Here is a 57,671-nt window from a genome sequence, read left to right as displayed (position 1 = left end):
CGGCTCGGATCGGCCCTGCTCCCGGACGCGCGTGGCGGGATTGTCGTTGAGCGCCGCGTTTACACGGCGGATCGGCGCATTGGAAGGCCGTGCGCGTTCGGCGATGGCGGGGGGTGTTGCCGCCGCCCCCGGGTCTCACGCCAGATTCAAATAATTCTGAAGTCTTCGCTGGATGACGAATGGCATTGCCGAGTCGTTTCCGGCTCCATAAAGCTCGTCCGATCGACGGGTCCGTCGATTGAAACGATAACAATTCGAGATTGACGATGATCAGGGAAACGTTCAGCGCGGCGATGCTTCTGCTCGGCGCGGCAGCCGGCGCGCAGGCCGCGGAAGTCTCCGTCAAGACGCTCAACAACGGCCCCGGCGGGATGATGGTCTTCGATCCGGCCTTCGTGAAGATTCAGCCCGGGGACACGGTCCGGTTCGTGCCGGCCGACAAGGGCCACAACGCCGAACTCATCAAGGGCATGGCGCCCGAGGGCGCGCCGACCTTCAAGACCGTGGTCGGCAAGGAGGAGGCCGTGACCTTCGACAAGCCCGGACTCTACGGCTTCAAGTGCTCGCCGCACTACATCATGGGCATGGTCGGCCTGATCGAGGTCGGCGACAAGCCGGACAACCTCGAGGCGGCCAAGGCGGTCCAGCACGGCAAGCTCGCCGCCAAGCGCTTCGAGCCGCTGTTCGAGAAGGTGCAGTAGGGATCCGGCGGGGGCGGTCCGCCGCCCCCCGCTCAGAACCCGGCGTGAAGCGCGGCGAGCGCCCGGTCGATGGACAGATAAAAAATCCCGAAGGCGACCAGGGCGGCGGCGGCGAATTCGAGCGCGACGTTCGAGAGCGTCTGCGCCCGGCGCAGCATCTCGCGGCCGAAATACAAGGACACCCAGGCGAAGGCGAGGACGGCCGGCATCGCGAACAGGTAGGAGACCGTGCTCTCGACCCGGTCGAGGCCGGCGGCCGGATCGATCAGGGCGCGGATGTTGCGCACCCAGGGGGCGTAGAGGGCGGCGTAGAGCGCGGTCGCCCAGGCGAGGCCGGCCGCGACACCGAGATGGAACGTGAACGTCCGGTGCAGGCGGGAGAAGTCGTCGCGCGCCTCGTCGATGGTCATCCGGCAATCCCCCTGACGGAACCGCCATGTGCGGCCCGTCGATGGGTTCTATAGGCCGCCGGAATTCGCGGATTTTGTGACCCCGGCGCGGCCTGAATGGGACCGCGCCGGCGCCGATCGGTCAGGCGTCCTTCGCCGTCTCCGGTGCGCCCGAGCGCATGAGCGCGACGAAGCGCTCGAACAGGTAGTGGCTGTCGCGCGGGCCCGGCGAGGCCTCCGGGTGGTGCTGCACCGAGAAGGCCGGCCGGTCGGTGAGGGTGAGCCCGCAATTCGAGCCGTCGAACAGCGAGACGTGGGTCTCGACCGCGCTGGCCGGCAGGCTCGCGGGATCCACCGCGAAGCCGTGGTTCATCGAGACGATCTCGACGCGGCCGGTGGTCTTGTCCTTGACCGGGTGATTCGCCCCATGATGGCCCTGGCCCATCTTCAGCGTCCGGCCGCCGAGCGCGAGGCCCATGAGCTGGTGGCCCAGGCAGATGCCGAAGGTCGGCACCTTCTCGTCCAGCAGCTTGCGGATCACCGGCACGGCGTAGGCGCCGGTCGCCGCCGGATCGCCGGGGCCGTTGGACAGGAACACACCGTCCGGCTTCAGCGCCAGAATCTCCTCGGCGCTGGTGGTGGCCGGCACCACGGTGACGTCGCAGCCGGCCTGGGCCAGCAGCCGCAGGATGTTGCGCTTCACGCCGTAATCGATCGCCACCACCTTCAGGCCCTCGCCGGGCGCGCGCTTGCCGTAGCCGTCGCCGAGCGCCCAGATGGTCTCCGACCATTCCGAGTTCGCGCGGCTGGTCACCGGCGGCACGAGGTCCAAGCCCTCCATCGGCGCCAGCGCCGCGGCGCGCGCCTTCAGGGCCTCCCGGTCGAACCGGCCTTCGGGATCGTTGGCGATCACGGCGTTGGGCATGCCATGGTCGCGGATGCGGGCGGTGAGCGCCCGGGTGTCGATTCCGGTGATGCCGACGATGCCGCGGGCGTCGAGCCAGCCGTCGAGATGCGACGACGACCGCCAGCTCGACGGCTTGGTCACCGCCGAGGCGATCACGGTGCCGCGCACGCCCGAGGCCGGGGCCGCCTCGAGGCTTTCCAGATCCTCGTCGTTGGTGCCGACATTGCCGATATGCGGGAACGTGAAGGTGACGATCTGCCCGGCATAGGACGGGTCGGTCAGGATCTCCTGGTACCCGGTCATCGCCGTGTTGAAGCAGACCTCGCCGTCGGCGATTCCCGTCCGGCCGATGCCGAAGCCCTCCAGGATGGTCCCGTCCGCCAGCACCAGCAGGGCCGTGGCGACGGGCTCCGCCCAGGGCTCGGGTGCGGCGGGTTTGGAGGCCTGCGCGGCGGCGTCTTGCAGCATCGGGTCGGTCTCGCTTATGTCCGGCCGAAGGCAGGCACCGCGATGCGGTACGCTCGGCTGGCGGCATGATCGTGTGCGGCGCTCTTAGCGAGCGGCCCGCGATGGGGTCAATGTGGCCGTGCGGCCGACGAGGCTCAACACCCGCAAAGTGCAGGCCAGCCCCCCGTTTCTCCCGTCAAAAGGTTCATCGAGATGCTGCGCGCCCGCCTCACCACCGAGATGAAGGAGGCCATGAAGGCCGGCGACAAGGACAAGCTCGCCACCGTGCGGATGATCCAGGCCGCCCTCAAGGACAAGGACATCGAGGCCCGCGGCCTCGGCAAGGAGCCCGCCTCCGACGAGGAGATCCTGTCGCTGCTCCAGAAGATGATCAAGCAGCGCACCGAATCGGCTACGGTCTACGAGCAGGGCGGACGTCCGGAACTCGCCGCCAACGAGCGCTCCGAGATCGCGATCATCGAGGCGTTCCTGCCCAAGCAGATGGACGAGGCCGAGATGAAGGCGGCGGTCGACGCCGCGATCCTCGAGACCGGCGCCGCGGGCCAGAAGGACATGGGCCGGGTCATCGCCGCCCTGAAGGGCACCTTCGCGGGCCGGATGGATTTCGGCAAGGCGAGCGGGCTGGTGAAGGCCGCGCTGGCAGCGAAGGGCTGAGGCTCAGTCGTCGCTCCCTCGGGCGATCCGTGCGGCCATGTAGCTGCGCAGCACCGCGTTGATCCGGCTCTGGTAGCCGGCACCCTCGTGCTTGAAATAATCGAGCACGTCGGTGTCCAGCCGGATCGAGACGGGAACCTTGCGCGGCGGCATCACGACCTCGGCGCGCGACCAGTCGATATCGAGAGGCGCAGCATCGGGATCATCCGCCACGGCGGCAGCGATCTCGGCGTCGCCGAGGGTAGCGATTCGGTCCCAGTCCGTCTGGCCGGCCGCGCGATCAGTGTCCGAAGCGCGCCGTGTAGGCTTGTCTCTCATGTCGCCTCGCAGCTCTTGCCGAGATGATCCGCACGACGCCCGCCCGATCGGTCCAACCACTGCGATGACCGAGTGAGCGACTCGACCCAGGCTCGCCTTCCGCGTTTCGCCGTTCCGGATCGTTTCGACCGTCAGATGCGGACCGTCGAAAATGCCGGCGGCATCGCGGAAATCGATGCCGTGCTTTTCGAAGTTCACGACTCGCTTGCGCTCGTCCCAAGCGAACCCGGCTGTCGGCATCATCGTAGCCAAGAATCGAACCGTCGTCGATACGATTGTATATACGTTTCCGCCGGAGGGAAGCGATCCCACTGAGGCAGATCGGTATGATCGAGCGGCGACATTTCTCCCCACAATCCCCGCCCGGCCGAACTGCCGAATGACCGGGCGGGACTCGGACCGCCCGGGCGCTCTATACTCGGCGGTCAGGCAGTCGATCCGCAGGCCCCGTGCGCTATCCGCCCCACATCCTGGAAGAGATCCGCGCCCGGCTGCCGGCCTCCGCCGTGGTCGGGCGGCGGGTGCAGTTGAAGAAGGCCGGCCGCGAGTGGCGCGGCCTGTCGCCGTTCAACGCCGAGAAGACGCCGTCCTTCTACGTCAACGATCAGAAGCAGTTCTATCATTGCTTCTCGTCGTCCAAGCACGGCGACATCTTCACGTTCCTGATGGAAACGGAGGGCTTGAGCTTTCCCGAGGCCGTGGAGCGGCTGGCGAGCGAGGCCGGCGTGAGCCTGCCGGCGCCCACGGAAGATACCCGCGTCGCCGAGAAGCAGCGCGCCGGGGCGATCGAGGTCATGGAGATGGCCGCGCGGTGGTTCGAGGACCGCCTGCGGGCCGGGCCGGGCAGCGAGGCGCGGGCCTATCTCGAACGCCGGGGGCTCAAGGACGAGACGCAGCGAGCCTTCCGGCTCGGCTACGCGCCGAACGAACGCTACGCCCTCCGCGACCACCTGGCCGGGCAGGGGGTCGACAAGGCGCTGATGGTCGAGTTGGGCCTGCTCGCCGGCGGCGAGGATGTCTCGGTCCCGTACGATTATTTCCGCGACCGGGTGATGTTCCCGATCACCGATACCCGCGGCCGGGTCGTCGCCTTCGGGGGGCGGGCGCTCTCCAAGGAGGTGCGCGCCAAGTACCTGAATTCGCCCGAGACGCCGCTCTTCCACAAGGGCCGGACGCTCTACAACCTCCACGGTGCCCGCAAAGCCTCCCACGAGCGCAGCTCGATCATCGCGGTCGAGGGCTATGTCGACGTCATCGCCATGACGCTGGCCGGCCATCCCGAGACCGTGGCGCCGCTGGGCACTGCACTCACCGAGGAGCAGCTGGCTCTGCTCTGGCGCCATGCCGACGAGCCGATCCTGTGCTTCGACGGCGACAAGGCCGGGCAGCGGGCGGCCTTCCGGGCGCTCGACATCGCCCTGCCGGCCCTGGAACCCGGCCGTTCGCTGCGGATCGCCCTGCTGCCGGGCGGTCAGGATCCCGACGACCTGCTGCGCTCGGGCGGTCCCGGGGCGATCGACCAGGTGCTGCAGGCTGCTTTGCCCCTGTCGGAACTGCTCTGGCGCCGGGCGCTTGAATCGGGGCCGGCCGATACGCCCGAGCGCCGGGCCGGGCTGACGCAGACGCTGCGGGCCACCGTCGCCACGATCCGCGACGAGACCGTCAAGCGCTACTACCGCGACGACATCGAGGAGCGGCTGCGCAGCCTGTCGCCCCGGAACGCCCGTTCCGGCGGGCCCGGGCCAGGCCCGAAGGGGCAGGGCCGCCGCTTCGTCCGGCCGGGCGAGCCGGTCTCGCCGCGCATCACCGGCAGCCCCAGCGCCTCGATGACCGCCTCGGCGGGCTTCTCCGGGGCGGCGCCGGTGCGCGAGGCGGTGATCGCCGGCACGCTGCTGGTGCACCCGGAGATGCTCGGCGAGTTCGGCGACGAGGTCTCGGAACTCGACTTCGAGCACCCCGACGCCCGGGCGCTCCTGTCGGTCCTGGTCGCCTGTGCCGCAGAGGATGGACAAACGAACGCGGACCTGTTGCAAATCCGCATCACACGGGCCAGCCTCGGAGAGGCGGCGGAGCGGATTCTGGCGCTGGCCCGCTCCCGGGACCGGATTACGCTGTCCCCGCACGCCGATCCGCAGCAGCGCGCGGACGCTCTTAGACAGGCGATGATCTTGCACCGGCAGGCTGGCGCGCTACATAGCGAACTTCGCGAAGCACGGCAGGCGTTTGAGGACGATCCGACCGATGCCGGGTGGGCATGGCTCTGCGAAGTCAAGGCGAGGCTGGAGACCGTCATCGCCGCCGAGGCTGAAGCCGACAAGCCGGTGTCGAACGACTCGACCGCCGCATGACGGCCGTGCGATGGCGGTGGCGACGGGCCGAACCCCGCGTTAGTTAACAATCGGTCAAGCCTCGGGCTTGCATACGGAACCCGACGACTCAAGGCGTCCGGAGCAATCCGGGGCCACTCGCAAGTATCGCGGCGCCGACGGCGTGGAGCGGCCTTAGTCAGGCCCCCGCAGCGCACCGCACCCGAAACAATAGGCTGATCATGGCGACGAAGGCAACGGAACGGGACGAGACGGACGCTGCCCCCGAGCAGCAGACCGACGGGCCGCTCCTCGACCTGACGGATGCTTCGGTCAAGCGGATGGTCAAGCTCGCCAAGAAGCGCGGCTACGTGACCTACGAAGAGGTCAACGAGGTCCTGCCCGAGGGCCAGTCCGATCCTGATCAGCTCGAGGACGTGCTCTCGCAGCTGTCCGAGATGGGCATCAACGTGGTCGAGGCCGAGGAGACCGACGAGGCCGCAACCACCGAGAAGACGGCGAACGGCGCCGACGGCGAGGAGGAGGAATCCGAGGGTGGCGAGGTGGCCGAGGTCGCGCCGACGCGCGCCGTCACCGTCGCCACGACCACCAAGGAGCCGACCGACCGCACCGACGATCCGGTGCGGATGTACCTGCGCGAGATGGGCTCGGTGGAGCTCCTGTCCCGCGAGGGCGAGATCGCGATCGCCAAGCGCATCGAGGCCGGCCGCGAGGCAATGATCGCGGGCCTCTGCGAGAGCCCGCTGACCTTCCAGGCCATCATCATCTGGCGGGACGAGCTCGTGGAGGGCAAGGTCCTCCTGCGCGACATCATCGATCTCGAGGCGACCTACGCCGGCCCGGACGGCAAGAACGCGCCGCAGATCGCCGAGGGCGAGAGCGAGGAGAGCGCCGAGGAGGCCGAGCCGCCCGCGCCCCCGGAGGGCGGCGACGACGAGGACGACCTCGAGAACAACGTCTCGCTCGCCGCCATGGAAGCGGAGATCAAGCCGCGGGTCCTCGAGACCTTCGACGCGATCGCCGCGAACTACCGCAAGCTGCGCAAGTTCCAGACCGAGGGCGCCGACCGCAAGGCCGCCGGCGAGAAGAACAGCCCGGCCCAGAACCAGAAGCAGATCGAGCTGAAGGACAGCGTCGTCGCCGACGTGAAGTCGCTGTCGCTCAACAACAACCGCATCGAGGCCCTGGTCGGCCAGCTCTACTCGATCAACAAGCAGCTGATCGGCCACGAGGGCCGGCTGATGCGCTACGCGGAGAGCCATGGCGTGGCCCGGGACGAGTTCCTGCGCCACTACCAGGGCTACGAACTCGATCCGAACTGGATGGAGCGGGTCGGCACGCTGGGCGGCAAGGGCTGGAAGAACCTGGTCGAGCGCGGCTCGAAGCAGGTGACGGAGCTGCGCGCCCAGATCCTGGACCTCGCCTCCGAGACCGGCCTGGAGATCGGCGAGTACCGCCGCATCGTCAACATGGTCCAGAAGGGCGAGCGCGAGGCCCGGCAGGCCAAGAAGGAGATGATCGAGGCGAACCTGCGCCTCGTGATCTCGATCGCCAAGAAGTACACGAACCGCGGCCTGCAGTTCCTGGACCTGATCCAGGAGGGCAACATCGGCCTGATGAAGGCGGTCGACAAGTTCGAGTACCGCCGCGGCTACAAGTTCTCGACCTACGCCACCTGGTGGATCCGGCAGGCGATCACCCGCTCGATCGCCGACCAGGCCCGCACGATCCGCATCCCGGTGCACATGATCGAGACGATCAACAAGATCGTCCGGACCTCGCGTCAGATGCTGCACGAGATCGGCCGCGAGCCGACTCCGGAGGAGCTGGCCGAGAAGCTGGCGATGCCGCTGGAGAAGGTGCGGAAAGTCCTGAAGATCGCCAAGGAGCCGATCTCCCTCGAGACGCCCATCGGCGACGAGGAGGACAGCCACCTCGGCGACTTCATCGAGGACAAGAACGTCGTCCTGCCGATCGACGCGGCGATCCAGTCGAACCTGCGCGAGACCACGACCCGGGTGCTGGCGTCGCTGACCCCGCGCGAGGAGCGCGTGCTGCGCATGCGCTTCGGCATCGGCATGAACACCGACCACACCCTTGAGGAGGTCGGCCAGCAGTTCTCGGTGACCCGCGAGCGCATCCGGCAGATCGAGGCCAAGGCGCTGCGCAAGCTGAAGCACCCGTCGCGTAGCCGGAAGCTCCGGAGCTTCCTGGACAACTGAGCCCCCGTCGCGGCCCACCGCGGCGCCTCTCCTCCGACCGCGTTGCCAGGCGGCTGCGCGGTCCCCACCTTGGCGCCATGCTCGAACGCCGCCCGCCAACGCCCGGATTGCCGACGGCCTTCGCGGACGGCTCCGAAGCCGACGACGTGCCCTTCGGCGCGCTCCAGCCCTCGGTGGGCATCCGCGACTGGCTGCTGGGCGAGGGCGCGCGGCTGCAGAAGGCCGAGGACATGCTCTCCGGCCTCGCCGAGCGGCTGATCGCCATCGGCGTGCCGGTGGACCGGGCCTCCACGGCGATCGACACCCTGCACTCGGAATATGCCGGCGTCGGCCGGGTCTGGACCCGGGACGGCGGCACCAGCGTGCGGCTGTTCCCGCACGGGGGCCGCTCGCAGGAGGCCTATCTCAACAGCCCGTTCCACACGGTCCACGAGACCGGCGAATGGCTGATCCTCGACATCGCTGAGACGCCGGACGACGCCTACGCGATCATCCCGGACCTGAAGGCCGGCGGCTACACCCACTACGTCGTGGCGCCGCTGTTCTTCACCAACGGCACCAAGAACGGCATCACCTTTGCCACGAAGGCGCCCGACGGGTTCGGCGAGGACGACATCGCGATCCTCCGCTTCGTCATGCCGGCGCTCGCGGCCGTGGCCGAGATGCGCGTCCTCAACAAACAGCTCGACCACGTGCTGCGGCTCTACGTCGGCGACGAGCCGCACCGGGCGATCCTGGCCGGCGACATCCGCCGCGGACAGGTGACGCGGATCCGCTCGGCGATCCTGTTCGCCGACATGCGCGACTACACCCGCACCTCGGCCGACATGACCCCCGAGGAGGCAGTCGGGCTGCTCAACGTGTTCTTCGACTGCCTGGTGCCGCCGATCGAGCGCGAAGGCGGCGAGGTCCTGAAGTATCTGGGCGATGGCTTGCTGGCGATCTTCCGGGAATCCGGAGACGACCTTGGCGGCGCCGCCAAGGGGGCGCTCACTGCAGCCCAGAACGCGCTGGCGGCCCTCGACGAGGCCAACGCCCTGCATCAGTTCTCGGTGCCGGTGGCGGCGGGAATCGCGCTCCACCACGGCGAGGCCGCCTACGGCAATGTCGGCTCGGGCTCCCGGCTCGACTTCACGGTCATCGGCCGCGACGTGAACCTCGCCAGCCGGATCGCCCGGCTGAACCGCCAGCTCGGCGAGCCACTGCTGATGTCGAAGCCGTTCGTGGACTTCCTCTGGGGCGATCCGATCCCGCTGGGCGAGCACGTCCTCGACGGCTTCCGGGAGCCGATGGCGGTGTTCCGCCCGAAGTTCTTGCGGCCGCGCGCGCCGAGCTGAGAGTTTTCGCAAAATTTCACAGGACTGATAAACTCTCCCCATACGTAATAATCACATGATCGCCGTGTAAAAGCTCTGTGCTTAGCCGAGTGACGCGGATATTTTTCCGACTGCCCCAGCTTTTAGGCTCTCCATAATCGAAAGATCGTGGACCCGTGCTGGAATTATCCCGATCCGGGCACCGACTCGGCCATCTTGACCAGAACTGCGTTTGCCAAGGCTGCGGTCCGGGTGAGAACCTCGTCTGGAACTCCCGGCAGGTCGAGTATTTTCAGGCATGCCGCCGCGCAGGCCTTGTGTTGCGCCGTGTGATACGCGTGAATGGAAAATTCTTCCAGCAATCCGAAATCGTAAATCCAGGGCATTATTGCGATGCCTTCTTTTGGCGCCTTTAGGGACAGTCCGGACTCCGCATACCGGTATCCCGCCGCAAACTTCTCCTTGCGCCTACAGTATTGGCTAGCGCTGTGGCGTGCCTCAGCCCGTGCCGGACAGACGGGAATCATGCGATCGTACAGCTTCAAGACTTTTTCCGCGGGCTCATCCAATTTCTCCATGAGCCAGGCAGCGTTCAATAAACTGATGTATACTTCTTCCTTCCAATACCCAAGGCTGCTTCGCTTCAGATAACAATCCAGCGCCTTGAGATCTTCGCCGACATCGCGATAAGATCGCGCGAGATAGAACGTGTATCGCGCGATCATGAATGAGTCTTTTTCAGCAGCTAACGCTCTTTCCAGAACCGCCAAATCTCGTCGTTCCGACGACCGATCGCGATGACGTGCTCCATCGTCGCCGCGACGCATGGCAAGGGGCAGCTTGGGTGTTGGCGGGCCCTTTTGACACTCCAGAAATTCATGCACGACGCCTCGATAGCGCCAGTTTTTGTTATTTTTAACCAGTTGTATACGCCAGTATTCTGTATTTTCATCCAAAATCGTCAGCATGTACCCTGCCGCAATGAGCTTCGGCATCGAGAAATCATTGGGAATTATCAATTGATCGTCGGCATCGATGATCAAACTATAGGCGGCGTGCGGGCGCGCTAATTTTAAAGCCTCGGTGCGGTTGAAGGCGAAATCGACCCAGGGTCTCTCTACAAGCGTACCGGGCATGTCTGCCATCGCTGCCCGGATGACATCCTGTGTTCCATCCGTCGAGCCGGTATCGACAATGACCCAATGGTCAATAATCGGCCTCACAGAATCAAGACACCTGCGAATAACGTGAGCCTCATTATTGACGATCATGGAAAGGCAAATTTTTTGACCAAAACTATTCATGCCTATGCACCCAAAGAAAATTCCGTTACACCGCCTCTAATCGTGCTGCGTCTTTTAATAGAGCAAACCTCCTCGTCAACCAATCTGACACCCCGCATCAAATCGTTTTTTTGATGTTTATTAGGTAAATCGCATAATTAATGGCGGTTCGACTAGAATTATGTTCAAAATATACGACTAATATTTGTGGAAATTTCATTGAACATTGCTGATTGGACATCCAAAAAATAAAAAATCTGGGAATCGCTGGCGCAGACATGTCGGCATGCGCGTTCGTGCTGCCGACGCCTTCAATGATCGAGCGTGGCGCATATCGCTCAATCGGCAAGCGACGCGATTCAGCGGTAGGCCTTGGACCGGAGATCCGATCGGTTACTGCGCCTCCAAGAATGTTGCATCCCAGACCCCGGCTCACGGTATCGGGCTTGACCCGCGGGGCCCGCGCGACCAGATCTATCGTTGTTCCAGGGAGATCCCCGGCAAGGGGCTGAGAAACCGCTGGCACGTCCACCCGGACCTGCGGCGCGGAAATCCTTTGAACCTGATCCGGCTCATACCGGCGTAGGGATTGGACCGCGGCCGCCTCAATGGCAGGCCACCGCTTCTCACCGAAGCACACGGCCCGATCTTCGCGACGGAAATCCGCGGAGATGACTTTGGCTTTTGACCGCCCCGTTTCACCGATCGGACGCCGCCGCCTCCCGGCCGGCCTCGCCGCGCAGGCCTCGCTGCCGGCGCGTGCCGATGTCGCCATCGTCGGCGGCGGGTTGATCGGCCTGTCGATCGCCTGGCGGCTCGCACGCGCCGGCCGCTCGGTGGTCGTCGTCGAGCGCAACACGATCGGCGCAGGCGCGAGCCTGGCCGCCACCGGCATGCTGGCCCCGGCCGCCGAGCACGAGCCTGGCTCCGATCCGTTGCTGCCGCTCGCCCTCGAATCCCTCCGGCTCTGGCCGGGATTCCGCGACGCCCTCGAAGTCGAGACCGGGCTGCCGATCGATTACCGCGCGGACGGCACCGTGGTGGTCGCCATCGGCCGCGACGAGGTCGAGCGCCTGCGCTTCCGCTACGACCTGCAGCGCCGCTCGGGCCTCGATGCCGCGTGGCTGCCGGGTACCGAGGTGCGGCGGCTGGAGCCGGCCCTGCGCCCCTCCGTCACCGCAGGCGTCCATTGCCCGTCGGATCACCAGGTCGATCCCCGCCTCGTGATGGCGGCGCTGGCCGAGGCCTGCCGACGTGCCGGCGTGACGCTCGTCGAGGGCACGGCCGTGGCTGGGCTCGACTGGTCCGGCGGCAGCGTCACCGGCATCCGGGCCGGCGAAGGGTCCGTGACGGCCGATACCGTCGTGCTGGCCTCCGGCGCGTGGAGCGGGGAGGGCGGCCTGCTGCCCGAAACCCTCGCCCTGCCGGTGAGGCCGCTCAAGGGCCAGTCGATGGCCCTGCGCACCACCGCGCGCACCGGCACGCTCAGCCGGATGATCTGGACCGAACAGGTCCACATGGCGCCCAAGAGCGACGGCCAGCTGATCGTCGGAGCCACCGTGGAGGATTGCGGCTTCCGGTCGGGCATCACCGCCGGCGGCCTCTACGCCCTGCTGGAGGGTGCGCGCCGGGTATTGCCCGGCGTCGAGGAGATGGAGGTCGAGGCCGTGTGGGGCGGCTACCGCCCGACCTCGGACGACGACGCGCCGATCATCGACACGCTGGCGCCGGGCCTCGTCGTCGCCACCGGCCATCACCGCAACGGCTACCTGCTCGCCCCCGTGACCGCCGACGCGGTGGCCGAACTCGTCACACGCGGCGCACTTCCCGAGATCGCCAAGCCGTTCACCCGGGCGCGCTTCCACCGACCCGAACCCAGGAGGGCCTCGGCATGAAGCTTCTGGTGAACGGAGAGATGCGGGATCTCGCGGTCGAAACCATCGCGGCCCTGTTCCGGGCCGAAGCCGACGAGACCGGCATCGAGAGCCCGCAGGGCATCGCCATCGCGCTGAACGGCCGCGTGCTGCGCCGCCGGGACTGGGACGAGACGCCGGTCGCCGAGGGCGACCGGGTCGAGATCGTCCGCGCCATGCAGGGAGGTTGACCATGGACCACACCGTCACGCCGCTGCGCCCCGAGACCGAGGCGGACCGCTTCACCATCGCAGGCGTGGAGCTGTCCTCGCGGCTGTTCATCGGCACCGCCAGCTACCCGACGCAGGCGATCATGCGCGACGCGGTCGCGGTGTCGGGGGCCGAGGTCGTCACCGCCTCGATCCGCCGGGTCTCACTCCAGGGCCACGGCTCGGACACCGTGCGGATCCTCAAGGGCAAGCGCTTCCTGCCTAACACCGCCGGCTGCGAGACCGCCCGCGACGCGATCATGACCGCCGAGCTCGCCCGCGAGGCGCTGGACACCAACTGGATCAAGGTCGAGGTGATCGGCGACCGAGAGACCCTCTATCCCGACGTGGCCGAGCTGATCGAGGCGTGCCGCCACCTGGTGGACGAAGGATTCGTGGTCCTGCCCTATTGCAACGACGATCCGGTCGTCTGCCAGCGCCTCGAGGATCTCGGCTGCGCCGCGATCATGCCGATGGGCTCGCTGATCGGCTCCGGCATGGGGGTCGCCAACCCGGCCAATATCGAGCTGATCTGCCGCCGTGCGCGCGTACCGGTGATCGTCGATGCCGGCATCGGCACCGCCTCGGACGCGGTCATCGCCATGGAACTCGGGGCGGCGGCCTGCCTGATCAACACCGCCATCGCCAAGGCCGACGACCCGGTGCGGATGGCCCGGGCCATGGGCCGCGCGGTCGAGGCCGGGCGCGATGCCTATTGCGCCGGCCGCATCCCCCGCCGCGGCCGGGCCGATCCGTCGAGCCCGCAACTCGGCCTCGTCGGCTCGTGAGACCCCTGCCGTCGCGGCTGCTGGCTGTGACGGACCGGCACGGCCACGCCCGGCCCCTGGCCGACACCGTGCAGGCGGCGCTCGACGGCGGCGTCCGCTGGGTCTGGTTCCGCGACCGCGACCTCGACCCGGAAGCGCGCCGCAGCCTCGGCGCCGGCATCGCCGCGAGGCTCCGCGCGGCGGGCGGGTTCCTGACGGTCGGCGGCGACATCGCCCTGGCCCGGGCGCTCGGGGCGGACGGCGTGCATCTCGGCGGCGGCACCGGGCCGGACTGGGTCTCGGCGGCCCGCGCGGCCCTCGGGCCGGATGCGCTGATCGGGATCTCGGCCCACGCACCCGTGGAGGTCGAGGCGGCCGCCAGGGCCGGCGCCGACTATGTCACCCTGAGCCCCGTCTTCCCCACCGCCAGCAAGCCCGGCTACGGCCCGGCCCTCGGTCCGGAAGGCATCGCGGCGGCCCGTCGCGCCGGCCTGCCGATCGTCGCCCTCGGCGGCGTCACGCCGGAGCGCATCCCCCTCTGCCGGGATGCGGGCGCGGCCGGGGTCGCCGTGATGGGCGCGCTGATGCACGCCGCCGAGCCCGCAGCCGCCGCCCGTCGCATCCTGGCGGCCTGGGAGGGGTGCGAGCCGTAACCCCCGTCGGGCGCACGCGGACGGCGTCTCCGGGTGGACCGCCGCGGAGCGGTCGCCAGCGCCGCGAATGTATGCCTCACTCCGCGCCCGATTCGGAGCGCGGGGGTGGTGTTGCGGGAGACCGATCGTCCTTTGGCTGGCGCTGGCTCGGCCGTTCGCTTGCGTTGCGCCGGGGACAGGTGACCCGGCTTCTGATCGCGATCGCGGCGGGATACGGCGCCGGGCTGGTCTTTCCGGTCGCCACCCAGCGCATCGTCGATGCGATCGTGGCCGGGCAGGCCGACCTGCACCTGCTCGGGCTGGCGCTGCTCGCGCTCCTGTCGATCGCCGCCGAGGTCGGGCTCACCGCGTTCCGGGGGCGCCTGACCATCGCGCTGGCGGTCTTCCTCGACCGCCGGATCTCCCGCCGCGTCTTCGCCCACCTGCTGCGGGTGCGGATCGACGGTGCCGGCTTCAAGTCCGGCGAGGTCCTGAACCACTTCCAGCAGATCACGAAGATCCGGGACTTCGTCCTGCATCAGATCCCGAACACGGTGATCGATGCCGGCGGCGCGCTCGTCGCCTTCGGCCTGGTCCTCTACTACGACGTCGCGGTCGGGGCGACGCTCGCGGTGGCGGCGCCGCTGATCGTCGTGATCGCCAGCAACCAGATCAGCGGCATCTGGAAATCCGCAAAGGCCTATTACCAGTCGATCAGCGTCCGGGACGGCACCCTGGCGGAGAGCGTCAACGGCCTGGCCACCGTGAAGGCGCTCGCCCTGGAAGCCGGGCGGATGCGGCGCTGGAATACGGTGACGGACAGCACGCTTGCCGAACTGAGCGGCGTCATGGACCTGCAGCGGCGCTACGGGCTGCGGTCCCAGGCGGTCTCGCGGGCGATGACGCTGCTGGTCATCGGCGTGGGCTGCTGGCGGATCTATGGCGGCCACCTGACGGTCGGCGAGTTCCTGGCGATCCAGGTGGTCGCGGCCCGCATCACCGGCCCGCTTCTCGGCAGCGCCGACATCCTGCGCATGGCCCAGGAGGTGAACGTCGCGATCCGCGAGATCGGCGGCTTCCTCGGCATGCCCCGCGAGCGGGCCGGCCGCCATCCGCCGCTGCGCCGGATCGGCCCCGGCGGCATCCGCCTCGACGGCGTCTCGTTGACCTATCCGGGGGCGGCGCGGCCGGCGCTGCGGGATCTCACGGCGACCCTACCCGAGCGCGGCATCGTGGCCATCGTCGGACGCAACGGCTCGGGCAAGTCGACCCTGCTGCGCATCCTGCTCGGCCTGCAGCGCGACTATAGCGGCCGGGTCGAGATCGGCGGCGCCGATCTGCGAGACTACGATCCCCGATGGCTGCGCGGCCGGATCGGCACCGTGGATCAGGATACGATGCTGTTCTCCGGCAGCGTGCGCGAAAACCTCGCCGCGCAACGCCCGGATGCGGCGGCCTTCGACGCGGCCCTGGACTTCGCCGGGCTGCGCGGACTCGTCGAGACCCTGCCCGAGGGTCTCGAGACGTCCCTCGGCGAGGGCGGCCGGACCCTGTCGGGCGGCCAGCGCCAGCGCCTGTCGATCGCCCGTGCGGTGATCCGCAACCCGCCGGTGGCGCTCCTCGACGAGCCGACCGCCTTCCTGGACCCGGAAGCCGCCCTCGCGCTGGAGCGCAACCTCACGGCCTGGGGCCGCGAGCGGCTGCTGATCCTCGTCACCCACCATCTCGCCGCGGCGCGCAAGGCCGACCGGATCCTGGTCCTCGACGACGGCCGCCTGCTCGGCGACGGGCGGCACGACGACCTGCTGCGAACCGTGCCGCTCTACGCGGCTTTGTGGGAGGATTACACGCGCGCCGTGGTCAGGAGCGCGGACCGGGCCATCGAGCCGGCCACCTGACCTTTCCGGGCCGGCCCTATTTGGCCGTCGGGCCGTAGGGCGGGCGCGGGATCGCCCGGTGCGCGGCCCGGAGCGCGGCCGACCAGCGCTCGCGCAGGTCGTGGAAATAACCCTCACCGGCCTCGATCCGATGGTTCACCTCGAGGTCGAGGCCGTTGCGGCGGGCGACCGCGATGTCGATCGGCAGGCCGACGCCGAGGTTCGACCGCATGGTCGAATCCATCGAGACGAGGCTCACTTTCAGGGCGTCGTAGAGGTCGCTCTCGAACTTCACCGCCCGGTCGAGGATCGGCTTGCCATATTTGTGCTCGCCGATCTGGAGGAAGGGCGCGTCGGTGCTGCACTCGATGAAGTTGCCGGCCGAGTAGATCAGGAACAGCCGCATGCCCTCGCCGGCGATCTGGCCGCCGAACAGCAGCGAGATCGAGAACCGGATGCTGGCCGCCTCGAACCCGTCCCGCTCGATCGCCCGCACCCGCCGGATGGCGCGCCCGATGAGCTGCGCCGCCTGGAACATCGTGGGCGCCTCGATCAGCTTCTGCGGCGGCTCGCCGTCGTCGCTGGGCACACCCTCCTGAAGCAGGCTCAGGACCGACTGGGTGATCGACAGGTTGCCGGCCGAAGCCAGCATCATCACCCGCTCGCCCGGCACGTTGAAGTGGTGGAGCTTACGGTAGGTCGAGATGTCGTCGAGCCCCGCATTGGTGCGGGTGTCGGCGACCATCACGAGCCCCTCCTCGACGAGGACACCGACGCAATAGGTCATGGATCTCGGGCTCTCGCGGGGTGGGCTTCCGGCTCCCGTCGAGCCGGCGGCCCGTCTTCCAGGGAATCGGGCGCAGAATCAGGATTGTGCGGCGTCCCTGCCTTGCTCGACGCGGAGCTTGACGTCCAGTGTCTCGGTCCCGCCTCCGGTGCGGCTGCCGCGGATCGGCGCCGCGCCCAGGTAGTCCAGCCCGGTGGCGACCCGGATGGTGCCGTCGGACGGGGTGTCCTGGTAGCAGGCGTCGAACGCCACCCAACCCAGATCCGGCACCAACGCCTCGGCCCAGCCGTGCGGCGCCTCGACATCGGCCTGGCCGTCGCCGCGCGCGCGGTACCCCGCGACGTAGCGGGCCGGGATGCCGAGATGGCGGGCGGCGGCGATGAAGACGTGGGTCAAATCCTGGCAGATGCCCTTGCCGGCGGCGAACGCCGTGGCGGCGGGCACGCCGTTGGCGGCCGGCCCCGGCTCGTAGACCACCGTCTGAGGAACGGCGTCGCGCAGGCGGTGCAGGAGCGCGAGCGGCTTGCTGTCGCCGTCGGTGGCGACCCGCTCGGCGAAGACCTGCAGCTCCGCGCTGGTCGTGCAGAGATCCGTGTCCCGCAGGTAGAACTCGTCAGGCAGGCGCTCGACCGTGCCGCGGACCACCCCGTGGGTATCCTCCGTGTCGACCGAGCCGGTGACCCGGATGGTCAGCGCGTCGGCCGGCGCGTCCGGGGTGAACCAGTGGACGATGTTGCCGAATCCATCCTCGCGGGCGGTCAGCCGCCCGTCGATGGAGGTGTCGATCCGCCAGGTGCGGACATATTGCCCGTCATGGTCCCGCGGCGTCAGGCGCATGACCTGGACGAGGCCGCGGGCCGGGTGCTCGTAGGTGTAGATGGTCTCGTGGACCACGCGGATGCGCATGCGCCGGGCCTGTCTGTCTTTCCGATTGCATCAACCCGAACGGGTGGTGCCGGCGTTCGGGCGACGACGATGCTTCGTCATACGCTCGGCGGATCGTCCCGGATCCGACCTCCGGGACGATCCGCTACCCGACCAGATACTGCTTCGCGATGGCTTCGCCCACCTTGTTGTTCTCCGCGATGAACGCCTCGACGAACTCGTGGAGCCCGGAGTTGAACACGCGGTCGATATCCTCGCTGTCGAGCTTGGCCAGCATGTTTCCGGCCAGGCGCTGGCTCGGGCCGCGGCGACCGTAGGCGTCGGCGACGAGATCGAGATACTCGACGATCACGCCGTAGCAATTGGCGAAGGATCGCGGCATCTGCTTGTTCAGCATCAGGAGGTCCGCCACCAGCAGCGGCTTGACGCTCTCGCGATAGACCCAGTGATAGGCGTTGAAGGCCGAGACTTCGCGCAGGATCGTGGTCCACTGGAAGTAGTCGAGGCTGCCGCCGACCGTCTCGTTCTGCGGCAGGAGGATCTGGTACTTCACGTCGAGGATGCGGGCAGTGTTGTCGGCCCGCTCGATCGCCGTGCCGAGGCGGGTGAACCAGAACGCGTCGTTGCGCAGCATGGTGCGGAAGGCCGAGCCGTCGAAGGTCAGCGAGACGGTCTTCACCCAGTCGAGGAAGCGGCTGAACTCGTCGCGGCTGAGTTCCTTGCCGGCGTAGTTGCGCAGCTCCAGCCAGGCGCCGTTGATCGCGTCCCACATCTCGGTGGTGAGCGCGGTGCGCACCGAGCGGGCGTTCTCGCGGGCCGATTCGATGCAGGAGCGGATCGACGAGGGATTGTGCGGGCTGAAGGCCAGGAAGTCGCAGACCGTGTCGGCATTGACGACGCTGTAATGCGGCTTGAACAGGTCCGGGTCGCCCGCCGAGGCGAGGGCGGATTCCCACTCGTTGGTCTCGCCGCCGCCGTAGCTGCTCGGCAGCGAGGCGAGCCGGTGCGCCGCGTCGAGGATGCGCGCGACGAAGTCGGCGCGCTCCACGTAACGCGAGAGCCAGAAGAGGTTGTCGGCAGTCCTGGAGAGCATGGTGTGCGAACTCGGATCGGCTCGGCGGCAGGCGGCGCGTCTGGATGGGTGAGGCGTTGAACCTTTAAGCGTCGAGCACCCAGGTGTCCTTCGTACCACCGCCCTGGCTGGAATTGACGACCAGGGACCCCTCTTTCAGCGCGACGCGGGTCAGCCCCCCGGGCACGATGCGGATCTGGTCCGCGCCGTTGAGCACGAAGGGCCGCAGGTCGACGTGGCGCGGGGCGACTCCGGAGGCCACGAAGGTCGGGCAGGTCGAGAGCGAGAGGGTCGGCTGGGCGATGAAGCCGTCCGGGGCATGCTTGAGCTTCTTGGCGAAATCCTCGATCTCGCGCTTGCTCGCATGCGGCCCGACCAGCATGCCGTAGCCGCCCGAGCCGTTGACCTCCTTCACCACCAGCTCGGACAGGTTGTCCATCACGTAGGCGAAGGACTCCTTCTCGCGGCAGCGATAGGTCGGCACGTTGTGCAGGATCGGCTCCTCGCCGGTGAAGAACTTCACGATCTCCGGCATGTAGCTGTAGACGGCCTTGTCGTCCGAGATGCCGGTGCCGACGGCGTTGGCCAGGGTCACGGAGCCGCGCTCGTACGCGTTCATCAGGCCCGGCACGCCGAGGACCGAATCGGGACGGAACACCAGGGGATCCAGGAAGTCGTCGTCGAGGCGGCGATAGATGACGTCCACCCGGCGCGGCCCCTCGGTGGTGCGCATGTAGACCACGTCGTCCTTGGTGAAGAGGTCGGACGCCTCCACCAGCTCGACGCCGAGCTTGTCGGCCAGGAACGAGTGCTCGTAGAAGGCCGAGTTGTAGCGGCCGGGGGTCAGCAGCACCACCGTCGGGTCGCGCGTGGTGGAGCCCGGTGCGAGGCTGCGCAAGGTCGCCAGCAGGGCGTCCGGGTAGTTCTCGACCGGCGCGACCCGGTGCTTGGAGAACAGGTCCGGGAACAGCCGCAGCATCACCTCCCGGTTCTCCAGCATGTAGGACACGCCGGACGGGATCCGGGCGTTGTCCTCCAGGACGAAGAAGTCCTTCTCGCCGGTGCGGACGATGTCGATGCCGGCCACGTGGACGTACAGGTCGTGCGGTACCCGGAACGAGCGCATCTCCATCCGGTAATGGGCGTTGCGGTAGACGAGGTCGGCCGGGATGATGCCGGCCTTGATGCATTCCTGCGCGCCGTAGACGTCCTTCAGGAACAGGTTGATCGCGGTCACCCGCTGCTTCAGCCCGCGCTCGAGGAAATCCCACTCCGGCTTGGTGATCACCCGCGGGATGATATCGAACGGGATCAGCCGCTCGGTCGATTCGTTGTCGCCGTAGACCGCGAAGGTGATGCCGATCCGGCGGAACAGCAGCTCGGCCTGGCTGCGGCGGGTGTTGAAATGCTCGGGCGGCGTGGTCTCGAGCCAGGTCTTCAGCTTGCCATAGGCGTCGCGGACGGCGGCCGGGTCGGCGGCGCCGTTGCCGATCCCGTTCATCTCGTCGAAGGCCGTCAACGCCATTCCGATTCTCCCTAACGCTCCCGCTCTTGAGGCAAGAGACGCGCCACCCAGCAGGGCTATACGCGCGGGCACCAACGCTCAAGTCGGCCGGAAGATCAGAACAGCTTGAGGCCTTTCAGGCTGGCATGTCCGTTTCGACCGAGGATGACATGGTCGTGCACCACAATTTTAAGGGGTGCCAGGATCGAGACGATCTCGCGGGTCATCGCCACGTCGGCCGCCGACGGGGCCGGGTCGCCCGAGGGATGGTTGTGGGCCAGGATGATCGCGGTCGCCGAGAGTTCCAGGGCCCGGCGGGCGACCTCCCGGGGATAGACCGGCGTGTGATCGACCGTGCCGCGGCCCTGGACCTCGTCGGCGATCAAGTGATTGCGCTTGTCGAGGAACAGGATGCGGAACTCCTCGCGTGCCGCGAACGCCATGGTGGCCCGCAGATACTCGCTCAGCGCGCTCCAGGAATTGAGCAGTTCGCGCTCGCGCAGTGCGCCGCGGGCGAGCCGCCGTCCCGCGGCCTCGATCAGCTTGAGGTCGGCCGCAACCCCGGCGCTCACGCCCTCGACCTCCATCAGACGGGCCGGCTCGGCACTCAGGACCTCGGCGAAGCTGCCGAACCGGGCGACCAGGGCCTTGGCCAGGGGCTTCACGTCCCGCCGGGGGATCGCCCGGAACAGGACAAGCTCCAGCAGCTCGTAGTCCGGCAGCGCCTCGGCCCCGGCTACCGCGAACTTCTCCCGCAGGCGGTCGCGGTGGCCGTGGAAATGCGGCGGTGGCTCCTTGGCGACGGGCGCGGCGCTGTCGGGGAACAGCCCGGCCGCTCCGTCGCCCGCCGCCATGGCCGGTCAGGCCGCCGGGTTGACGGGCTGATGCAGCCCCTTCGGCGAGACCGTGAAGATCTCGACGCCGGTCTCGGTCACCGCCACGGTGTGCTCGAACTGGGCCGAGAGCGAGCGGTCCCGGGTCACCGCGGTCCAGCCGTCGCCCAGGACCTTCACGGCCGGGCGGCCGAGATTGATCATCGGCTCGATCGTGAAGAACTGGCCGGGCTTCAGGGGCACGTCGTAGCTGGCCTCGACGTAGTGCAGGATCGTCGGGGCGTCGTGGTAGATCCGCCCGAGCCCGTGGCCGCAGAAGTCGCGCACCACCGAGCAGCGCTCGCTCTCGGCGAACGTCTGGATCGCCCGGCCGATATCGTTGGTCGATCCGCCCGGCTTCACGGCCGCGACGCCGCGCATCAGCGCCTCGTAGGTGATCTCGCACAGGCGCTGCGCCTTGCGGGGAACCTCGCCGACATAGGCCATCCGGCTTGAATCGCCGTGCCAGCCATCGAGGATCAGGCAGCAATCCAGGTTGACGATGTCGCCCTCGCGCAGGGGCTTGTCGTTCGGGATGCCGTGGCAGACCACGTGATTGATCGAGGTGCAGATCGACTTCGGATAGCCGCGATAGAGCAGCGAGGCCGGATAGGCGCCGTGATCCATGGCGAAGGTGTAGGCGAGCTTGTCGAGGTCCTCGGTGGTGACGCCGGGCTGGGTCGCCTCCATCAGGACATCCAGGGCCTCGGCCGTCAGGCGCCCGGCCCGGCGCATGCCCTCGAATCCCTCCGGGCCGTGGATCGGCGGCTCCGGCGCCCGGCGCGTACCCTGCGCGGTGGCCTGTTCCTGTTGCATCGTCGAGACTTTTTGCGGCGTCGGAGGACGGGTGTCCCTCATATGTACGGCGCGGGGCGCGGCAGGCCAAGCCGCATGCGCGGAACGGCGCGCGGACGCGCGGCGGGGGAGGCTTGCGCGGGCCGCGGGGCTGGCGGCATAAGCGGGATCATGGCGCCCGGGGATGCCCGGGCAGATTCGCCCCGTGGACGGGTCTGGGGCAGGCGAGGGCCGTATGGCAGGCAAGGCGGTACCGCACTTCCACAACGAGCCGGGCGTCCCGGTGGTCGCTGTCGGGGTGAAGGAATTCATGTGCATCGGCGCGCTGCCGCCGTTCGATCACCCGCACGTGTTCCTCGACATGGGCGCCGACACCGAGATCATCTGCCAGTACTGCTCGACGCTCTATCGCTACCGCGCCGGCCTCAAGGCCGACGAGGCGGATCCGCAGGCCTGCGTCTGGCACGACACGGCCTCGGTCGCCGCGGAGTAGCACACCCCACATTGCCCACGGACAGTCGAACGCCCTTGGAAATCGGGATCGTCGGGGCCGGGATCGGCGGTCTGACCGCCGCCCTGGCGCTGTCGGATGCCGGGCATTCCGTCACGGTGATCGAGCGCCGCACCGGCTTCAGCGAAGTCGGGGCCGGGATACAGATCTCCCCGAACGCCAGCCGGGTGCTGGCCGACCTCGGCCTCTCTGCAGCGCTGCGCAGGGCCGCGAGCGAGCCGCCGGCGGTCGAGGTCCGCGCCCTCGACAGCGGCCGGAGGATCGGCGGCGTCAGCCTCGGCGGGCCGGCGCAGCAGCGCTTCGGTGCGCCCTATTACGTGATCCACCGGGCCGACCTGCAGACGCTGCTGCTCGACGCCCTGCGCAGCCGCCCGGCGATCCGCCTGATGATGGGCCGCGCCATCACCGGGCTGGCCGAGACCGATGCCGGCGCGGTCCTGACCGCCGAGAGCAGCAGCGGCGGCACGCAGGCCTTGCCGTTCGACCTCGTCATCGGCGCCGACGGCCTGCGCTCCCGCCTGCGCGGCCATCTCGACGCGGCCCCGATCCGGCCGGGCCGCGCGGCCGCATGGCGCGCCCTGATCCCGAGCGAGGCGGTGCCGGAGCCGCTGCAGGGCCCGGCCACCGGCCTGTGGCTCGGCCGCGGCCGGCACGTCGTCCACTATCCGGTGCGGAGCGGACGCTTCCTCAACGTCGTGGCGGTGGTGCCCGAGGCGGTGGGCGACGAGGATTGGGGCCGCCTCGGCGAGCCCGCCGTGCTGCGCGCCCATTTCCGTGGCTGCGCCGGACCGCTGCGCGACCTTCTGGGCCTGCCCGATTCCTGGCTGGTCTGGTCACTCGCCGACCGGACCGTGGCCCGCCCGCTGGCCTCCGGCCGGGTCGCGCTGATCGGGGACGCCGCCCATCCGGTCCTGCCCTACCTGGCACAGGGCGCGGCCCTCGCGATCGAAGACGCCGCCGTGCTGACGCGCTCGCTCACCGACCACGCGGACGTCCCGGCGGCGCTCGCGGCTTACGCCACGGACCGCACCGCCCGGGTGCGGCGGGTGCAGAAGGCCGCCCGCGCCAACGGCCGGACCTACCACGCCGGCGGCCTCGTGGGCCTCGCCCGCAACGCCGTCATGGCCCGCCTCGGCCCCGACGGCATGCGCGACCGCTACGCCTGGCTGTACAGCTGGACGCCCCCGGCTTGATCGCGTGCCCCGTCGCGGCTACCGAGGGGCCCATGCGGACGTGGCGGAACCGGTAGACGCACGAGACTTAAAATCTTGCGGCCGCAAGGCCGTGCGGGTTCGAGTCCCGCCGTCCGCACCAGATGCTTTTTGCGTCGCAACGCCCCCGACCAGCAGCCTGACAGCGCCCGTCGTCCACACCCATGGTCCCTAGCGCACGTTGCAGCCCTGCGGGCAGCCTCTTGCCGATCCACCGGCTTGCGCCGGTCGCGGGCGCGGCGGAACTCTTCCTCGGCATGCCTCGACCAGTCCAACGTTCTGCGAAGAGCAGTCAGAACGGCGTAAACCGAAAATACCGACATCTAAAATTTCGCAAATTACTTGTTAATCTAAAGCACGATCTTTTAATTAACTGCCAACGTAACCCGTTTCATTCCATAATATCGCGTTTCGGCCGGACTATATCGTCGGACAGTTCTGCGGTAGCCTGAGCGGATGCTCGTACCTGCTCCGGGGCCGCTGCAGACGTGCAGAGCTTCGTTAAAGCTTCGTCGCGAGATTGGAGACCCATCGGATGTGGCTTCGGCACCACGAGCCGGCCCCGAACAGGAACTTGCCAACACCGTTGAGCAGCCACGTACTTTGACGGGCGCTGGAGATCGGTTTAGAGGTGATCGTGCACGAGAAGCAATAACCATGCCGCTGGCAGCGTCGCCCGGCTGGTCGTTCACGCTGAAAGGGCATTGGGGCCGCTGATGAGTTTGGTGCAACGGCTGGAAGTGCGTCAGGGCCAGGCCCTGGTGATGACGCCGCAGCTCCTGCAAGCGATCAAACTCCTGCAACTGTCGCACCTCGATCTCGCCGCCTATGTCGAGACCGAGCTGGAGCGGAACCCCCTGCTGGAACGCGCCGAAGCCGATGGCCCCGCGACCGGTGACGCGGACGCGGCCGGTCCGTCGAGCGAGACCTCGGGCGAGCCGTTCGACGCATCCGACCCCGATTCGTGGCAACCGCCGGAACTCAATCCGAGTCGCGGTGAGATTGACACCGATTTCGACGCGCGGCTCGACAACGTCTTCCCCGACGACGCCCCGACGCAGGTCCAGGAATCCTCCGCGGGCGACATGCTCTCACTGACCCCGCCGCCCTACGGCAGCAGCGGTGGCAGCTTCGATTCCGAGGCGCCGGATTTCGAGGCGGCCCTGACGGCCGAGATTTCCCTGCGCGACCACCTCGTGGGCCAGCTCGAGCTGGCGACCCGGGATCCGGTCGAGCGGCTGATCGGCGGGTTCCTGATCGACGCGGTCGACGAGGCCGGATACCTGCGCGAGACGGTCGAGGGCGTGGCCCAGCGCCTCGGCGCGGACGCCGACACGGTGGCCCGGGTGCTGACCCAGGTCCAGAGCTTCGACCCACCCGGCATCGCCGCCCGGGACCTCGCCGAGTGCCTGGCGATCCAGCTGCGCGAGCGCGACCGGTACGACCCTGCGATGCAGGCCCTGGTCTCCCGCCTCGACCTCGTGGCCAAGCGCGATTTCACCGCCCTGCGCCGCCTGTGCGGCGTCGACGACGAGGATCTCGTCGAGATGCTGGGCGAGATCCGGAGGCTCGATCCGAAGCCCGGACGCGCCTTCGGCTCCAGCGCCGTCGAGGTGCTGATCCCGGACGTGTTCGTCCGCGCCGCCCCGGACGGGTCCTGGCTGGTCGAACTCAATGGCGAGGCGCTGCCGCGGGTGCTGGTCAACCAGAGCTACTATGCCCGGGTCGTCCGCGGCGCCTCCGCCGAGGGCGACAAGGCCTTCCTGTCCGAGGCGCTGCAGAACGCCAACTGGCTCACCCGATCGCTGGAACAGCGGGCCCGCACGATCCTGAAGGTCGCCACCGAGATCGTGCGCCAGCAGGACGGGTTCTTCGTCCACGGCGTCACGCATCTGCGCCCGCTGAACCTCAAGACCGTGGCCGAGGCGATCGGCATGCACGAATCGACCGTGTCCCGGGTCACCTCCAACAAGGCGATCGGCACGAGCCGCGGCACCCTGGAGATGAAGTACTTCTTCACCGCGGCGATCCCGGGCGCGGCCGGCATGGCGGCGCATTCCTCGGAAGCGGTGCGCCACCGGATCAAGCAGTTGGTGGACGGCGAGACGCCGGACGACGTGCTCTCCGACGACGCGCTGGTGCAGAAGCTGCGCAGCGAGGGCGTCGACATCGCCCGCCGGACCGTGGCAAAATACCGGGAATCCCTCCGGATCCCGAGTTCGATCGAGCGCCGCCGCGAGCATTACGCCCACGGCACCGCCCATCACGGGGCGCTGGCGCTGCGCTGAGACTCTGCGGGACGGCCTTGCGCCGCGCCGCCGTCCGGCCCATCGGTCGCGCGCCGAATGATGACGCCCGGACCCGCGATGACTTCGACCGCCCAGCCCCCACGCAGCCTCACCGCCATCGTGCTCGCGGCCGGGAAGGGCACGCGGATGCGCTCGGACCTGCCGAAGGTGCTCCACCGGGTCGCCGGGCGCAGCATGCTGGGCCATGTGCTGGCCGCCGTGCAGGCAGCGGGCGCCGGCCGGATCGCCGTGGTGGCCGAGCCCGGCCGCGGTGACGTCGCCGCCGAGATCGCCCGGGAGGCGCCCGGCGCGCAGGTCTTCCCGCAGGCCGAGCGCCTGGGCACCGCCCACGCGGTGCTGGCCGCCCGGGCCGTGCTCGAAGCGCCCGATGACGACGTGGTCATCGCCTTCGGCGACACGCCGCTGATCAGCGCCGAAACCTTTCTGCGCCTTCGCGCGCCCCTGGCGGAGGGTGCAGCGGTCGCCGTGCTCGCGTTCGAGAGCCCGACTCCGACCGGCTACGGCCGGGTGCTCACCGAAGGCAGCCGAGTCCTCGCGATCCGCGAGGAAAAGGATGCGAGCCCGGCCGAGCGGGCCGTGACCCTGTGCAATGCCGGTCTCATGGCCTTGGCAGGACGGCACGCGCTGGCGCTGCTCACGCGCATCGGCAACGACAACGCCGCCGGCGAATACTATCTGCCCGACGCGGTGGCGCTCGCGGCTGCCGAGGGACTCTCGGTGTCGGTCGTCCCCGTGGACGAGGCGGAGGCGCAGGGCGTCAACGACCGCATCCAGCTTGCCGTGGCCGAGGCCGCGATCCAGGTCCGGCTGCGCCGCAGCGCCATGCTGGGCGGCGCTACGCTCGTCGCCCCCGAGACGGTGTTCCTGAGCCACGACACGATCCTCGGACGCGACGTGGTGGTGGAGCCGCACGTGGTGTTCGGGCCGGGCGTCCGGGTCGGGGACGGCTGCACGGTGCGGGCCTTCGCGCACCTCACCGACACCGTCCTCGAAGGTGGCGTTCGCATCGGGCCGTTCGTGCGGCTGCGCGGCCATGCCGTCCTCGAGACCGGCGCGGAACTCGGCAACTTCGTCGAACTCAAGAACGCCCGGATGGGCGCGGGCGCCAAGGCCGCGCACCTCACCTATCTCGGCGACGCGGAGATCGGCGCGAAGGCCAATATCGGCGCCGGCACGATCACCTGCAATTACGACGGCGTTCTCAAGCACCGGACCACGATCGGCGCCGGCGCCTTCATCGGCTCGAATTCGGCGCTCGTCGCCCCGGTCACCATCGGGGAGGGCGCCTACGTGGCCTCCGGCTCGGTGATCACCGACGACGTGCCGGCGGACGCCATGGCGGTCGCCCGCGGCCGACAGACTGTGAAGCCCGGCTGGGCGGCGGAGAAGCGGGCGGCGCTGCTGGCCGAGAAGGCCCGGCGCGGCAAGGTATAAGGAACGCAGGCTGGCGCTAGCGCGAAGGCCGTCGTACATTTCTGTACGATCTGGACGGGAAGGCGCCTGATCGCGTGGGATGGCCGACACGCATCAGGGGATTCGCTGATGACGCGGGACGCTCTCATTCGCGCCCTTCGGCGATACGCGCGCAGACGCGGCTTGGCCCTAGCCGTGGACCGGCAGCGTGGCAAAGGCAGCCATTTCCGCGTTCGATTGGGAGAGGCGGTGACGACGATCCAGAGCGGGGATCTCAGTCCCTTCCACGTCGACAGAATCTGTCGACAGCTCAAGGTCGCTGTGTCGGATCTCTAAAGCGTCGTCCCTAGCCGCGCACCGGCGTTCGAATGAGCGATGGACGACCATCGAAGACCTCGCAGGCAACGCCTGCGTCACGATCCAGGATGAGGAGCACACAGGATGCCGAGCGATTGGGTCTATCCTGTCGAGCTTCGCCGGGAGGGCGGCGAAATTCACGCCTATACGGATTCGCTACCGGAGGCGATCGCATCCGGCACCACCGAAGCGGAAGCGCTGGCGGAGATGGGCCACGCGCTGACGGCGGCGGTTCGCGGCCGGATCAAAGACGGCATGGACCTGGAGCCTCCCGGCGCGGCGCCATCGGGAGCAGCAAGCCACGCGGTTCCCCTTCCAGCCCGGCTGGCGGCCAAGGCCGCCGTCTACGCGGCCTGGAAGCGCTCCGGCCTCAGCAAGATGGCGTTCGCCGATCGCATCGGCCGCGGGGAGAGCGAGGTACGGCGCATCCTCGATCCCGACCATGGCACGAAGCTCGACCAGATGGAGGAGGCGGCCGTCGCGCTGGGCGGACGGCTCCGCGTCACCTTCGAGGAAGCCTGAGCCACCGAGCCGGCCCAATGTCATCGGGGCTGGCCCTGCGCCATCGCGATCCGGTACAAGGCGCGCTCGGCACCGCGTTGCGCGGGGCGGCCTGGACCTTGCGCGGCGTGCCCGCGCTCAACGGCCGGGCGTTACAGCGAGAGACACGTCCATGTGCGGCATCGTCGGCATCGTCGGGCGCGACGCGGTGGCGGGGCAGGTGATCGAGGCCCTGCGGCGGCTCGAATACCGCGGCTACGATTCCGCCGGCATCGCCACCCTGGAGCACGGGCGCCTGGAGCGGCGCCGCGCCTCGGGCAAGCTGGTCAACCTGGAGGCCCGGCTCGCGCAGGAGCCGCTCACCGGCACGATCGGCATCGGCCACACCCGCTGGGCGACGCACGGCCGGCCCAACGAGACCAACGCCCACCCGCACGCCACCAAGCGTCTCGCCGTCGTCCATAACGGCATCATCGAGAACTTCCGCGAGCTGAAGGCCGAGCTGGAGGCCGACGGCGTCGTGTTCGAGAGCCAGACCGACACCGAGGTCGTGGCCCAGCTGGTCAGTCGCAACATGGACCGGCAGATGAGCCCGGTCGATGCGGTCGCCGCCGCCCTGCCGCGGCTGCGCGGCGCCTTCGCGCTGGCCTTCATCTTCTCCGGCGAAGAGAACCTGCTGATCGGCGCCCGGCACGGCGCGCCGCTCGCGGTCGGCTTCGGCCAGGGCGAGACCTATCTCGGCTCCGACGCCCTGGCGCTCGCCCCGTTCACCGACGCCATCACCTACCTCGACGAGGGCGACTGGGCGATCCTGACTCGGGACGGCGCCGAGATCCGCGACCAGTCCGGCGCCCGCGTCGCGCGCCCGCGCCAGAAGATCGCCACGCAGGCCTACCGGATCGACAAGGGCGAGTACCGCCACTTCATGGCGAAGGAGATCCACGAGCAGCCCGAGGTGGTGGGCCGCACGCTCGCCCACTACGTCGACATGGCCAACGGCCGGGTGATGCTGCCCGAGGCGCTGCCCTTCGACTTCGCCAAGCTCAGCCGCGTCTACATCACCGCCTGCGGCACGGCGTTCTATGCCGGTCTCGTGGCGCGCTACTGGTTCGAGCAGGTGGCGCGCTTACCCGTGGAGATCGACGTCGCCTCCGAGGCCCGCTACCGCGAGGCGCCGCTCGAGAAGGACGGGCTGACGCTCGTCATCTCGCAATCGGGCGAGACCGCCGACACCCTGGCCTCGCTGCGCTACGCCAAGAGCCAGGGCCAGCACACGCTCTGCGTCGTCAACGTGCCGACCTCGACCATCGCGCGGGAATCCTCCGTGGTGATGCCGACGCTCGCCGGCCCTGAGATCGGCGTTGCCTCGACCAAGGCGTTCTCGTGCCAGCTCACCGTGCTGCTGTGCCTGGCCATCGCGGCCGGCCGGGCGCGGGGCACGCTGGACGAGGCCGGGGAGCGCCGGCTGGTGGATGCGCTGATCAAGGCCCCGGGCCTGATGGCCGAGGCGCTGACCCGCGAATCGGAGATCGAGCTTCTGGCCCGGGACGTCGCGAAGGCGCGGGACGTGCTCTATCTCGGCCGCGGCACCAGCTACCCGATGGCGCTGGAGGGCGCGCTGAAGCTGAAGGAGATCAGCTACATCCACGCCGAGGGCTATGCGGCGGGCGAGCTGAAGCACGGGCCGATCGCGCTGATCGACGAGAGCGTGCCGGTGATCGTGATCGCGCCCCACGACGCGGTGTTCGAGAAGACGGTGTCGAACATGCAGGAGGTCGCCGCCCGGGGCGGACGCATCGTGCTGATCGGCGACGCCAAGGGCGCGGCCGAGCACGGGCTCGACACGATGGCCACCGTGACCATGCCGGACCTCGACGCCACGGTGGCACCGATCGTGTACGCGGTGCCGATCCAGCTGGTGGCCTACCACACCGCGGTGTTCATGGGGAAAGACGTCGACCAGCCCCGGAACCTCGCCAAGTCGGTCACCGTGGAATAGCCGCACCGCCGAGCGAGGACTCCGATGACCGAGAGAGACGCCGCCGCGATCCGCTGGCTCGAAGGGCAGGAGGGCGCCATGCTGGCCCTGCTCGAAGAGCTGGTGAACATCGATTCCGGCTCCTACGACAAGGCCGGGGTCGACGCGGTGGGCGCCCGCATCGCGTTCTTCCTGGCCGAGCACGGCGTCTCGGTCACCACCATCCCGGTGGAGGATTACGGCGACGCGCTGAGGGCGCAGGTCGCCGGGTCAGGGGGCGCCAACCGGCCGATCGTGCTGATGGGCCACCGCGACACCGTCTTCCCGAAGGGCGAGGTCGCCCACCGGCCGTTCCGGATCGCGGAGGGCCGCGCCTACGGGCCGGGCGTCGCCGACATGAAGGCCGGGCTGGTGATGAACGCCTTCGTGCTGGCCGCCTTCCACCGGGCCGGCGGCGCACCGGTGCCGCTGGTCGGCCTGTTCACCAGCGACGAGGAGATCGGCTCGCCGGCCTGCCGGCCGATCATCGAGGAAACCGCCCGCGGCGCCCGCGCGGTGCTGAACGCGGAGCCCGGCCGACCGACCGGGAACGTCGTCACCGGCCGCAAGGGCGGCGTGTTCATGCACCTTGAGGTCCACGGCCGGGCTGCCCATTCCGGCGGCAACTACGCCGACGGGCGCAGCGCCATCGGCGAACTCGCCCACAAGATCACCGCGCTCCACGCGATCACCGATCTCGACCGCGGCATCACGGTGAATGTCGGGCTGGTCTCGGGCGGCCAGTCGGTGAACACCGTGGCGCCCCGGGCGACCTGCGAGATCGACCTGCGCTACGTCACCCCGGCGGACCGCGACGCGGCCATGGGCCGGATCGCCGCGATCGTGGCGGGTGCGACCGTGCCGGATACCCGCGCGCAGCTGACCATCAAGGGCGAGTTCCTGCCCCTGGTGCAGGACGAGGCTTCGCGTGCGCTGTTCGAGACCTACGCGCAGGTCAGCGCGCAGCACGGCGTCCGGATCGAGGGCGAGTTCGCCGGCGGCTGCGCCGATTCCGGCTTCACCGCGAGCGTCGGCTGCCCCACGCTGTGTGCGGTCGGGCCAGTCGGCGGCAAGGCGCATTCGCCCGAGGAATATCTGGAGGTGGCGAGCCTCGTCCCGCGGGCGCGGGCCATCGCCGAAACCATCGCGGCGGCTTGAATAGGTATTCGAACGCGTGATCTCGGTCACAGGACGTTGACGAACAACGAGAATCCAAATCTCCTCCTCGTCCTGAGGTGCCGGGCGAGCGCAGATCGCCCGGCCTCGAAAGAGCCCTCCAGCCAGCCAAGCGCCTTCTGGAGGGCTCCTTCGAGGCCCGCTGACGCGGGCTCAGGATGAGGCCGAGGATGGGATTGCCGTCGTCAGTCTCGCTTTGAGCCGTGCCCCTCTTTGTCGGGCTCGGGGCAGCGGTGCGTCATCGCTCTTCCGGCCCGCACTCAGCCCTCGACCAAAGCCAGCGCGGCCTCGGTGTAGCGATTGCCGCTGACCGCCTCCGGGGGCATCGCCGCGTCGATGGCGGCGAGGTCGTCGGCATCGACGCGGCGGCGGCGTTCTCTTCGAGATGGCGGATCTTGCGGGCGCCCGGAATCGGCACGATGCCGTCGCCCCGGTGGAGCACCCAGGCCAGGGCGAGCTGGGCCGGCGTGACGCCCTTGGCGGCCGCCATGGCGGCCAGCGCGTCGATCAGCTTCTCGTTGGCCGCCAGGTTCTCCGCCTCGAAGCGCGGCAGGGTGCGGCGGAAATCGTCGGCTCCGAGGCTGCCCAGGTCCCGGATCGCCCCGGTGAGCAGGCCGCGGCCGAGGGGGCTGTAGGGCACGAAGCCGATGCCCAGCTCGGCGCAGGTCGGCAGCACCGCGGCCTCCGGCTCACGGCTCCACAGGGAATACTCGCTCTGCACTGCGGCGATCGGATGGACCGCGTGGGCGCGCCGGATCGTGGCTGCGCCGGCCTCGGACAGGCCCAGCGCGCGCACTTTACCGGCGCGCACGAGGTCCGCCATCGCGCCGACCGTGTCCTCGATCGGAACGGCGGGATCGACCCGGTGCTGGTAGAACAGGTCGATCACCTCGACGCCGAGGCGCTGCAGCGACGCGTCGCAGACCGCGCGGACATGCTCGGGGCGGCTGTCGACGCCGACGATCCGGTCCCGGCCCTCTCCGGTCTCGGCAATCTTGAATCCGAACTTGGTGGCGATGACCACCTGGTCGCGCACCGGCGCCAGGGCCTTGCCGACCAGCTTCTCGTTCTCGAACGGCCCGTACATCTCGGCGGTATCGAAGAAGGTGACGCCGAGATCGACCGCCCGGCGCAGGGTGACGACGGCCTCAGCCTCCGGCTGGCCGCCATAGCCGAAGCTCATGCCCATGCAACCGAGGCCAAGGGCGGAGACGACGAGTTCGGAACCGAGTCGACGCTGTTGCATGGGATTCCCTAAGGGTTCTCTCGTGAGTCGCTTGGCCGAAGCCGTCCCGACTGTGCATCGATGGCCACGCTTAGGATAATCCGTGTTCTGCAGCGCAGCCTGTCCTATCCGGCTCAACAGTGAAACGCACCGATCTCCCGGCCCTCGCGATCTTCGCCGCCGTCGCGGCACGCCGCAGCTTCCGCGGGGCGGCGCGCGACCTCGGGCTCTCCGTCTCGGCGGTGAGCCACGCGATCAACGGGCTCGAGGCCAGCCTCGGGATCCAGATCCTGGCCCGGACCACCCGCAGCGTCGCCCGACGGAAGCCGGACGACGCCTGCTCGACGGACTCGAACCGGCGCTGGCGGCGATCACCGAGGCGGTCGAGGCCGCCACCGCCTCGCAGCAGCGGCTCTCGGGAACGCTGCGCTTCTCGGTGCCGCACTCGGCCGCCGAGATGCTGCTGCTCCCGCTCGCCGTGGCGTTCACGCGCGCGCATCCCGGCGTGGCGATCGAGGTCTGCGCGCAGGACGACCTGCGCGACATCGTGGCGGAGGGCTTCGATGCCGGCGTCCGGTTCGCGGAGAGCCTGGAGCAGGACATGATCGCGGTCCCGCTCGGCCCCGCTCAGTGCGCGGCGATCGTGGCGGCGCCGTCCTACTTCGCGGACCGGCCGCTTCCGCGCACGCCGCAGGACCTCCACGACCACACCTGCATCAACCGCCGCTTCGCCGGCGGCGCCCTGTTCCGCTGGGACCTCGAGAAGGACGGCGCGGCCGTTGTCGTCTCGGTCTCCGGAAGCCTGATCCTGGACGACATGCGGCTGATCGCGGAGGCGGCGCGGATGGGCGCCGGCCTCGCCTACGTGTTCGAGGCGCAGGTGACGGAGGACCTCGCCTCCGGCCGGCTGGTCCGCGTGCTGGAGGATTGGTGCCCGCGCTTTCCGGGCTTCTTCCTCTACTATCCGAGCCGCCGGCTGATGCGGCCGGTGCTCCGGGCCTTCCTCGATTTCGTCCGGGCCGAGGGCACTACCGATCGGCAAGGCCAGCCGGCGACACGTTAGCTCCGTACCGCCCCGACGAGCCGCGATAGAAAGCCGTCCAGGGCCGCCTTGTCGATCCAGCGCAGCACGGCGACGAGGTCGTGGTCGGGATCGACCCAGATCACGTTATTGCCGGCCCCGAGCGCGCTGAACGCGGAATCCGGCAGTTCGGGCTTGGCGGACGGGCCGCGGTTCAGCCACCACAGGTAGCCGTAATTCGCGAGCGTCGGCGACGGGGTCAGCATCGCGCGGATCCAGCGCTCCGACAGGAGCCGGCGTCCCGCCCAGACGCCGCCGTGAGCGATGAGGAGCCCGAAGCGCGCGTGGTCGTCCGCGCCGATGAACAGGCCGCCGCCCCAGTGGCCGCCTCCGGGCACCGACTGGATCCGGGCGCCGTCGATCTGGGCCCAGGCGTTGTCGTAGCCGTGCCAAGCCCAGTCGTGGGACGCACCGATCGGCTCGAAGATCCGCGTGCGCAGCACCTCCGGCAACGCGCGGCCGAAGCGATGCATCAGGCAGTACGCCAGCAGGTTCACCCGCACGTCGTTGTATTCGTAATGGCTGCCCGGGGCCTGGAGCGCGCGGCGCTCGCCCTTGCGGCTGTTGTCCGCCCCGGGACCGATCTGGCGGAAATGATCGACCTGGTCGGACTTGCCGAACAGCGTGCCCTGCCACTCGCTCGATTGCTGCAGCAGGTGGCGCCAGGTGATCGCGCCGTTCTGCGGACCGTCGAGGAGGGGGTCGGGGACGCTGTCCCGCACGGGCGCATCCACATCCGGGATCAGCCCGTCATCGTGTGCGAGCCCGGCCAGGACGGCCAGGTAACTCTTCGCGATGGAGAAGGTCATGTCCGGGCGCCGCGTATCGCCCCAGGCGGCCACGCGCCGGCCGCCCTTCAGGATCACGCCGGCCGGGCCGCCCCGCGGCCGCACCCGCCCGACGATGTCGCTCCAAGGCCCGCGCTCGTTCCACTCGACCAAGCCGACATAGCGTCCATCCGGGTAGTAGAGGCTGCGCGGCCAGGGGCTCTCGTTCGCCTCCGCGTAGGCGACCGCCTCGGCCAGGGCGGCGGCATCGAACCCGGCGGCCTCGGGCCTCAGCGTCTCCCAGGTCTGCGTCGGACAATACGGCTCGGTCCTCTGCGTCACGCCCGTTCTCCCGTCGGCACCGGATGGTCATAGCACCGACGGACCGGCACGCATGCGCCGCGCCAGGGCGTTCCCCGGAACGCCCTGGCGATTCACTCCGGATGTCAGTTCGCGGCGCGATAGCGCTCCGCGGGCTGGGTCTGGCCGAGATTCGGGATCATCGCGGTCCGCGCCCGATCGTAGGCGTCCCACTGTTCGGCATCGGGCAGGGGCGGGATCGTCACCGGCTCACGCCGGTCGAAGCCGACCAGGGCGGCGTCGACCAGGGCGCCCGTCTCCATCACGGCCGGCAGGCTGTTCACGTCGATCCCGGCACGATCCCAGATCTCGGTGCGGGTCGCCGCCGGCAGGACCGCCTGGACGTAGACGCCCTTCGGCCCGAGTTCGGCGTGAAGCGCTGCACTGAGATACTGCACGAAGGCTTTCGTGGCGCCGTAGACCGCCATCCCGAATTCCGGGACGAAGCCGACCACCGAACCGATATTGATGATGGCGCCTTCCCCGGCCTCCGCGAAGCGGGGGGCGACCGCGGCCGCGAGGCGCGCCGGGGCGGTGGTATTGAGGGCGATCAGTGCGCCCACTTGCTCGGGATCCTGGCCGACGAAGCTGCCGGTGAGCGCCGCGCCGGCATTGTTCACCAGCACGCCGATCCGGGTATCCGTGCGCAAGCGGGTCTCGACGGCGGCGAGGTCGGCCGGTCGGGTCAGGTCGGCCGCGAGGATATCGATCGCGACGCCGGTTTCCTGGCGCAGGCGCTCGCCGAGCGTCCCCAGGCGGGCGCCGTCCCGCGCGACCAGGACGAGATCGTGGCCGCGGTGGGCGAAGCGGTCGGCGTAGACCGCGCCGATGCCCGACGAGGCACCGGTGATCAGGATGGCAGGCTTGCTGGACATGGGCTCGATCCTCAACTTTTTTACATGACGATCATCATGTATGTCAAACATGACGATGATCATGATTGGGGTCAAGCGAGTCGGGTTCCGCGGGCGTGAGATTGCGCACATGAAGGTCGGCGGTGCGCCGGGGAGCCGGCGCCCTGCTCAGCTTGGCGGACCGAATCGGGGGCCATCCGGCGGGCTACGCTCGGCCGTCGGGCGCCGATGATCCTGGCGCGGTTGCATGCGGACCCGTGCCGCGATCGATCGGGCCGTCCCGCCCGGCCCGACCAAACCGTGCCGGTGAATCCGCACTGCGGTCAGGCCGGATCGGCCGGGGCGGCCTCCTCGACAGCCGCTTGCGCCGGGAGAGCGCATCGATCAGGTTCGCGATGTCCGGTGGGTCCCGCCTGCGGATCTCGCACGAGGAACGGCATCGACCGTGCAACTCCTGATCGTCGACGACCACCCGCTGTTCCGCGACGCCCTGGCGGCCACGATCCGCCTCGTCCATCCGGACGCCGTCCTGCACGAGGCCGACGGGATCGAGGCCGCGTGCGCGGTGCTGGCCGAGAACCGCGGCATCGACCTGACGCTCCTCGACCTATCCATGCGGGGGGTCACCGGCTTCGACGGCCTGATCACGGTCCGAGCCCGCTTCCCGCGCATCCCGATCCTGATCGTGTCGGGCCACGAGGACCCGCGCATCGTCCGCGAGGCCCTGCAGCACGGGGCCGCCGGCTTCGTGCCCAAGGCGATGGACAAGACCACCCTGACCCGGGCGATCACCGAGGTGATGAGCGGCGCGCTGTTCCTGCCCCCCGGCTTCACCGAGGCGAACGGGCCGTCGCCGCATGCCAAGAAGGCCCCCCTGGCCGAGCGCATTGCCCGGCTCACCCCGCAGCAATTGCGGGTGCTGATGATGATCCGGCAGGGCAAGCTGAACAAGCAGATCGCCCACGAGCTTCACGTCGGCGATTCAACCGTGAAGGCCCATGTCTCGGAAATCCTGCGCAAGCTCGAAGTGATCAGCCGGACCCAGATCGTGATCGACACGGCGTCGCTGGATTTCGACCAGATCCACAACACGCATCCGGCCTGACACTGCGCATTCCGCCGTCGGACCAGGCTTCGCGCCGAGGGCCGCCGGGGATGCGCGACGCCGTGAAGCCGCGACGAGCACCTGCGCGTGACGAGACGGCGCCGGGCCCGGAGCATCGTCCTCAGGAGGCGACGCGCTCGACCAGGGCGCGGACATGGGCGCGATCCATCGGCTCCGGATCCACCGAGCGGTGGATCGACAAGCCCTCGATCAGGGCATCCAGCGCCTTGGCCGCGTCGGCCGGGAAATGCTGCCGGAGGGCCGCGCGGCTCTTCTCCATCCAATCCTGCATGACGCGGCGCAGCGGCGGGTTGCGGGCGGCGAAGGCGTAAAGCTCGTAGCTCAGCAGCATGGTCCGCGGGCTCGCCCAGCTGTCGTCCACGATGAGGTCGACCACGGCCTCGCAGGCCTCATGGCGATCCGCGGCCTCGGCAAGCCGCTCGGTGAAGCGCGCCGAGACCGTGTCGGCCAGGAGGGTGAACGCCTCGGTCAACAGTTCGACCAGGCCGGTGAAGTGGTAGGTCATCGAGCCGAGCGGCACGTCGGCCGCCGCCGCGACCCGGCGATGCGTCGTCCCGGCGACGCCGTGCTCGGCGATGACGTCGAGGGTCGCCTGCACGATGCGGGCGCGGCGGTCCGGGTCGTAACGGCGCTGGGACGAGGGCACGCGGGGCTCCTGCACGGGATTCCTGGACGGGTGGCGATTGGCATTCGCGTCCGATGCGTACATATGTACGCATGGCCGAGAGCGCGGGGAAGTGCCCGCTGTTGGGCGCGATGCGGCTGAGCCGGGGAGAATGTCGATGCGGACCGAGCGCGAGAAGATGCTGGCGGGCGAACTCTACGACGCCCTCGATCCCGAACTGGTCGCCGCCCGGGCTCGGGTCCGGGACCTATGCCAACAGCTCAACGCCACGCGCGATGCCGACGAAGATCTGCGCCGGGACCTGTGCAAGCGGATCTTCGGGGTCGGCGGCGAGACGGTATGGATGCAGCCCCCGTTCTTCTGCGACTACGGGTCGAACATCGAACTCGGCGAGCGGGTGTATTTCAACTTCAACTGCGTCGTGCTCGATGTCTGCCGCGTTCGGATCGGCAGCTTCACCCTGTTCGGGCCGGCGGTTCAGATCCTCACGCCCCTGCACCCCACCAACGCAGCCCTGCGCCGGGTCCAGGAATACGGCAGGCCGATCGACATCGGCTCGGATGTCTGGGTCGGCGGCGGCGCCCTGATCCTGCCGGGCGTGACCATAGGCTCCCGCACGGTGATCGGCGCGGGCAGCGTGGTCACCCGCGACGTGCCGGACGGCGTGCTGGCCGCCGGGAATCCATGCCGGGTGATCCGGCCGATCAGCGACGACGAGCGGCACTCCTATGGAACCGCGCCCTGACGGCGGCGCCGGGTCGACCCTGCCCAGCATGTTGTGTTCGATCCCGGGGGCCGGGATCGAACGCGTATCGCGGAGGCCCGCGCCCTCAGGCGCCGAGGCCGCCGACGCAGAGGTACTTGGTGTTCAGGTAATCCTCGATGCCTTGGTAGGAGCCCTCGCGGCCGAGGCCGGATTCCTTCACGCCGCCGAAGGGCGCCACCTCGGTGGTGATGATGCCCTCATTGATCCCGACCATGCCGTATTCCAGCGCCTCGGCGACCCGGAAGGTGCGGCCGAGGTCGCGGGTGTAGAAGTAGCAGGCCAGGCCGAACTCGGTGTCGTTGGCCATGCGGATCGCCTCCGCCTCGTCGCGGAACCGAAACAGCGGCGCCAGCGGCCCGAACGTCTCCTCCCGGGCGACCGCCATGTCGGGGGTCGCGCCGGTGATCACGGTCGGCTCGAAGAACTGACCGCCCAACGCGTGGCGATGCCCGCCCGCGACCACCCGGCCGCCCTTCTCGACGGCGTCGCGGATATGGGCCTCGGTCTTCTCGACCGCGGCCATGTCGATCAGCGGCCCCTGGGCGACGCCCTCCTCGATACCGTTGCCGACCTTCAGGCGGTTGGCGGCCTCGGCCATCTTGTCCGCGAAGGCGTCGTAGATCCCGTCCTGCACCAGGAAGCGGTTGGTGCAGATGCAGGTCTGGCCGGAGTTGCGGTACTTGGCGAGCATCGCGCCGGCCACGGCCCGGTCGAGGTCGGCGTCGTCGAACACGATGAACGGCGCGTTGCCGCCCAACTCCATCGAGACCTTCTTCACCGTGTGGGAAGCCTGCTCCAGCAGCACCTTGCCGACCTCGGTGGAACCGGTGAACGTTATTTTTTTGACGTGTGGGTTGCCGGTCATCTCACCGCCGATGGCCCGGGCCGAGCCGGTGAGGATGCTGACGGTCCCGGCCGGGAAGCCGGCCTTCTCGCACAGCACGCCCCAGGCGAGGCCCGAGAGCGGGGTCTGCGAGGCCGGCTTGATCACGATCGGGCAGCCGGCGGCCAGCGCCGGGGCGATCTTGCGGGCGATCATCGAGGACGGGAAGTTCCACGGGGTGATCGCCGCGACCACGCCCACCGGCTCCTTGGTGACCAGGATCTTGCGGTCGCCCCAGGGGGAGGGGATCACGTCGCCGTAGACGCGCCGCGCCTCCTCGGCGAACCACAGCACGTAGGCCGCCGACATCGCGACCTCGCCGCGGGATTCGGTCAGCGACTTGCCCTGCTCGGCGGTGAGGATCTGCGCCAGATCCTCCTGGTTCTCGGTCACCAGGGCGGCGAGCTTGCGCAGCAGCACGGCGCGCTCGTTGGCGGTCTTGGCGCGCCAGGCCGGATAGACGTCGTGCGCTGCCTGGATCGCCTGGCGGGTCTCCTCGGCGCCGGCATTCGGCACCCGGGCGATCACGGCGCCGGTGGCGGGGTTGGTGACGTCGATGGTGCCGGACCCGGCCTTCGACCATTCCCCGCCGATCAGGCAGGCTTCGACGAGGAGGGTGCGGTCCTTCAGGGTGAGCGTATCGGACTCAGGCATTCAACGGTTCCTTCGGCGGCTGCGGCCTGTCCGGCTGAGACAGGGCCGTCCGCGACTTGAGGGGCACGCTCTGGGCCGTATTCCTCGCCTGCGCCTCGGCTTTTGTCTCGAAGACATGCGGAGCCAGATCGCGGCTCGCCAACGAGGCGCCGAGTTTCAATCGCAAGAACGCGCTGGTCGTGTAGCGCGATGCAGTCTCGTAGTACCGGTTCTCCAGATAAGCGATCGCCGAGAAATAGGCATCGCTCACCGTCGGGTCGATCTCGAACCCATCGTAGTTGGCGATCAGGTGGACCTTGCGACCGATTTCCTGGCAGGCGCGCTCGTATTCGCGGCGCACCAGTTCGACGTCGTCGATAGTCCTGACCTGGAAGCCTTCGAGGTTCGAGAACAGAATGTTGCGTTCCCGGTCGTAGCTGATCCGCTCCGACAGGGAGAGTCCGAGGAGCCATGGCTCCAGCCCCATGACGGCGTCGCGGAACAGCCGCGGATACATGGGTTTCGGGTCCTGCACGATCGGCGTGAATCCCATCTGCCCGAGGATGTCCCGCGCGATGTCGACCCCGGGGGCGACCTCGGCCAGCTCCATGCCGGCCTTGGTCCGGCGGAACACGCAGCGCTCGGTCACGTAGAGCACCGGCTGGCCACGCTCGGCCGCGTAGGCACCCGAGAAGGTCACCTGCTCCACCGCGGCGATGAATTTTTTCGAGCGTCCCTCGGTGACGATCCGGATGCCGTCGCCCTCGACCACCACCTCCAGCCCGTCGGCCGTGAAGGTGCCGGCGAACACCAGGCTCTTGGCGTTCTGCGAGATGTTGATGAAGCCGCCGGCGCCGGCGAGCCTTTTGCCGAAGCGGCTGACGTTGACGTTGCCCTCGGAATCGCATTGCGCGAGCCCCAGGCAGGCGAGGTCGAGGCCGCCGCCGTCGTAGAAGTCGAATTGCTGGTTCTGGTGCAGCACCGCCGCCGGGTTGAGGGCGGCGCCGAAGTCGAGCCCGCCCTGCGGCAGGCCGCCGATCACCCCGGGCTCGGCGGTGAGCGTCAGGTATTTCAGCACCCGCTCCTCGGCGGCGACCGCCGCGACCCCCTCGGGCATGCCGATGCCGAGATTGACCACGCCGCCCGGGGGCAGCTCGAAGGCGCAGCGCCGGGCGATGACCTTGCGGGCGTCGAGCGGAATCGGCGGGATCCGGTCCAGCGGCACGCGCTGGCGACCGGTGAAGGCGTGGTTGTAGGGCGTGCCGTAGGTCTGACGGTGGTTCTCCGGCTGGCTCAGCACCACGCAATCGACCAGCACCCCCGGCACCTGCACCTCGCGGGGGGCCAGCGAGCCGGCCTCGGCCAGGCGCTCGACCTGGGCGATGACGAAGCCGCCCGAGTTCTTGGCCGCCATGGCGGCGGCGAGGTTGTCGAGGGTAAGCGCCTCGCGCTCCATGGTGATGTTGCCGGCCGGATCCGCCGTGGTGCCGCGGATCAGCGCGATGTTCACCGGAAAGGCCTTGTAGTGCAGCCAGGACTCGCCGCCGAGCTCGACCACGCTGACCAGATCCTCATGAGTGACGGCGTTGAGCTTGCCGCCTTCGAGCCGCGGATCCACGAAGGTGCGCAGGCCCACCTTGGTGATGTGGCCCGGCGTATGCGCGGCGATCTCCCGGTAGAGATGCGAGACCACCCCGAGCGGCAGGTTGTAGGCCTCGATCTGGCCGTCGATCGCCATCTTCGCCAGCTTGGGCACCAGCGCCCAGTGACCGCCGACGACGCGACGCACCAGCCCCGGGATCGCCAGCCGGTTGAGGCCGCGCTCCTTGCCGTCGCCGGGCGCGGCGGCGAACATCAGCCCGAGCCCATGCGGGCCCTGGCCGGCCTCGAACCGCCGGGCGAGCGCCAGGATCAGCTCGTCCGGCGTGCCGATGCCGACGAACCCCGAGACCGCGACCATGTCGCCGTCCTGCAGGATGGCGAGCGCCTCGTCGGCGCTGACGATCTTGTTCTTCAGGCTGCCCATGCGGTTATCCTCGGAGCCTGGAATCGGACATCATCGCGATCGGAGCACCGGCCGATCCCACCCATCACCCTCATCCTGAGGTGCCGGGCGATCGCAGATCGCTCGGCCTCGAAGGAGCCCTCCAGAGGCCGCTGCGATCCCTGGAGGGCTCCTTCGAGGGCGACGCTGCGCGCCGCCACCTCAGGATGAGGGAGAGATCCGGATCGGCCGACGGTATTGGCCCGCAATGTGGCGCGGGATCCGCGCGTCCTCCCTCCCCCCTCTGCGGGGGAGGGTGGGCCGGCCGTCAGGCCGGATCGGGAGAGGGGAGCGCCGCTGCCGGAAAAGTCGCAACGGAGTTCATATCCACCACCGTCGCGCTGCCCCTCTTGCGGAACCTCGTCCCGGCTTCCCCTGCTTCGCGGGGTACCCTCCACCACAGAGGCAAAAACGTTCACACATCGGCTCTCATAGGGCGCGACGAGCCCCCTCTCCCGTGCGGGAGAGGGTTGGGGTGAGGGATGCGACCTGTCCGGAAGACCCTGATCCCTCACCCTGTCCCTCTCCCGCACGGGAGAGGGGACCCGCGCTTCATCCGGCGCGCGTATTGCCCCGCCCGACGTGCGAATCCGCGAGCCCGCGGAGGGGGGAGGGGGACAAGCAGCGCGCCTCTCATCCACGAACGTGCACCCGGCAGCTCTCCTGTCGCGGCGCATCACCCTACCCACGCGCACCCAGCCAGTCGGCGATGCCGGAGCCCAGCAACTTCTGCGCCTTGCCGCCGACGAAGACGCCGACATGGCCGCCAGGCAGGCCGAGCTCCGTGTAGTCGTCGGTGCCGATCTTATCCTTGAGCGCCTGGGACGTCGCCGGCGGGATGATGTGGTCGTCCTGGGCGAAGACGTTCAGCACCGGGCAGGCGATCCGCTTCAGGTCGACCGTGCGGCCGCCGAGCACGAAGGCGCTCTGGACCAGCTTGTTGTCCTGGTAGAGATCCTTGAGCCATTGCTTGGCCGCCTCGCCCGGATGGTCCGGCCGGTCGGCGATCCACTTCTCCATGCGCAGGAAGTTCAGGAACTTCTTCTTGTCGTCGAGGGCGTCGAGCAAGTCGAGGTTGTACTTCGTCATGGTCCGCATCGGCGTCATCATCGAGAACACCGAGCCCATGAACGCCCCGGGCAGCGAGCCCTGCGCGTCGATCAGGCGGTCCACGTCGTCCGGCGACAGGGAGCGGGTCCAGACGTTGATGAAGCCGTGGCCGGCCCGGGACTCGCGGGTGTCGGCGTGGAAGTCGATCGGCGTGATGGTCAGCACCATCGCGTTGACGCGCTCCGGGTAGAGCGCCGCGTAGCAGGTGGTGAAGACGCCGCCCTCACAGATCCCGAGCAGGTTGATTTTTTCGCGCCCCGCCGCTGCTCCGATGAAGGCGACACACTCGGCCAGATAATCGTCGACGTAGTCGTCGATAGTGACGTACCGGTCGGCCCGGCCGGGATTGCCCCAATCGACCACGTAGAGGTCGAGGCCGAGATTGAGCAGGTTGCGGACCAGCGAGCGGTCCTCCTGCAGGTCGGCCATCGTGTAGCGGCCGATCAGCCCGTAGACGATCAGCACCGGCGGCAGGCCCTTGCTCTCGGCGAGCGGTCGGTAGCGGTAGAGCGAGACCTTGTCCTGGCTCCAGACCAGGTCCTTGGGCGTGGTGGCGATCTGCACGTCGGCGTCGCGCACGTCCGAGAACAGCTTGGCGCCCGCACTGATCCGCCGGCCGAGTTCGGCGACCTCGGCCATCATCTCTGCGGGGTTGAGCGGGAGCGGCGCAGTCGGAGCCTTCGGGGCGGCCCGGTCCGTTCCACCCTTGTCGGCCCTGCCTCCGCCAGCCATGCCCCCGTCACCCATGCCCTCATCAGCCATGCGCGTCCTCCGTTGCCGGCGCGGCGGCGCCGTTGGTCCTGGAGACCCGGGCAGCCTCCCGGCGCTCGCGGCGTAGGGCCCGGACCTCCCGGCGCAGCTCGGTCAGGCTCTTGTGCACGTCGTCGAGTTCGGCCCGGGTCGGCTGCCCGTAGAAATCCGACAGGAAGGCCGAGAGGTCCTGCTGGGCGAGCCGCAGGTCGGTCGAGGCCTTCAGCACCACCCGCTGCGAGGCCAGGAACGCCTCGGAGCGCTGGACCTCCAGCAGAACCGCGTTGGCGGTCTCGGTCCAGCGGGTCATCATCTCGCGGGCGGAGCTGAAGCCCTCGCCGCGCTCCGCACGGTCATTGGCCTCCTTGGCGAAGGTGCCGGCCGCCCGGGTCCAGGCATCCAGCATCACCGCCTGGTGCTCGGCCTGCGCCCGCCGCAACGCCGCCCAGGCCGTGAACAGCGCGCCGTAGCGCCGCTCGGTCTGCCACAGGTCCGCGAGTTGTGGCCCCTCGGACATCCGCGTCAGAGCCGCGTCGAACTCGGCCGAGCCGCCGAGCCAGGCCTGTGGATCGAAGATCCGCGCCAGCACCGCCCCGGCGGTCGGGTCCGGCGCTCCGGCGCCCCCCTGCAGCGATGCGGTCAAAGTCTGCGACAGGGCGGTCGCCGAAGCCCAGGCCTGGGCGAGATGACTCTGCGCCGTGGCGAGGCTGGAGAGATCGGTCTGCGGCGGGGTCGGCCACGAGAAGCCCGGTGCGGCCCCGGGGGCGAAGAAGCCGGCGCCGGCACGGGTCCAGAACTCGCCCATCGCCTTGAACGCGTCGAACTGATCCATGACGGCGCACCTCCTCGCGGTTCTCCGGCCTCCTTGGCGGGCCGGTTGTCGGGCCGTTCAGGCGGCGGGGCGCGCTTCGCCGAGCGCCTCGCTGTAGATCGCGTAGGCGTCGTCGTAGGTGACCTCGCGCGGGTTGTTCACCAGAAGCCGCGTCTGCTTCATCGCGTCGGTAGCCATCCGCTCCAGATCTTTTTGGGCCACGCCGACCTCCGCGAGCGAGGCCGGGACCTTGCAGTCGCGGCAGATCGCGTCGAGGCTTTCGACGAAGCGGGCGGCGGCCTCGGCCGGCGGGAGATCGGCCGCCGCCGGATCCAGGATCGGTGCCAGCTCGGCGTAGAGCGCCTCCGCGTGGGACAGGTTGAAGCGCATCACCCCCATCAGCACCAGGGCGTTGGAGAGCCCGTGCGGCACGTGGAAGATCGCGCCGACCGGATAGGCCAGCGCGTGCACCGCCGCCACCGGGGCGTTGGCGAAGGCCATGCCGGCGAGCATCGAACCGAGCAGCATCCCCGAGCGCGCCTCGAGGTTGCGGCCGTCCGAGCAAGCGGTGCGGATGTTGGCCGAGAGCAGGGCCAGGGCCTGCTTGGCGAGCTGATCCGAGATCGGGTTCTTCTTGTTCTTGCTGGTGAACGCCTCGATGGCGTGGACCATGGCGTCGATGCCGGTGGCCGCGGTGACGTGGGCCGGCAGGCCCAGGGTCAACTCGGGATCGAGCACCGCCCAGTCGGGCAGGAGTTTCGGCGCGACGACGCCCTTCTTCTCGGTGGTCGGCGTCGTGACGATCGAGATCGGCGTGACCTCGGAGCCTGTCCCGGCGGTGGTCGGCACCAGGATCAGCGGCAGCCGGTCGCCCTTGGCCAAGCCGACGCCGTAGATCGAATCGAGCGGCTCGTCGGACTTCGCCAGGTAAGCCACCAGCTTGGCGGTATCGAGCGCCGAGCCGCCGCCGATCGACAGGACGAGGTCGGTGCCGAGTTCCCGGGCGCGCTTGGCCGCCGCCTCGATCACCGTGGAGGGCGGGTCGGCGACCACGTCCTCGTAGACGTCGATGGCGATGCCGGCCGCCGCCAGCGCAGCCTCGGCGGCCTCGGTCAGGCCGGCCTTGCGCACGCCCTTGTCGGTGACCAGCAGGACGCGCTTGGCCCCGAAGGTGGCGACGATCTCCGGAAGCTTCTTCGAGGCGCCAGCCTCGAACAGCACGTTCGGGGTTGTCTGGAAGGTGAACGGATTCATCGCGCTGTCCTGTTGTCGAGCCGGGAACGATGCTTCGAAGAAATCACTCGGCCGGCTCGAACTCCTTCACCTTCTCGCGCAGTTCCTCGACCAGAACGCGCGTGTTCTCCGAATAATCGATCGGCACCGCGACCAAGTGCACGCCACCTTCGGCGAACGCGCGATCGAGCGTCGGCACGAGGTCGTGCACGGATTCGACCCGGTGGCCCTTGGCGCCGTAGGCCTGTGCGTAGAGCACGAAATCCGGGTTGCCGAAGGTCATCCCATAGTCGGCGAACTTGTCGACCGCCTGCTTCCAGCGGATCATGCCGTAGGCCGAGTCGTCGAGGATCAGCACGACCAGGTTGAGCTTGAGCCGAACGGCGGTCTCCAACTCCTGGCTGTTCATCATGAAGCCGCCGTCGCCGCACACCGCCATGACGCGGCGGTTCGGGTAGAGCATCGCCGCCATCATGGCGGAGGGCAGGCCCGCGCCCATGGTGGCGAGGGCGTTGTCGAGTAGCAGCGTGTTGGCGACGTAGGTGCGGTAGTTCCGGGCGAACCAGATCTTGTACATGCCGTTGTCGAGGCACACGATCCCGTCCTCCGGGATCACCCGCCGGACGTCGCGCACCAGACGCTGCGGCGTCACCGGGAAGCGGTCCTCGCCGGCTCGGTCGGCGATGTGGTTCAGGATGCGCTCGCGCAGGGGCAGCAGGGCGCCCGCGTTCGGCAGCTTGCCCTCCAGCCGGTCGGCCAGGATCTTGAGGGTCGGCCCCAGGTCGCCGACCACTTCGGCGTCGGGATAATACACCTGCTCGACGTTGGCCGGCATGTAGCCGATGTGCAGCACCTTCTGGTCGGCTTGGCCCATGAAGAAGGGCGGCTTCTCGATCGTGTCGTGGCCGATCGCGATGATCAGGTCGGCCTTGTCGATCGCCTCGTGGACGTAGTCGCGCTCGGACAGGGCGGCGGTGCCCATGTACAGGCTGGTGCCGCTGGCGACCGTGCCCTTGCCCATCTGGGTGGTGAAGAACGGGATCTGGGTGCGCCGGACGAAGCCGCCGAGATCGCCCGTGGCCCGCGGCCGGCTGGCGGCGGCGCCGAGCATCACAAGCGGGCGCTTGGCCTGGAGGATCATGGCGGCGGCCCGCTCGATCGCGGCCGGGTGGGCGACCGGGATGTCGATCGGGTGCGGCGGCACCAGGTCGGCCTCGGCCTGCTCGGCGGCGATGTCCTCGGGCAGTTCCAGCAGCACCGGCCCGGGGCGCTCCTCGGTGGCGACCCGGAAGGCGTCGCGGACGATCGTCGGGATCGAGGAGGCGGAGACGATCTGCCGGGCCATCTTGGTGATCGGCTTCATCGAACTGATCACGTCCACGATCTGGAACTTCGCCTGCCGGGCCGACAGGATGCCCTTCTGACCGGTGATGATGATCATCGGCATCGCGCCGAGATGGGCGTAGGCCGCGCCGGTCGAGAAGTTCAGGGCGCCCGGGCCCAGGGTCGACAGGCACACGCCCGGCCGGCCGGTGAGGCGGCCATGCGTCGCCGCCATGAAGCTCGCCGCCTGCTCGTGGCGGGTCAGCACCAGCTCGATCTTGGAGGTGCGGAGCGACTCGACGACGTCGAGGTTCTCCTCGCCGGGGATGCCGAAGATGCGGTCGACGCCCTCGTTCTCGAGGGCCGCAATGAGTAGATCTGAGCCCTTGGGCATGTGATGTCCCACTGATGCGGCGCCCGACGGCACCGTCCGGCCCGGCCCGATCCGCGCGCCCGATTCACCCTCTGCACGCCGGTGTGATTCGTACGGTTCGGATCGGGACGGACACCCTCCGAATAGGCGACCGGTTAGAGGGCTGGCCTGTAGTGTGGTCAAGGGCCGCCGAGGCTGAAAGGTCACAGAGCGGTGCCAATCCTATCGTGTACGTGGATAAGGCCGTCTGGGACCGACCGAGTACGGTCGAGGTTGTCGCCTACTCGGTTCGGCGGGGGATCATGGACAAGGTGCCAAACGACGAGATGCGCGCCGCGGCGTCGCTTCCGGCCGGCGACGAGCCGGCCGAGGACGTTGTGCTGGCGCCCCTGGCGGACTTCCCGCGGATCGATCTCCGGGCCGGCGTCGAGCCCTGGGACAAGCGCCGGCAGGCCGGCAAGGCGCTGCGCGCGAAGGTCCCGCACCAGGACCACGCGGCCCTGCGCTCGGAGCCGGATCGCCCCGATCCGATCGGCCTGATCGAGGCGGCCCACGAGGGTCGGCAGGCGCATCTGATCCCACTGCGGGTCGCCCGGATGGCGACGAGCCCCTTCGCCTTCCTGCGCGGCGCCGCCCACGTGATGGCCTGGGACCTGTCGCGCGGCCCGCGCAGCGGCATCGACGTGGTCATGAACGGCGACGCCCACATCGACAATTTCGGCCTGTTCGGCACCCCGCAGCGCGACATCGTCCTCGATCTCAACGATTTCGACGAGGTCACGGTCGGCCCGTGGGAATGGGACCTGAAGCGGCTCTGCGCCGGGATCGCGGTCGCCACGGCCGATGCCGGCACACCGGCCGAATCGCGCCGGGCCGCCGTGATGAACGCGGTGTCCGGCTATCAGCGCACGATGCGGCGCCTGGCGCCGCAGGGCTCCCTGGATGTCTGGTATCAGACCACCCGGGCGGACGCGGCTGAACTCGGCGGAATCCGGATGGATCCCGAGGCCCAATCGGTGGTGCGCCGGGCGGTCGAGAAGGCCCGCCGCAAGAACAACCGCAGCCTCCTGGCCCAGATGGCTGAGCGGCGTATCGACGGCGGCTGGCGCTTCCGGACCGACGCGCCGATCCTGACCCCGGTCGACGAGACCACCCGGCAGCAGATCGTCTCGGGGCTGGAGCGCTATGCCGAGACCCTGCCGCGCGAGCGGCGGTTCATGCTCGATCGCTACCAGGTCATCGATGTCGCCCATCGCGTCGTCGGGGTCGGCAGCGTCGGGACGCGGGCCTATGTGGCGCTCCTGTGCGGAAACTCCGACCGCGATGCGCTCTTCCTGCAGGTCAAGGAGGCGGTCCGCCCGGCCCACGGCCCCTACCTGCCGGGGATGCCGGAGCCCTATGCCGGCCACGAGGGCGAGCGGGTCATCTACGGCCAGCGCCTGCTGCAGGCGGTGGGCGATCCGCTGCTCGGCTGGACCACCATCGACGGCCGTCCGTTCTACGTGCGCCAGATGAAGAACCTGAAGGGCGCGATCCCGCTCTCCGACATGTCCGGCCCTTCGCTCATGACCTTCTCGTACGCCTACGGGGCACTCCTCGCCCGGGCCCATGCCCGCACCGGCGACGCCGCGGCGATCGCCGGCTATTGCGGCCGCGGCAAGAACCCGGACCTGCGCGAGGCCTTGGCCGATTGGGCGGCGTCCTATGCCGAGCGCAACGCCGAGGATTTTGACCTGTTTCGCGCGGCGATCGCCGACGGGCGGCTGGAGTCGGCGGACGATCCCTGTTTGTGAGGCGATGTCCGGTCGAGGCGCACGCCTTTCCCGTCATTGCGAGCGCAGCGAAGCAACCCGCGGTAGCACGAGATCCCGAAACCGTGGCGCACCACTGGGCTGCTTCGCTACGCTCGCAATGACGGTGTGGGACGATTGATGAGACCGTGTCCAACGCGTGGGTTGCAGAAATCCCCGTCAATCCGACGTCGAGATTGGGAAAGATCTGTCACAGCATCCCGAATTCAGGCGCCTCGTTGGCGAGCCGCACCAATAGGTCGCGCAGCCAGCGATGGGCGGGATCGCGATCGTAGGAGGCGTGCCACAGCATCGACACGGCCACCTCGTCGAGCGCCACCGGCACCGGGCTGACCGCCAGGGAGAGCGCGCTGGCGAAGGAGGTCGCCAGCCTCGCGTGCATGGTGGCGATCACCGGCGCGGCGCGGACCATGAACGGCACCACGAGGAAGCGCGGCGTGGTCACCGCGAGGATGCGCGAGCGCCCCAGCGCCGCCAGCGCGTCGTCCACGACTCCGTGGGCCGTCTCCCGCAACGAGGTCAGGACGTGCGGGAAACGCAGGTAGTCATCGAGCCCGATCGGCGGCTGGATCCCGATCAGGTCGGCGTTGAACAGGACCACGTAGCTGTCGCGATAGAGCAGCCGCTGCTTGTGGTGCAGTTGCCCCTCGGTGAAGAACCCGATGGCGAGATCGACCCGGTCGGCATCCAGCTCGTCCAGGATGCGGGCCCGCTCAACGGAGCGCAGCAGCAGCCGGATCCCCGGCGCGTCCCGGCGCAGCTGCGCGATCAGCCGGGGCCCGAGCAGGACCTCGACGCTGTCGGGCAGGCTCAGCGTGAAGCTGCGCTCGACGGTGGCCGGATCGAACCGCTCCTCCCGGTGGACGAGGGCCTGGACCTGCCGCAGCGTCGCCCGCAGCGGCTCGACGAGCTTCAGCGCCCGCGGCGTCGGCCGCATCCCGTCGGGCGCGCGCGTGAGCAGCTCGTCGTCGAACAGGCGACGCAGCCGGGCGAGGCTCGAACTCATCGCCGACTGGCCGACGCCGATCCGCGCCGCCGCCCGGGTGACGCTGCGCTCGTCGAGCAGCGCGTCGAGGGCGACCAGCAGGTTCAGGTCGATCCGGCTGAGGTCGATATGGTCGATGGCCACGCGCGCTGCGATCGGTTCGAGGTCGGGCGCTCTCCATAGCAGAGCACGGCCGTCACGCCGTCACGGGCTCCCGCGGCTCGGTGTGGTCGAACAGGCGCGGCGGCGCGATCTCGTTCCGGGCGCCCATCCGGTCGACCAGGTGGTCGGCCACCCGCAGGGCGTTGGCGATGATCGTGAGCGTCGGGTTCACCGCGCCGATCGACGGGAAGAAGCTCGCATCGGTGACGTAGAGGTTGTCGAGTTCATGCGCCTTGCAGTTCCGGTCCAGTACGGAGGTAGCGGGGTCGTCCCCGAACCGCAGGGTTCCGGCCTGGTGCGCGGTGCCGCCGATCGGGATGTTCTTGCCCAGGTAGAGCGAGCGGTCGAACAGGTGCGGGTGCATGTCGGTGAAGCTGCAGATCTCCTGCAGCTTGCGCCGCAGCCGCTTGTGCGCCTCCACGTTGGTCTCGGTGAGGTCGAGATGGACCTTGCCATCCTTGTAGTAGACCCGGTTCTGGGCCAGCGGGATGTCCTCCGAGGTCAACCAGAAATCGACGGAGTGCTTCGCGATCCAGTCGAACGGCTTGTTGGGAAACCATTGCAGGAAGCCCGGCAGCCCCTCGCCGTGGATCTGGGCGCCGTCGGACTTGCCGACCATCTGGATGTGGCCCAGCGGGAAGTCCCAGTCGTCCTTCGGGTCCGGGTCGCCGAAATAGAAGTCGTTGAGACCGAGCGTCTTCTGGAAACGGGTCGGGTTCGGCACCTTCGAGATCGCCAGGACCGTCGAGTTGTTGTGGCGCATGTAGTTGCGCCCGACCTGTCCGGAGCCGTTGGCGAGGCCGTCCGGATGTCGGTCGTTGGCAGAACGCAGCAGCAGCAGTGCCGAGGAGAGCGCCCCGCAGGCCACGACGACGAGGTCGGCGGAGGCTTCGAACGGCGCGTCGTCGCGGGTGCCGACAACGCCGGTCACGCTGCGCCCGCTCGGGTCGGTGACGAGCCGCTCGACATAGGTGCGGGTGAGCAGCGTCAGGTTCGGGCAGTCGCGCAAAGCCGGATCGACCACCATGGTCTGCGCGTCGGACTTGCCGTTGGTCGGGCAGGGGAAGCCGTCAAAGGATTCGCACTTGATGCAGGGCGAGGTCGACACCGCGCGCCCGTCCTTCTCCACCAGCCGCACGCCGACCGGCAGGTGGAACGGGTGATGGCCGGCATCCTTCAGGTTGTCGAACAGCTGCTGGATCCGCGGCTCGTGGGACACCGGCGGATGAGCGTAGGGCTTGCGCGACCAGGGCTCGGTCGGATCCTCGCCGCGCTGGCCGTGGACGTGGAACAGCTCCTCGGCGGCCTGGTAATGCGGCTCGAACTCGTCGTAGCCGACGGGCCAGGCGGGGGCGATGCCGTCCTCGTGGCGGATATCCGAAAAGTCCTTTTCCCGGAGCCGGAACAGGACCGAGCCGTAGAATTTCGAATTGCCTCCGACGTAGTAGTGCAGGCCGGGTTGGAAGCTGCCGCCGTCGGATGAGTACCAGGTCTCCTTGGTCTGGTAGTAGCCGTCGACGATCACCGCCTGGCTGTCCCAGTTGCGCGGTTCGCGCAGCAGATAGTCGCCGCGCTCGATCAGGAGAATGCGCTTGCCGGTCTGCGCCAGGCGCCATGCCATCGTCCCGCCGCCGGGGCCGGATCCGACGACGATCACGTCGTAATGCTCACCCGGCATCAATTCTGTCTCCGTCCGGACCGATCGTCCTGGCAGGCAACTCTCGAGCCGGACTTCGGATCGCGCCGCGGCGCGGTTTTGCGGCGCGGCGCTGCGAATGCTGCAACCGGCGGTTAAGCGCTTTTCCCAACGCGACCTTCAGGTTCACCTGCGATCCTGCACCGAGCCGGCCTGAAGCCGGGGAGGCATCCATGGTCGTCAAGGACATCGCGCTCGTGCTGGCGCTGCTCATCGCGGCAGCCCTGGCGCTCGGCCATTGGCGCGCCCGGCGCGCGCGACCGGACGAGACCGAAGCCGAGCGGCTGCACGACCGCATCTGGCGGATCAGCGAGAGCGAGGACCGCTACCGCGCCCTGGTCGCGGCCACCACCGAGGTGATCGTCCAGCGCGACGCCCGCGGCCGCATCACCTACGCCAACGATGCGTACGCCCTGCTCTTCGGCCGCCCCGCCATCGACCTGCTCGGAGCGCAGATCGATCTGGAGATCCTGGAGCGGAACGCCGTCGAGGTCGGGGAGGACGGCGTGCGCCGCATGGAGGCGCAGGTCCGCTCGGTGGACGGGCAGGTGCGCTGGTTCGCCTTCGTGGAGATGCCGGTCGCGCACGGCGACGCGATGCACTGGCTGCGCGCCGGCCGGGACGTGACCGCCCGAGTCGAGGCGCTGCGCAGCCGCGATGCCGCCCTCGAGCGCGCCGAGGCCGCCAGCGTGGCGAAGTCGCGCTTCCTCGCCACCGTCAGCCACGAGATGCGGACGCCCCTGAACGGTATCCTCGGGATGGCCGACCTCGTGCTCGGCACCGCCCTCGACCTGGAGCAGCGGACCTATGTGGAGGCCGTGCGGACCAGCGGACAGGCACTGCTCGGGCTGATCGACGGCGTGCTCGACTTCTCGCGGATCGAGGCCGGGCGCCTCGACCTCGCGGCCGAGCCGTTCGACCTTCCGGCTCTGGCCGAGAGCGTCGTGGAGCTGCTGGCCCCGCGGGCGCAGGACAAGAGCATCGAGATCGCCCTCGACGTCACCGAAGATTTCCCCCGCGCGCTCGTCGGCGATGCGGACCGCGTCCGTCAGATCCTGATCAACCTCGCCGGCAACGCCATCAAGTTCACGGAGCGCGGGGGCGTCGGCGTGAGCCTGACCTTCGTCCGCATGCCGGGCGGGGGAGGGGAGGTGGTCCTGGCCGTTTCCGATACCGGCCCCGGCATCCCGGAGGAACGCTTGCCAGCCCTGTTCGAGGAGTTCGAGCAGGGTGACGGCAGCGCCAGCCGGAGCCACGAGGGCACCGGCCTGGGCCTCGCCATCACCCGCCGCCTGGTCACCGGCATGGACGGACGGATCGAGGCGGATTCGCGGATCGGGCGTGGCTCGACCTTCCAGGTCGTCCTGCCGCTGCCGGAAGCCGAGGCCGAGCGCGCCGACCTGGCCGCGCTGCCGCGGCTCGAAGGACGGCGCTGCCTGATCGTGGCCGACTCGCCCTATCAGGCTCCGTACCTCGCCCGGAGCCTGTCCCGGGCAGGCGCCGCGACGGTGATCGTCGGAACCCTCGAGGATGGCCTCGACGCCCTGTCGGGTGCGGCCTTCGACGCGGTACTAGCCGACCGGGCGCTGGGAGACGCGGCGGTCCGCCAGATCGCCGACGCCGCCCATGCCTGCGGGGTGCGCTGCAGCCTGGTCCTGCTGTCGCCCTTCGACCGCCGCGGCTTCGGGGCGCCGGGCGCCGCGGGCTTCGACGGATACCTGATCAAGCCGGTCCGGGCCCGCTCGCTGTTCGAGCGGCTGCTCGCCCCGCCGCCGACGATCGAATCCACGGCCATTCCGGCCCCGGCCCCGGTGAGGACCGGGACCGGCCAGCGGGTCCTGCTCGCCGAGGACAACCCGATCAACGCCCTGCTGGCGACCCGCGCGCTGGAGCGCCTCGGCGCCGAGGTGGTCCACGCCGTCGACGGCGTCGAGGCGCTCGAGCGGCTGGCAACGGCCGGACCGTTCGATCTCGCGCTGATCGACATCCGTATGCCGCGCCTCGACGGCCACGAGACCGCCCGCTGCATCCGGGCCGCGGAAGCCGCGGGGCAGGGTCCCCGGCTGCACCTCGTCGCCCTCACTGCCAATGCCGGCCGCGAGGACGAGATCGCCGCGCGCGAGGCGGGCTTCGACGGGTTCCTTGCCAAGCCGCTCAATCTGAAGCTGCTTCCGGGCCTGCTGGAGGACCGGACCGCGCGGGCCGCCTGACCGGGCCACGCCTGCGTTGACAGGAGCGCACCGGCCGCGCCAACAGGACGACCATGTCGACAGCGCCCACCACGTCGCCCGCACCGCGTTCCTCGAACGGCGCCCTTGCCGCCTGGGGCGTCGTGATCCTCATGGTCGCCACGGTCCTGCTCGGCGCGCTCTTGCCCACCCGCCACCCGGCGCCGGCACGTTCGGTCGCCGACGACCCCGCCTGCCTGGAATGGACCGACGGCTGCCGGGTCTGCCAGCGGCTGGCGGAGGGGCCGGCTTGCTCGCTTCCGGGTATCGCCTGCCAGACCGGCACCCCGCACTGCCTGCGTCACCGGGACGGGTGAGCACGGGCGCGCCGGTCCTCCGCTTCGCGCCGAGCCCGAACGGACGGCTCCACCTCGGCCACGCCTATTCGGCCCTGCTCAACGCCGACCTCGCCCGGCGGATGGGCGGCCTCTGCCGCCTGCGGATCGAGGACATCGATCCCGTCCGCTCGAAGCCGGAGCTGGTGGAGGCGATCGTCGCCGACCTCGCCTGGCTGGGCCTGACCTTTCCGGAGCCGGTGCGGCACCAATCCCAACACATGGACGCCTACCGGGCGGTGCTCGATGGCCTGATCGACCGGGGCCTGGCCTATCCCTGCTTCTGCTCGCGCGGCCAGATCCGCGCGCAGGCCGCCGCCTTGGAAGGGCACCCGCACGACCCCGACGGCGCACCGCTCTATCCCGGAACCTGCCGCAGACTCGATCCCGCGAGGGTGGCCGGGCGTCTTGCCGGGAACGCGCCGCATACCTGGCGCCTCGACATGGAAGCCGCCCTGCGCATCGCCGGCGACCGGCTGGGCTACACCGCCTTCGACGAAGCCGGCACGCGATGGGTCCAGGCTGCTCCGGCGCGCTGGGGCGATGCCGTGATCGCCCGCCGGGCCGTGCCCACCAGCTATCACCTCGCCGTCGTCCACGACGACGCGCAGGAGGGGATCACCCACGTGGTACGCGGCCAGGACCTGGAAGCGGCCACCGACCTGCACGTCCTGCTGCAGCACCTGCTCGATTTTCCGGTCCCGCGCTACCGCCACCACCGGCTGATCCTGGATCCGGGGGGAGAGAAGCTCGCCAAATCCCGCGCTTCGCAGAGCCTGGCCGACCTCAGGCAGGCGGGGGTGACGCCAGAACAGATCCGGGCGCGGCTCGGGTTCGGATAACGGGCGTCCAGCGCGTTCAGCGCACGGCGGCGTCGCGCTGCGCCAGCGCCGTGGCACTCTTCGATTTCAGCATGGTTGCGTCGATCTGCTCGCGCTGGCGCTTGAACTCGCTCAGCATCCGCCCGTCCAGCTCGCGCCCGCGGGGCACACGGATCTTCATCGGGTCGACGAAGTGGCCGTTGATGATCACCTCGTAATGGAGGTGCGGCCCGGTGGAGAGGCCGGTGGAGCCGAGATAGCCGATGATCTGCCCCTGACGGACCCGGACCCCTTCCTTCACGCCCCGGCCGAACCGCGACATATGATTGTAGGTCGTGACGTAGCCGTTGACGTGCTGGATCTCGACCCGGTTGCCGTAGCCCGAGGTCATCTCGGCTCGGATCACCACGCCGTTGCCCGCCGCGGCGATCGGAGTCCCGATCGGGTTCGCCCAGTCGACGCCGGTGTGCAGCTTGGCATAGCCGAGGATCGGGTGGCGGCGGTAGCCGAAGCCGGAGCGCATGATCCCGTCCGGGATCGGCTTGCGCAGCAGGAACTTCTTGAGGGATCGCCCCTGGTCGTCGAGGTAATCGATCGTGCCGTCGTCCGGGGATTGGAAGCGGTAGACCTTGCGGGTCTCGCCGCCGAGGGTCAGCGCCGCGTAGAGCAGGTCCGGACGGTCGGCGGACGCGTCGTCGTCGTAGGTGTAGAACACGTCCAGGCCGTCGCCGCTGGCGATGCGGCGCTGGAAGTCGAGGTCGTAGCTGAACACCCGGACGATGTCCTCGACCGTGGCGCGCGGCAGGTCGTGGCGCGCGGCCGTCTCGTAGAGGCTCTGATACAGCCGCGGCCCAGAGCCCGAATCCTCGTCTTCGTCCTCGCCGGCCTCGGCCTGCGGCTGCGACTTGGCGGAGGGGGCGTCCTCGGTCGGGGGTGTCACCGACACGAAGGCGTTGCGGTCGTTGAGGGCGGCGATGCCCTCGATGCCGCTCTCGCCGTACAGCACCACACGGGTGACCTGGCGGGGGTCGCCGGGACGTGGGCCGGGGGCGACCTGCACGCGCATCTGCTGCCCCTCGGTGAGGGCGGCGGTGCGGGTCTTGCCCCCCAGCGCGGCGACGATCGCGCGGATCTGCTCGTCGCCGGCCATGCCGGTGGCCTTCAGGAGGGTCTCGAGGGTGTCGCCCCGCTTGAACGCGACGTCGCGCTCCTCCACGAGCGGCGCCTCGTTCGGTTTGAGCTCGACCTTCGCGACCTTGGTGACGTTCTCGGGGACGACCAGCACCTCGATCGCCTTGAACGGGTTGGCGTCCTTGGCGGCGGCACCCTCGGCGTCGCCGCCGGCGCCCTGCTGGAGCGTACGCGACAGCAGGATCTGCGGGGCGATCGGGATGGCGGCCCGGCGCCCGGCCTCGGCGGCGATGCGGCGCTCCTCCTCGACCTGTGCGGTGACGTCGTCGTCGGTGAGCGCCGGCGCGTTCGGATCGATGGCCGCGTCGGCGAGGTCGCGCTTGACCACCGTCACCTCGGCGCCCGGCGCGTCTGCGGCGGCATCGGGCGCGCGCTCCAGGGGCTCGTCGGAGACGAACTTCATCGGGTCGAACCGCGGCAGGTCGCCAGCATAGACGCCCGTGGTCATCGACAGGGGGGCGGTGATCCGTACGAAGGCCTTGGCCTTGATGATCTCGCGGTCCCCCAGTCGGACGGTCACGGGCGCGCGGAAACTCTGCTTGGCAGAGGCGATCATCAGGTTGCGCACCAGCCGGTCACCCTTGCGGGCGATGTTGGCGCCGCTCTCGCTCGGCTGCGGGCGCGCCATGATGGTGGCCTTCTCGGGGATCGCCGCGAAGGAGACGTCACCCTGGAGGGATACGTGCAGGGCGGCGGCGATCAGGCCGGCACCGGTGAGGCCGGTCAGCGTGCTGGCGCAGAGCCAGCGCAGATTGACCGCGCGCCGGTCGATCTGGGTCGCGTCGGCACCGAGGAGATCGAGGGGGGCCTGGACGCCGCGCCCGACGCCCGGGGCGAGGGCGGCCACGTCGCCGATCTTGAGTCGCTCGCGCTTCACTCGAAGGCCCCGGATAGACGACGGCGCATAGGCCTCCCGCCAGCCTGATGATCCACGGCCGGGCCGATCGCCATGCCGCCCACACCATTCATGTACGGGCCGCTCATTTCGGAGCGTAGCATGTCCAGATTGAGGCGTCGCGCGCTCACAGCGCGGACGGCCAGCCAGCTCCTTCTAAGAGGTTTGGGGCGCCGGGGCAGGGGAGGGG

The 57,671-nt window shown here is 69.3% G+C and carries 46 protein-coding genes, 1 tRNA gene, 2 pseudogenes and 1 riboswitch; of the genes and pseudogenes, 25 read left to right on the top strand and 24 right to left on the bottom strand.

The annotated features are described in order from the left end of the window. Window positions 1-266: 266 nt before the first annotated feature. Window positions 267-701, top strand: coding sequence for a pseudoazurin (locus FV233_RS05415; RefSeq protein WP_147854242.1), 435 nt, complete (start codon window positions 267-269; stop codon window positions 699-701). A gap of 32 nt (window positions 702-733) precedes the next feature. Here FV233_RS05415 and FV233_RS05410 read toward each other — a convergent pair whose 3' ends face one another. Further along, entirely contained in the window at window positions 734-1,111 is a 378-nt protein-coding gene (locus FV233_RS05410) for a hypothetical protein (protein ID WP_147854241.1), read from the bottom strand. Between the two features lie 121 nt (window positions 1,112-1,232). Beyond that, window positions 1,233-2,465, bottom strand: a complete 1,233-nt coding sequence (gene carA, locus FV233_RS05405) for a glutamine-hydrolyzing carbamoyl-phosphate synthase small subunit (protein ID WP_147854240.1) — start codon at window positions 2,463-2,465, stop codon at window positions 1,233-1,235. Window positions 2,466-2,657: 192 nt separating this feature from the next. Between carA and FV233_RS05400 the strand changes: the two genes are divergently transcribed. After that, complete coding sequence (locus FV233_RS05400) at window positions 2,658-3,119, top strand: GatB/YqeY domain-containing protein (RefSeq protein WP_147854239.1); 462 nt, start codon at window positions 2,658-2,660, stop codon at window positions 3,117-3,119. A 3-nt stretch (window positions 3,120-3,122) separates the two neighbouring features. Here the strand turns inward: FV233_RS05400 and FV233_RS31075 are convergent, their stop codons facing one another. Next, the gene (locus tag FV233_RS31075) at window positions 3,123-3,680 is read right to left on the bottom strand and encodes a BrnA antitoxin family protein (protein ID WP_147896860.1); all 558 of its coding nucleotides are present in this window, start codon (window positions 3,678-3,680) and stop codon (window positions 3,123-3,125) included. 206 nt (window positions 3,681-3,886) lie between these two features. Between FV233_RS31075 and dnaG the strand changes: the two genes are divergently transcribed. From dnaG to FV233_RS05380, 3 genes are all read left to right on the top strand, one after another. Then, window positions 3,887-5,785 carry a DNA primase gene (dnaG, locus tag FV233_RS05390; RefSeq protein WP_147896859.1) on the top strand — a complete coding sequence of 633 codons (1,899 nt, stop codon included), beginning with the start codon at window positions 3,887-3,889 and terminating at the stop codon, window positions 5,783-5,785. A 200-nt stretch (window positions 5,786-5,985) separates the two neighbouring features. Beyond that, window positions 5,986-7,986, top strand: a complete 2,001-nt coding sequence (rpoD, locus tag FV233_RS05385) for an RNA polymerase sigma factor RpoD (RefSeq protein WP_147855245.1) — start codon at window positions 5,986-5,988, stop codon at window positions 7,984-7,986. Between the two features lie 77 nt (window positions 7,987-8,063). Then, window positions 8,064-9,323 (top strand): adenylate/guanylate cyclase domain-containing protein, encoded by a 1,260-nt coding sequence (locus tag FV233_RS05380; protein WP_147855244.1) that lies wholly within the window; start codon window positions 8,064-8,066, stop codon window positions 9,321-9,323. Window positions 9,324-9,487: 164 nt separating this feature from the next. Here FV233_RS05380 and FV233_RS05375 read toward each other — a convergent pair whose 3' ends face one another. Further along, entirely contained in the window at window positions 9,488-10,606 is a 1,119-nt protein-coding gene (locus FV233_RS05375; protein ID WP_246689912.1) for a glycosyltransferase, read from the bottom strand. Between the two features lie 97 nt (window positions 10,607-10,703). Further along, a complete protein-coding gene (locus FV233_RS30175) occupies window positions 10,704-11,021 on the bottom strand; it encodes a hypothetical protein (RefSeq protein WP_187278056.1) in 318 nt (105 codons plus the stop codon). 42 nt (window positions 11,022-11,063) lie between these two features. Then, window positions 11,064-11,192, top strand: a riboswitch (TPP riboswitch). A 64-nt stretch (window positions 11,193-11,256) separates the two neighbouring features. Here FV233_RS30175 and thiO point away from each other — a divergent pair. From thiO to FV233_RS05350, 5 genes are all read left to right on the top strand, one after another. Further along, entirely contained in the window at window positions 11,257-12,480 is a 1,224-nt protein-coding gene (thiO, locus tag FV233_RS05370; RefSeq protein WP_147896858.1) for a glycine oxidase ThiO, read from the top strand. Further along, the gene (thiS, locus tag FV233_RS05365) at window positions 12,477-12,689 is read left to right on the top strand and encodes a sulfur carrier protein ThiS (protein WP_147896857.1); all 213 of its coding nucleotides are present in this window, start codon (window positions 12,477-12,479) and stop codon (window positions 12,687-12,689) included. Before thiO ends, thiS begins: the two co-directional genes overlap by 4 nt. 2 nt (window positions 12,690-12,691) lie before the next feature. Further along, a complete protein-coding gene (locus FV233_RS05360) occupies window positions 12,692-13,495 on the top strand; it encodes a thiazole synthase (RefSeq protein WP_147896856.1) in 804 nt (267 codons plus the stop codon). Further along, a complete protein-coding gene (locus FV233_RS05355) occupies window positions 13,492-14,127 on the top strand; it encodes a thiamine phosphate synthase (RefSeq protein WP_147896855.1) in 636 nt (211 codons plus the stop codon). Before FV233_RS05360 ends, FV233_RS05355 begins: the two co-directional genes overlap by 4 nt. A 179-nt stretch (window positions 14,128-14,306) precedes the next feature. Further along, entirely contained in the window at window positions 14,307-16,004 is a 1,698-nt protein-coding gene (locus tag FV233_RS05350) for an ATP-binding cassette domain-containing protein (RefSeq protein ID WP_187278055.1), read from the top strand. Between the two features lie 16 nt (window positions 16,005-16,020). Here the strand turns inward: FV233_RS05350 and FV233_RS05345 are convergent, their stop codons facing one another. The 6 genes from FV233_RS05345 to map form a co-directional block, all read right to left on the bottom strand. Next, window positions 16,021-16,770: a peptidase gene (locus FV233_RS05345; RefSeq protein WP_147855650.1), complete on the bottom strand. Its 750-nt coding sequence runs from the start codon at window positions 16,768-16,770 to the stop codon at window positions 16,021-16,023. A gap of 78 nt (window positions 16,771-16,848) precedes the next feature. Then, entirely contained in the window at window positions 16,849-17,676 is an 828-nt protein-coding gene (locus FV233_RS05340; RefSeq protein WP_147855651.1) for a transglutaminase family protein, read from the bottom strand. Window positions 17,677-17,800: 124 nt separating this feature from the next. After that, a complete protein-coding gene (locus tag FV233_RS05335; RefSeq protein ID WP_147855652.1) occupies window positions 17,801-18,748 on the bottom strand; it encodes an alpha-E domain-containing protein in 948 nt (315 codons plus the stop codon). Between the two features lie 64 nt (window positions 18,749-18,812). Continuing rightward, window positions 18,813-20,252, bottom strand: coding sequence for a circularly permuted type 2 ATP-grasp protein (locus FV233_RS05330; RefSeq protein ID WP_147855653.1), 1,440 nt, complete (start codon window positions 20,250-20,252; stop codon window positions 18,813-18,815). Between the two features lie 95 nt (window positions 20,253-20,347). After that, complete coding sequence (radC, locus tag FV233_RS05325) at window positions 20,348-21,085, bottom strand: DNA repair protein RadC (RefSeq protein WP_147896853.1); 738 nt, start codon at window positions 21,083-21,085, stop codon at window positions 20,348-20,350. 6 nt (window positions 21,086-21,091) lie between these two features. Further along, window positions 21,092-21,919: a type I methionyl aminopeptidase gene (gene map, locus FV233_RS05320; protein WP_147855655.1), complete on the bottom strand. Its 828-nt coding sequence runs from the start codon at window positions 21,917-21,919 to the stop codon at window positions 21,092-21,094. 214 nt (window positions 21,920-22,133) lie between these two features. Between map and FV233_RS05315 the strand changes: the two genes are divergently transcribed. The 8 genes from FV233_RS05315 (at window position 22,134) to FV233_RS05275 (ending at window position 31,375) form a co-directional block, all read left to right on the top strand. Next, the gene (locus FV233_RS05315) at window positions 22,134-22,391 is read left to right on the top strand and encodes a zinc-finger domain-containing protein (RefSeq protein ID WP_147896852.1); all 258 of its coding nucleotides are present in this window, start codon (window positions 22,134-22,136) and stop codon (window positions 22,389-22,391) included. Window positions 22,392-22,402: 11 nt separating this feature from the next. Beyond that, complete coding sequence (locus FV233_RS05310) at window positions 22,403-23,602, top strand: FAD-dependent monooxygenase (RefSeq protein ID WP_147896851.1); 1,200 nt, start codon at window positions 22,403-22,405, stop codon at window positions 23,600-23,602. Window positions 23,603-23,636: 34 nt separating this feature from the next. Beyond that, window positions 23,637-23,723 (top strand) — tRNA-Leu (locus tag FV233_RS05305). A gap of 613 nt (window positions 23,724-24,336) precedes the next feature. Then, window positions 24,337-25,908 carry an RNA polymerase factor sigma-54 gene (gene rpoN / locus FV233_RS05300; RefSeq protein ID WP_147896850.1) on the top strand — a complete coding sequence of 524 codons (1,572 nt, stop codon included), beginning with the start codon at window positions 24,337-24,339 and terminating at the stop codon, window positions 25,906-25,908. Between the two features lie 78 nt (window positions 25,909-25,986). After that, on the top strand, window positions 25,987-27,363 hold the full coding sequence (gene glmU / locus FV233_RS05295; protein ID WP_147896849.1) for a bifunctional UDP-N-acetylglucosamine diphosphorylase/glucosamine-1-phosphate N-acetyltransferase GlmU: 1,377 nt from the start codon (window positions 25,987-25,989) through the stop codon (window positions 27,361-27,363). A gap of 420 nt (window positions 27,364-27,783) precedes the next feature. Further along, window positions 27,784-28,221 (top strand): hypothetical protein, encoded by a 438-nt coding sequence (locus tag FV233_RS05285; protein WP_147854272.1) that lies wholly within the window; start codon window positions 27,784-27,786, stop codon window positions 28,219-28,221. A gap of 151 nt (window positions 28,222-28,372) precedes the next feature. Further along, window positions 28,373-30,199, top strand: coding sequence for a glutamine--fructose-6-phosphate transaminase (isomerizing) (gene glmS, locus FV233_RS05280; RefSeq protein WP_147896848.1), 1,827 nt, complete (start codon window positions 28,373-28,375; stop codon window positions 30,197-30,199). A gap of 24 nt (window positions 30,200-30,223) precedes the next feature. Continuing rightward, entirely contained in the window at window positions 30,224-31,375 is a 1,152-nt protein-coding gene (locus FV233_RS05275; RefSeq protein ID WP_147896847.1) for a M20 family metallopeptidase, read from the top strand. Between the two features lie 278 nt (window positions 31,376-31,653). Here FV233_RS05275 and FV233_RS05270 read toward each other — a convergent pair. Further along, window positions 31,654-32,639: pseudogene (locus FV233_RS05270) on the bottom strand (aldo/keto reductase). 119 nt (window positions 32,640-32,758) lie between these two features. Between FV233_RS05270 and FV233_RS05265 the strand changes: the two are divergent. Further along, window positions 32,759-33,681, top strand: a pseudogene (locus FV233_RS05265) (LysR substrate-binding domain-containing protein). Here the strand turns inward: FV233_RS05265 and FV233_RS05260 are convergent. Next, complete coding sequence (locus FV233_RS05260) at window positions 33,678-34,808, bottom strand: serine hydrolase (protein WP_147896846.1); 1,131 nt, start codon at window positions 34,806-34,808, stop codon at window positions 33,678-33,680. The pseudogene FV233_RS05265 and the gene FV233_RS05260 sit on opposite strands and share 4 nt — an antisense overlap. A gap of 104 nt (window positions 34,809-34,912) precedes the next feature. After that, window positions 34,913-35,701: an SDR family oxidoreductase gene (locus FV233_RS05255; RefSeq protein ID WP_147896845.1), complete on the bottom strand. Its 789-nt coding sequence runs from the start codon at window positions 35,699-35,701 to the stop codon at window positions 34,913-34,915. A gap of 424 nt (window positions 35,702-36,125) precedes the next feature. On the opposite strand from FV233_RS05255, the gene FV233_RS05250 reads away from it, so the two are divergent. Beyond that, the gene (locus tag FV233_RS05250; RefSeq protein ID WP_147896844.1) at window positions 36,126-36,785 is read left to right on the top strand and encodes a response regulator transcription factor; all 660 of its coding nucleotides are present in this window, start codon (window positions 36,126-36,128) and stop codon (window positions 36,783-36,785) included. Window positions 36,786-36,906: 121 nt separating this feature from the next. On the opposite strand, the gene FV233_RS05245 is transcribed toward FV233_RS05250, so the two are convergent. Then, entirely contained in the window at window positions 36,907-37,452 is a 546-nt protein-coding gene (locus tag FV233_RS05245; RefSeq protein ID WP_147896843.1) for a TetR family transcriptional regulator C-terminal domain-containing protein, read from the bottom strand. Between the two features lie 136 nt (window positions 37,453-37,588). On the opposite strand from FV233_RS05245, the gene FV233_RS05240 reads away from it, so the two are divergent. Then, the gene (locus FV233_RS05240) at window positions 37,589-38,176 is read left to right on the top strand and encodes a sugar O-acetyltransferase (protein ID WP_147896842.1); all 588 of its coding nucleotides are present in this window, start codon (window positions 37,589-37,591) and stop codon (window positions 38,174-38,176) included. 85 nt (window positions 38,177-38,261) lie between these two features. Here the strand turns inward: FV233_RS05240 and FV233_RS05235 are convergent, their stop codons facing one another. The 6 genes from FV233_RS05235 to FV233_RS05205 form a co-directional block, all read right to left on the bottom strand. Beyond that, window positions 38,262-39,734, bottom strand: a complete 1,473-nt coding sequence (locus tag FV233_RS05235) for an NAD-dependent succinate-semialdehyde dehydrogenase (protein ID WP_147896841.1) — start codon at window positions 39,732-39,734, stop codon at window positions 38,262-38,264. Beyond that, on the bottom strand, window positions 39,727-41,739 hold the full coding sequence (locus FV233_RS05230) for a CoA-transferase (protein WP_147896840.1): 2,013 nt from the start codon (window positions 41,737-41,739) through the stop codon (window positions 39,727-39,729). Before FV233_RS05230 ends, FV233_RS05235 begins: the two co-directional genes overlap by 8 nt. Before the next feature lie 699 nt (window positions 41,740-42,438). Further along, window positions 42,439-43,509, bottom strand: coding sequence for a class III poly(R)-hydroxyalkanoic acid synthase subunit PhaC (phaC, locus tag FV233_RS05220; protein ID WP_147896865.1), 1,071 nt, complete (start codon window positions 43,507-43,509; stop codon window positions 42,439-42,441). A 112-nt stretch (window positions 43,510-43,621) separates the two neighbouring features. Beyond that, on the bottom strand, window positions 43,622-44,449 hold the full coding sequence (locus tag FV233_RS05215; protein WP_147896839.1) for a poly(R)-hydroxyalkanoic acid synthase subunit PhaE: 828 nt from the start codon (window positions 44,447-44,449) through the stop codon (window positions 43,622-43,624). Between the two features lie 57 nt (window positions 44,450-44,506). After that, window positions 44,507-45,682 carry an iron-containing alcohol dehydrogenase gene (locus FV233_RS05210; RefSeq protein ID WP_147896838.1) on the bottom strand — a complete coding sequence of 392 codons (1,176 nt, stop codon included), beginning with the start codon at window positions 45,680-45,682 and terminating at the stop codon, window positions 44,507-44,509. A 43-nt stretch (window positions 45,683-45,725) separates the two neighbouring features. After that, window positions 45,726-47,378 (bottom strand): acetolactate synthase large subunit, encoded by a 1,653-nt coding sequence (locus tag FV233_RS05205; RefSeq protein ID WP_147896837.1) that lies wholly within the window; start codon window positions 47,376-47,378, stop codon window positions 45,726-45,728. Between the two features lie 281 nt (window positions 47,379-47,659). On the opposite strand from FV233_RS05205, the gene FV233_RS05200 reads away from it, so the two are divergent. Beyond that, window positions 47,660-49,150, top strand: coding sequence for a DUF2252 domain-containing protein (locus tag FV233_RS05200; RefSeq protein WP_147855957.1), 1,491 nt, complete (start codon window positions 47,660-47,662; stop codon window positions 49,148-49,150). A 208-nt stretch (window positions 49,151-49,358) separates the two neighbouring features. On the opposite strand, the gene FV233_RS05195 is transcribed toward FV233_RS05200, so the two are convergent. Then, on the bottom strand, window positions 49,359-50,297 hold the full coding sequence (locus tag FV233_RS05195) for a LysR family transcriptional regulator (RefSeq protein WP_147896836.1): 939 nt from the start codon (window positions 50,295-50,297) through the stop codon (window positions 49,359-49,361). 52 nt (window positions 50,298-50,349) lie between these two features. After that, window positions 50,350-51,993, bottom strand: coding sequence for a GMC family oxidoreductase (locus tag FV233_RS05190; RefSeq protein WP_147855959.1), 1,644 nt, complete (start codon window positions 51,991-51,993; stop codon window positions 50,350-50,352). Window positions 51,994-52,184: 191 nt separating this feature from the next. Between FV233_RS05190 and FV233_RS05185 the strand changes: the two genes are divergently transcribed. From FV233_RS05185 to gluQRS, 3 genes are read left to right on the top strand one after another with little or no spacing between them, the layout of a single operon-like run. Then, window positions 52,185-54,221, top strand: coding sequence for an ATP-binding protein (locus FV233_RS05185; protein WP_147896835.1), 2,037 nt, complete (start codon window positions 52,185-52,187; stop codon window positions 54,219-54,221). A gap of 53 nt (window positions 54,222-54,274) precedes the next feature. Continuing rightward, a complete protein-coding gene (locus FV233_RS05180) occupies window positions 54,275-54,556 on the top strand; it encodes a hypothetical protein (protein WP_147896834.1) in 282 nt (93 codons plus the stop codon). After that, the gene (gene gluQRS, locus FV233_RS05175; protein WP_238262127.1) at window positions 54,553-55,416 is read left to right on the top strand and encodes a tRNA glutamyl-Q(34) synthetase GluQRS; all 864 of its coding nucleotides are present in this window, start codon (window positions 54,553-54,555) and stop codon (window positions 55,414-55,416) included. Before FV233_RS05180 ends, gluQRS begins: the two co-directional genes overlap by 4 nt. 16 nt (window positions 55,417-55,432) lie before the next feature. Here gluQRS and FV233_RS05170 read toward each other — a convergent pair whose 3' ends face one another. Beyond that, on the bottom strand, window positions 55,433-57,463 hold the full coding sequence (locus FV233_RS05170) for a M23 family metallopeptidase (protein WP_147896832.1): 2,031 nt from the start codon (window positions 57,461-57,463) through the stop codon (window positions 55,433-55,435). Between the last annotated feature and the right edge of the window lie 208 nt (window positions 57,464-57,671).

The sequence above is a fragment of the Methylobacterium sp. WL7 genome (genome assembly GCF_008040085.1).
In the GTDB taxonomy this organism is placed as follows: Bacteria; Pseudomonadota; Alphaproteobacteria; order Rhizobiales; family Beijerinckiaceae; genus Methylobacterium; species Methylobacterium mesophilicum.
This window is presented reverse-complemented; position numbering and strand designations above follow the sequence as displayed.

Bases quoted from the DNA above. Each gene is read 5' to 3' on its own strand.
- FV233_RS05380 (WP_147855244.1), top strand. From the start codon at position 8,064: ATGCTCGAACGCCGCCCGCCAACGCCCGGATTGCCGACGGCCTTCGCG.
- FV233_RS05345 (WP_147855650.1), bottom strand. From the start codon at position 16,770: ATGACCTATTGCGTCGGTGTCCTCGTCGAGGAGGGGCTCGTGATGGTC.
- radC (WP_147896853.1), bottom strand. From the start codon at position 21,085: ATGGCGGCGGGCGACGGAGCGGCCGGGCTGTTCCCCGACAGCGCCGCG.
- FV233_RS05360 (WP_147896856.1), top strand. From the start codon at position 12,692: ATGGACCACACCGTCACGCCGCTGCGCCCCGAGACCGAGGCGGACCGC.
- FV233_RS05235 (WP_147896841.1), bottom strand. From the start codon at position 39,734: ATGCCTGAGTCCGATACGCTCACCCTGAAGGACCGCACCCTCCTCGTC.
- FV233_RS05285 (WP_147854272.1), top strand. From the start codon at position 27,784: ATGCCGAGCGATTGGGTCTATCCTGTCGAGCTTCGCCGGGAGGGCGGC.
- FV233_RS05185 (WP_147896835.1), top strand. From the start codon at position 52,185: ATGGTCGTCAAGGACATCGCGCTCGTGCTGGCGCTGCTCATCGCGGCA.
- glmS (WP_147896848.1), top strand. From the start codon at position 28,373: ATGTGCGGCATCGTCGGCATCGTCGGGCGCGACGCGGTGGCGGGGCAG.
- FV233_RS05400 (WP_147854239.1), top strand. From the start codon at position 2,658: ATGCTGCGCGCCCGCCTCACCACCGAGATGAAGGAGGCCATGAAGGCC.
- FV233_RS05340 (WP_147855651.1), bottom strand. From the start codon at position 17,676: ATGCGCATCCGCGTGGTCCACGAGACCATCTACACCTACGAGCACCCG.
- FV233_RS05415 (WP_147854242.1), top strand. From the start codon at position 267: ATGATCAGGGAAACGTTCAGCGCGGCGATGCTTCTGCTCGGCGCGGCA.
- map (WP_147855655.1), bottom strand. From the start codon at position 21,919: ATGCAACAGGAACAGGCCACCGCGCAGGGTACGCGCCGGGCGCCGGAG.
- FV233_RS05410 (WP_147854241.1), bottom strand. From the start codon at position 1,111: ATGACCATCGACGAGGCGCGCGACGACTTCTCCCGCCTGCACCGGACG.
- FV233_RS05205 (WP_147896837.1), bottom strand. From the start codon at position 47,378: ATGCCCAAGGGCTCAGATCTACTCATTGCGGCCCTCGAGAACGAGGGC.
- carA (WP_147854240.1), bottom strand. From the start codon at position 2,465: ATGCTGCAAGACGCCGCCGCGCAGGCCTCCAAACCCGCCGCACCCGAG.
- FV233_RS05230 (WP_147896840.1), bottom strand. From the start codon at position 41,739: ATGGGCAGCCTGAAGAACAAGATCGTCAGCGCCGACGAGGCGCTCGCC.
- thiS (WP_147896857.1), top strand. From the start codon at position 12,477: ATGAAGCTTCTGGTGAACGGAGAGATGCGGGATCTCGCGGTCGAAACC.
- FV233_RS05335 (WP_147855652.1), bottom strand. From the start codon at position 18,748: ATGCTCTCCAGGACTGCCGACAACCTCTTCTGGCTCTCGCGTTACGTG.
- FV233_RS05330 (WP_147855653.1), bottom strand. From the start codon at position 20,252: ATGGCGTTGACGGCCTTCGACGAGATGAACGGGATCGGCAACGGCGCC.
- FV233_RS05215 (WP_147896839.1), bottom strand. From the start codon at position 44,449: ATGGATCAGTTCGACGCGTTCAAGGCGATGGGCGAGTTCTGGACCCGT.
- FV233_RS05275 (WP_147896847.1), top strand. From the start codon at position 30,224: ATGACCGAGAGAGACGCCGCCGCGATCCGCTGGCTCGAAGGGCAGGAG.
- rpoN (WP_147896850.1), top strand. From the start codon at position 24,337: ATGAGTTTGGTGCAACGGCTGGAAGTGCGTCAGGGCCAGGCCCTGGTG.
- thiO (WP_147896858.1), top strand. From the start codon at position 11,257: ATGACTTTGGCTTTTGACCGCCCCGTTTCACCGATCGGACGCCGCCGC.
- FV233_RS31075 (WP_147896860.1), bottom strand. From the start codon at position 3,680: ATGATGCCGACAGCCGGGTTCGCTTGGGACGAGCGCAAGCGAGTCGTG.
- glmU (WP_147896849.1), top strand. From the start codon at position 25,987: ATGACTTCGACCGCCCAGCCCCCACGCAGCCTCACCGCCATCGTGCTC.
- FV233_RS05375 (WP_246689912.1), bottom strand. From the start codon at position 10,606: ATGAATAGTTTTGGTCAAAAAATTTGCCTTTCCATGATCGTCAATAAT.
- FV233_RS05255 (WP_147896845.1), bottom strand. From the start codon at position 35,701: ATGTCCAGCAAGCCTGCCATCCTGATCACCGGTGCCTCGTCGGGCATC.
- FV233_RS05180 (WP_147896834.1), top strand. From the start codon at position 54,275: ATGTCGACAGCGCCCACCACGTCGCCCGCACCGCGTTCCTCGAACGGC.
- FV233_RS05315 (WP_147896852.1), top strand. From the start codon at position 22,134: ATGGCAGGCAAGGCGGTACCGCACTTCCACAACGAGCCGGGCGTCCCG.
- FV233_RS05190 (WP_147855959.1), bottom strand. From the start codon at position 51,993: ATGCCGGGTGAGCATTACGACGTGATCGTCGTCGGATCCGGCCCCGGC.
- FV233_RS05200 (WP_147855957.1), top strand. From the start codon at position 47,660: ATGGACAAGGTGCCAAACGACGAGATGCGCGCCGCGGCGTCGCTTCCG.
- FV233_RS05210 (WP_147896838.1), bottom strand. From the start codon at position 45,682: ATGAATCCGTTCACCTTCCAGACAACCCCGAACGTGCTGTTCGAGGCT.
- rpoD (WP_147855245.1), top strand. From the start codon at position 5,986: ATGGCGACGAAGGCAACGGAACGGGACGAGACGGACGCTGCCCCCGAG.
- phaC (WP_147896865.1), bottom strand. From the start codon at position 43,509: ATGATGGCCGAGGTCGCCGAACTCGGCCGGCGGATCAGTGCGGGCGCC.
- FV233_RS05240 (WP_147896842.1), top strand. From the start codon at position 37,589: ATGCGGACCGAGCGCGAGAAGATGCTGGCGGGCGAACTCTACGACGCC.